At 60.7% G+C, this 57671-nt stretch carries 49 protein-coding genes and 2 tRNA genes (2 of these 51 running past the window's edge); 28 read left to right on the forward strand and 23 right to left on the reverse strand.

What is annotated here, in order from left to right; translation table 11 throughout:
- The 3 genes from ASG25_RS01670 to lon all read right to left on the reverse strand — a co-directional run.
- A protein-coding gene (locus tag ASG25_RS01670; RefSeq protein WP_062468437.1) for an esterase-like activity of phytase family protein crosses the window boundary here: on the reverse strand, positions 1-1924 show its 5' portion. 269 nt of this gene lie to the left of the window's left edge; only the first 1924 of its 2193 coding nucleotides appear in the window; the start codon lies at positions 1922-1924; its stop codon lies beyond the left edge, outside the window.
- A gap of 329 nt (positions 1925-2253) precedes the next feature.
- Positions 2254-2529: a DNA-binding protein HupB gene (gene hupB / locus ASG25_RS01675; RefSeq protein WP_062468444.1), complete on the reverse strand. Its 276-nt coding sequence runs from the start codon at positions 2527-2529 to the stop codon at positions 2254-2256.
- A 288-nt stretch (positions 2530-2817) separates the two neighbouring features.
- Positions 2818-5238, reverse strand: a complete 2421-nt coding sequence (gene lon / locus ASG25_RS01680) for an endopeptidase La (RefSeq protein ID WP_062471876.1) — start codon at positions 5236-5238, stop codon at positions 2818-2820.
- A 455-nt stretch (positions 5239-5693) separates the two neighbouring features.
- Here lon and ASG25_RS01685 point away from each other — a divergent pair, with 455 nt between their 5' ends.
- Both ASG25_RS01685 and ASG25_RS01690 read left to right on the forward strand, forming a co-directional pair.
- The gene (locus tag ASG25_RS01685) at positions 5694-6515 is read left to right on the forward strand and encodes an AraC family transcriptional regulator (RefSeq protein ID WP_082479808.1); all 822 of its coding nucleotides are present in this window, start codon (positions 5694-5696) and stop codon (positions 6513-6515) included.
- 191 nt (positions 6516-6706) lie between these two features.
- Entirely contained in the window at positions 6707-7222 is a 516-nt protein-coding gene (locus ASG25_RS01690; protein ID WP_062471882.1) for a YbhB/YbcL family Raf kinase inhibitor-like protein, read from the forward strand.
- Positions 7223-7307: 85 nt separating this feature from the next.
- Here ASG25_RS01690 and clpX read toward each other — a convergent pair whose 3' ends face one another.
- The 4 genes from clpX to ASG25_RS01710 all read right to left on the reverse strand — a co-directional run bounded on the left by clpX (position 7308) and on the right by ASG25_RS01710 (position 12229).
- Complete coding sequence (clpX, locus tag ASG25_RS01695) at positions 7308-8585, reverse strand: ATP-dependent Clp protease ATP-binding subunit ClpX (protein ID WP_062468445.1); 1278 nt, start codon at positions 8583-8585, stop codon at positions 7308-7310.
- A 294-nt stretch (positions 8586-8879) separates the two neighbouring features.
- Positions 8880-9512 carry an ATP-dependent Clp protease proteolytic subunit gene (locus ASG25_RS01700; RefSeq protein ID WP_062468447.1) on the reverse strand — a complete coding sequence of 211 codons (633 nt, stop codon included), beginning with the start codon at positions 9510-9512 and terminating at the stop codon, positions 8880-8882.
- 149 nt (positions 9513-9661) lie between these two features.
- Entirely contained in the window at positions 9662-11218 is a 1557-nt protein-coding gene (locus tag ASG25_RS01705; protein ID WP_062468449.1) for a phospholipase D family protein, read from the reverse strand.
- 57 nt (positions 11219-11275) lie between these two features.
- The gene (locus tag ASG25_RS01710; protein ID WP_156379922.1) at positions 11276-12229 is read right to left on the reverse strand and encodes an endonuclease/exonuclease/phosphatase family protein; all 954 of its coding nucleotides are present in this window, start codon (positions 12227-12229) and stop codon (positions 11276-11278) included.
- A gap of 428 nt (positions 12230-12657) precedes the next feature.
- Here ASG25_RS01710 and ASG25_RS01715 point away from each other — a divergent pair, with 428 nt between their 5' ends.
- Entirely contained in the window at positions 12658-13923 is a 1266-nt protein-coding gene (locus ASG25_RS01715; protein WP_062468451.1) for a cytochrome P450, read from the forward strand.
- A 30-nt stretch (positions 13924-13953) separates the two neighbouring features.
- Here the strand turns inward: ASG25_RS01715 and ASG25_RS01720 are convergent, their stop codons facing one another.
- From ASG25_RS01720 to ASG25_RS01730, 3 genes are all read right to left on the reverse strand, one after another.
- Positions 13954-14298 carry a cupin domain-containing protein gene (locus ASG25_RS01720; protein ID WP_062471888.1) on the reverse strand — a complete coding sequence of 115 codons (345 nt, stop codon included), beginning with the start codon at positions 14296-14298 and terminating at the stop codon, positions 13954-13956.
- A 5-nt stretch (positions 14299-14303) separates the two neighbouring features.
- Positions 14304-15584: an O-acetylhomoserine aminocarboxypropyltransferase gene (locus tag ASG25_RS01725; RefSeq protein ID WP_062468453.1), complete on the reverse strand. Its 1281-nt coding sequence runs from the start codon at positions 15582-15584 to the stop codon at positions 14304-14306.
- A 212-nt stretch (positions 15585-15796) separates the two neighbouring features.
- Complete coding sequence (locus tag ASG25_RS01730; RefSeq protein ID WP_062468455.1) at positions 15797-16225, reverse strand: CoA-binding protein; 429 nt, start codon at positions 16223-16225, stop codon at positions 15797-15799.
- Positions 16226-16523: 298 nt separating this feature from the next.
- On the opposite strand from ASG25_RS01730, the gene ASG25_RS01735 reads away from it, so the two are divergent.
- Positions 16524-17366, forward strand: a complete 843-nt coding sequence (locus ASG25_RS01735) for an EamA family transporter (RefSeq protein WP_062471891.1) — start codon at positions 16524-16526, stop codon at positions 17364-17366.
- On the opposite strand, the gene ASG25_RS01740 is transcribed toward ASG25_RS01735, so the two are convergent.
- On the reverse strand, positions 17363-18184 hold the full coding sequence (locus ASG25_RS01740; RefSeq protein WP_062468456.1) for an enoyl-CoA hydratase-related protein: 822 nt from the start codon (positions 18182-18184) through the stop codon (positions 17363-17365). The two genes, ASG25_RS01735 and ASG25_RS01740, sit on opposite strands and share 4 nt — an antisense overlap.
- A 359-nt stretch (positions 18185-18543) precedes the next feature.
- On the opposite strand from ASG25_RS01740, the gene rplM reads away from it, so the two are divergent.
- Positions 18544-19008, forward strand: a complete 465-nt coding sequence (gene rplM / locus ASG25_RS01745) for a 50S ribosomal protein L13 (RefSeq protein WP_062468458.1) — start codon at positions 18544-18546, stop codon at positions 19006-19008.
- Positions 19008-19484 (forward strand): 30S ribosomal protein S9, encoded by a 477-nt coding sequence (rpsI, locus tag ASG25_RS01750; protein ID WP_200934699.1) that lies wholly within the window; start codon positions 19008-19010, stop codon positions 19482-19484. The genes rplM and rpsI overlap by 1 nt, the downstream gene beginning before the upstream one ends.
- A 114-nt stretch (positions 19485-19598) precedes the next feature.
- On the opposite strand, the gene ASG25_RS01755 is transcribed toward rpsI, so the two are convergent.
- Positions 19599-21590, reverse strand: coding sequence for an acyltransferase family protein (locus tag ASG25_RS01755; protein WP_062468462.1), 1992 nt, complete (start codon positions 21588-21590; stop codon positions 19599-19601).
- Between the two features lie 191 nt (positions 21591-21781).
- On the opposite strand from ASG25_RS01755, the gene speB reads away from it, so the two are divergent.
- Both speB and argC read left to right on the forward strand, forming a co-directional pair.
- Positions 21782-22735: an agmatinase gene (speB, locus tag ASG25_RS01760; RefSeq protein ID WP_062468464.1), complete on the forward strand. Its 954-nt coding sequence runs from the start codon at positions 21782-21784 to the stop codon at positions 22733-22735.
- 103 nt (positions 22736-22838) lie between these two features.
- Positions 22839-23771, forward strand: coding sequence for an N-acetyl-gamma-glutamyl-phosphate reductase (gene argC / locus ASG25_RS01765; RefSeq protein WP_062468467.1), 933 nt, complete (start codon positions 22839-22841; stop codon positions 23769-23771).
- A gap of 93 nt (positions 23772-23864) precedes the next feature.
- Here argC and ASG25_RS01770 read toward each other — a convergent pair whose 3' ends face one another.
- Complete coding sequence (locus tag ASG25_RS01770; protein WP_244479336.1) at positions 23865-24959, reverse strand: COX15/CtaA family protein; 1095 nt, start codon at positions 24957-24959, stop codon at positions 23865-23867.
- Between the two features lie 256 nt (positions 24960-25215).
- Between ASG25_RS01770 and ASG25_RS01775 the strand changes: the two genes are divergently transcribed.
- From ASG25_RS01775 to ASG25_RS01785, 3 genes are all read left to right on the forward strand, one after another.
- A complete protein-coding gene (locus ASG25_RS01775) occupies positions 25216-25425 on the forward strand; it encodes a DUF2842 domain-containing protein (RefSeq protein ID WP_062471894.1) in 210 nt (69 codons plus the stop codon).
- A gap of 37 nt (positions 25426-25462) precedes the next feature.
- Positions 25463-26206, forward strand: a complete 744-nt coding sequence (locus ASG25_RS01780; protein ID WP_062468471.1) for a metallophosphoesterase family protein — start codon at positions 25463-25465, stop codon at positions 26204-26206.
- Positions 26207-26350: 144 nt separating this feature from the next.
- Positions 26351-27634, forward strand: coding sequence for a GNAT family N-acetyltransferase (locus ASG25_RS01785; protein WP_082479810.1), 1284 nt, complete (start codon positions 26351-26353; stop codon positions 27632-27634).
- Positions 27635-27652: 18 nt separating this feature from the next.
- Here the strand turns inward: ASG25_RS01785 and ASG25_RS01790 are convergent, their stop codons facing one another.
- Positions 27653-29896 carry a Wzz/FepE/Etk N-terminal domain-containing protein gene (locus tag ASG25_RS01790; RefSeq protein WP_062468474.1) on the reverse strand — a complete coding sequence of 748 codons (2244 nt, stop codon included), beginning with the start codon at positions 29894-29896 and terminating at the stop codon, positions 27653-27655.
- Positions 29897-30094: 198 nt separating this feature from the next.
- Between ASG25_RS01790 and ASG25_RS01795 the strand changes: the two genes are divergently transcribed.
- From ASG25_RS01795 to ASG25_RS01815, 5 genes are all read left to right on the forward strand, one after another.
- Positions 30095-30670, forward strand: coding sequence for a polysaccharide biosynthesis/export family protein (locus ASG25_RS01795; RefSeq protein ID WP_062468476.1), 576 nt, complete (start codon positions 30095-30097; stop codon positions 30668-30670).
- Between the two features lie 4 nt (positions 30671-30674).
- Positions 30675-31955 (forward strand): glycosyltransferase family 4 protein, encoded by a 1281-nt coding sequence (locus ASG25_RS01800; protein WP_244479293.1) that lies wholly within the window; start codon positions 30675-30677, stop codon positions 31953-31955.
- A 188-nt stretch (positions 31956-32143) separates the two neighbouring features.
- Positions 32144-33706, forward strand: a complete 1563-nt coding sequence (locus ASG25_RS01805) for an undecaprenyl-phosphate glucose phosphotransferase (protein WP_062468478.1) — start codon at positions 32144-32146, stop codon at positions 33704-33706.
- Complete coding sequence (locus ASG25_RS01810) at positions 33703-34980, forward strand: O-antigen ligase family protein (protein WP_062468480.1); 1278 nt, start codon at positions 33703-33705, stop codon at positions 34978-34980. Before ASG25_RS01805 ends, ASG25_RS01810 begins: the two co-directional genes overlap by 4 nt.
- Before the next feature lie 22 nt (positions 34981-35002).
- Complete coding sequence (locus ASG25_RS01815; protein WP_082479812.1) at positions 35003-36223, forward strand: glycosyltransferase; 1221 nt, start codon at positions 35003-35005, stop codon at positions 36221-36223.
- 207 nt (positions 36224-36430) lie between these two features.
- On the opposite strand, the gene ASG25_RS01820 is transcribed toward ASG25_RS01815, so the two are convergent.
- Positions 36431-36928, reverse strand: a complete 498-nt coding sequence (locus ASG25_RS01820) for a BA14K family protein (RefSeq protein WP_062468482.1) — start codon at positions 36926-36928, stop codon at positions 36431-36433.
- Between the two features lie 237 nt (positions 36929-37165).
- Between ASG25_RS01820 and ASG25_RS01825 the strand changes: the two genes are divergently transcribed.
- A tRNA-Pro gene (locus ASG25_RS01825) sits at positions 37166-37242 on the forward strand.
- A 537-nt stretch (positions 37243-37779) separates the two neighbouring features.
- Here the strand turns inward: ASG25_RS01825 and ASG25_RS01830 are convergent.
- Together ASG25_RS01830 and ASG25_RS01835 are read right to left on the reverse strand one after the other, a co-directional pair.
- Positions 37780-37855, reverse strand: a tRNA-Thr gene (locus tag ASG25_RS01830).
- Positions 37856-37861: 6 nt separating this feature from the next.
- Positions 37862-38308, reverse strand: a complete 447-nt coding sequence (locus ASG25_RS01835) for a hypothetical protein (RefSeq protein ID WP_062468484.1) — start codon at positions 38306-38308, stop codon at positions 37862-37864.
- A 172-nt stretch (positions 38309-38480) separates the two neighbouring features.
- Here ASG25_RS01835 and ASG25_RS01840 point away from each other — a divergent pair, with 172 nt between their 5' ends.
- Together ASG25_RS01840 and ASG25_RS01845 are read left to right on the forward strand one after the other, a co-directional pair.
- On the forward strand, positions 38481-38645 hold the full coding sequence (locus ASG25_RS01840) for a transcriptional regulator (RefSeq protein ID WP_347360117.1): 165 nt from the start codon (positions 38481-38483) through the stop codon (positions 38643-38645).
- 105 nt (positions 38646-38750) lie between these two features.
- On the forward strand, positions 38751-38981 hold the full coding sequence (locus ASG25_RS01845) for an AlpA family phage regulatory protein (RefSeq protein WP_062468488.1): 231 nt from the start codon (positions 38751-38753) through the stop codon (positions 38979-38981).
- 179 nt (positions 38982-39160) lie between these two features.
- Here the strand turns inward: ASG25_RS01845 and ASG25_RS01850 are convergent, their stop codons facing one another.
- Positions 39161-39475 carry a hypothetical protein gene (locus ASG25_RS01850; protein WP_062468490.1) on the reverse strand — a complete coding sequence of 105 codons (315 nt, stop codon included), beginning with the start codon at positions 39473-39475 and terminating at the stop codon, positions 39161-39163.
- 1082 nt (positions 39476-40557) lie between these two features.
- Between ASG25_RS01850 and ASG25_RS01865 the strand changes: the two genes are divergently transcribed.
- Entirely contained in the window at positions 40558-40956 is a 399-nt protein-coding gene (locus ASG25_RS01865; protein WP_062468496.1) for a DUF1236 domain-containing protein, read from the forward strand.
- 188 nt (positions 40957-41144) lie between these two features.
- Here ASG25_RS01865 and ASG25_RS23580 read toward each other — a convergent pair whose 3' ends face one another.
- Positions 41145-41636: a calcium-binding protein gene (locus tag ASG25_RS23580; RefSeq protein ID WP_062468498.1), complete on the reverse strand. Its 492-nt coding sequence runs from the start codon at positions 41634-41636 to the stop codon at positions 41145-41147.
- 442 nt (positions 41637-42078) lie between these two features.
- Here ASG25_RS23580 and ASG25_RS01875 point away from each other — a divergent pair, with 442 nt between their 5' ends.
- From ASG25_RS01875 to ASG25_RS22495, 5 genes are all read left to right on the forward strand, one after another.
- Entirely contained in the window at positions 42079-43191 is a 1113-nt protein-coding gene (locus ASG25_RS01875) for a site-specific integrase (RefSeq protein WP_062468500.1), read from the forward strand.
- Positions 43188-43667 (forward strand): hypothetical protein, encoded by a 480-nt coding sequence (locus ASG25_RS23040; protein WP_062468502.1) that lies wholly within the window; start codon positions 43188-43190, stop codon positions 43665-43667. Before ASG25_RS01875 ends, ASG25_RS23040 begins: the two co-directional genes overlap by 4 nt.
- A gap of 199 nt (positions 43668-43866) precedes the next feature.
- On the forward strand, positions 43867-45021 hold the full coding sequence (locus tag ASG25_RS01885) for a site-specific integrase (RefSeq protein WP_062468504.1): 1155 nt from the start codon (positions 43867-43869) through the stop codon (positions 45019-45021).
- The gene (locus ASG25_RS01890; protein WP_062468506.1) at positions 45018-45311 is read left to right on the forward strand and encodes a hypothetical protein; all 294 of its coding nucleotides are present in this window, start codon (positions 45018-45020) and stop codon (positions 45309-45311) included. Before ASG25_RS01885 ends, ASG25_RS01890 begins: the two co-directional genes overlap by 4 nt.
- A gap of 352 nt (positions 45312-45663) precedes the next feature.
- Complete coding sequence (locus tag ASG25_RS22495) at positions 45664-46608, forward strand: hypothetical protein (protein ID WP_156466858.1); 945 nt, start codon at positions 45664-45666, stop codon at positions 46606-46608.
- On the opposite strand, the gene ASG25_RS01900 is transcribed toward ASG25_RS22495, so the two are convergent.
- On the reverse strand, positions 46595-47836 hold the full coding sequence (locus tag ASG25_RS01900; RefSeq protein WP_062468510.1) for a hypothetical protein: 1242 nt from the start codon (positions 47834-47836) through the stop codon (positions 46595-46597). The genes ASG25_RS22495 and ASG25_RS01900 overlap by 14 nt on opposite strands.
- A 249-nt stretch (positions 47837-48085) precedes the next feature.
- Between ASG25_RS01900 and ASG25_RS01905 the strand changes: the two genes are divergently transcribed.
- Positions 48086-51676, forward strand: coding sequence for a glycosyltransferase (locus ASG25_RS01905; RefSeq protein ID WP_162242152.1), 3591 nt, complete (start codon positions 48086-48088; stop codon positions 51674-51676).
- Between the two features lie 1055 nt (positions 51677-52731).
- Here ASG25_RS01905 and ASG25_RS01910 read toward each other — a convergent pair.
- Positions 52732-53850 (reverse strand): CDP-glycerol glycerophosphotransferase family protein, encoded by a 1119-nt coding sequence (locus ASG25_RS01910; protein WP_162242154.1) that lies wholly within the window; start codon positions 53848-53850, stop codon positions 52732-52734.
- Positions 53851-54514: 664 nt separating this feature from the next.
- On the opposite strand from ASG25_RS01910, the gene ASG25_RS23190 reads away from it, so the two are divergent.
- Together ASG25_RS23190 and ASG25_RS22500 are read left to right on the forward strand one after the other, a co-directional pair.
- Positions 54515-54706, forward strand: a complete 192-nt coding sequence (locus tag ASG25_RS23190; protein ID WP_210168453.1) for a hypothetical protein — start codon at positions 54515-54517, stop codon at positions 54704-54706.
- A gap of 1472 nt (positions 54707-56178) precedes the next feature.
- A complete protein-coding gene (locus ASG25_RS22500; protein WP_156379924.1) occupies positions 56179-56319 on the forward strand; it encodes a hypothetical protein in 141 nt (46 codons plus the stop codon).
- A gap of 62 nt (positions 56320-56381) precedes the next feature.
- Here ASG25_RS22500 and ASG25_RS01915 read toward each other — a convergent pair whose 3' ends face one another.
- The gene (locus tag ASG25_RS01915; RefSeq protein WP_062468516.1) at positions 56382-56813 is read right to left on the reverse strand and encodes a BA14K family protein; all 432 of its coding nucleotides are present in this window, start codon (positions 56811-56813) and stop codon (positions 56382-56384) included.
- A 572-nt stretch (positions 56814-57385) separates the two neighbouring features.
- Positions 57386-57671 carry the final stretch of a hypothetical protein gene (locus ASG25_RS01920; protein WP_062468518.1) on the reverse strand. The gene runs 1955 nt beyond the window's last position, so the window shows 286 of its 2241 coding nt (coding positions 1956-2241); the start codon falls outside the window, past its right edge; the stop codon is at positions 57386-57388.

Below are 57671 nucleotides of genomic sequence, written 5' to 3' on the forward strand. Positions count from 1 at the left end.
GTCCGACGAGATTGTCGCGTTCGATGACATAGGCGTTGTCGCCGTAGATCGTGATTTCGGATAGGCCGACCCAGCCCTCGCCCGTCGTCTCGAGAGGATAGCGCACGGCGCCCCATTCCCCCGATTTTGGCGTGTAGGAGACGAGCTTGACGAAGCCCTTCTCGTCGTCCTTCCATTCGCGCTGCACCGCCATCCAAAGCGTCGTGTCATCGCCTTTTCCGGCGACGGCGATGCCTTCGAAGCCGTAGCGGGTCTCTGCGGCGCGCAGCTCTTCGGGAAGCGGGATTTCCTTCTTGATCTGGCCCTTGGCGTTGACCTGGTAGAGCGCATGCGGCACCAGCTTGTCGGCATTGCCTTCGGATGCCAGCCAGAAGCCGTCCTCCGTCGCGACGATGCCCTCGATGTCGAGTTTCTGCGCCGGTGCGCCGTCGCGGGTGATGGTCAACGCATCCGTGATCTCGGCCGGGCTCTTCGTCGCATCGATGGTGAAGATGTGCGGTTCGGCGCCATAGACGCTGTCGCTGACGGCATAGAGCTTGCCGGGCGCACCCGGCACGGCCGCCAGACCCGAGAGAGCGCCGAAGCCGATCGGCACGCCGTCCTTCTCTGCGGAGCGGAGTTGCGGATAGGCCGGCTTGCCCTCCTTGCGCTCGTAGATCATGACGTGCGAGCGCGCCGCCCCGTCTTCGACGAGGTCGGCCTCGTTGGCGGTGACCAGCAGGTTTCGGCCCGGAATGGCCACGCCGCCTTCCGGCGAGATGCCCGACGGCAGAAGCTGGAGCAGGTGCGGCTCGGCGCCGGTATCCTTGTAGACACCGACAAGCGACGCCCGCTCGGCGAGCACGAAGAACAGCCGATCATCGCCGAAGGTCGCCGCTTCCAGCCCCTCGGGCTCGATGCCCTTCGCCGCGGAACGCTTCTCGGGATAGTGACCCACGGCCGCCGCCGCATGCTCCAGGCTGGCGCCGGCCTCGAAGAGCACCGTGCCGCGGGTATCGAAGATGGTGAAACCGCGCGTACCGCCCTTCCAGTCTCCCTCGTTGGCGACAACCAGCCTGTCGTCGTCGAGCCACTTGACCGCATCCGGCTCCCGGGCCACGCCCTTCAGCGTGCCGGTGAAGGAAAGCTTGCCGTCCCGCATGGTGTCGATGCCGTCAAGGTCCACCGTGCCGGCCGAGAAATGCGAGACGACCTTACCGGAGCGCCCGTCGAGGATGACGATATGGTTGTTTTCCTGCAGCGTCAGTGCGATCTGGTCGCGACTGTTGAAGGCGACGAACTCCGGCTCCGGATCCTCGCCGCCGACGTCGGCCAGTCCGGTCAAGGCGACATGGCGGATGGTGGCGCAGTCGGGCACGCCGTCGTTGAGCTTCACGATGACGAGGTCGCCGGCCGGCATCTGCGGCAGCGCGCCGTCGTTCACCTCTTCGTCGCGCTCGTTCTCGATGGCGATGGCGGCGAGCGTCCGGTCCTTGTTCACCGCAACCGAGTCCGGCTGGCCACCCAGTTCGCAAGCCGCCGTCACGGCGCGGCTTGCAATGTCGACCGCCGCAAGCCTGCCTGACGGATTGGCGCGGTTCGGGCTCGTATTGACGGCAACGAGGGCCTTCGGGCCGGCAACCGTCACGGAGGTCGGCTCGCCGTCGAAGCGGACGACGCCGCCCGCCTTCGGTGACGCAGGGTTCGTGATGTCGATGAAGCCGATCGCCTTCTGGGGGCTGTCGGAATAGACCAGCGTCATTCCGTCGTCGGTGGCCGTGACAATTTCGGCGGAGGTCACCGTCTTGCGATCGACCTCGGCCGGCAGGTTGTCCGCCACGGCGAAGGACGCGATGCGGTTGAAGACGGGCTCCGCAGACGCGGGGCCGGCCACCGAGGCCGCAAGCAGGGCCGCGAGCGCGGCGGTGACGGATACGGTTTTCATGAGACATCCCCTCGACATGATCGCGGCGTCCAAGCCGCGGTGCCGGCAGACTGGTCGCGGCACCTGCCGGATTTCTGGCGTGCCCATATGACAGGGGAATGACAGGAACGAAAAAGGCCCGGGATGACCCGGGCCTGAAGACGAGGAGAGCGGCCTGAGCCCTCTCCTGTCGCTGGCGGATGGCAGGACGGGAAGAAGCCCCTGATCCCGCATCGCAGCGCCGCTTGAAGCGCGCGGTCTGCCGGGGTTCCCTTGGGAATGCCGGCGCCGAACGCTGATGTCACGACCCCTGAGGCGAAGCGTTGACGCCGCCCCGGGATCGCAAGGCCTTAGGAGTTGACCGCGTCCTTGAGGCCCTTGCCGGCCGCAAACTTCGGAACGTTGCGCGCGGGAATATCGACTTCCGCACCGGTGGAGGGGTTGCGGCCCTTGGAGGCTTCGCGACGGCTGACGGTGAAGTTGCCGAAGCCGACGAGGCGTACGTCGCCGCCGTTCTTCAGTTCACCCTGGATCACGTCGAACAGTGCTTCGACAGAGGCGGCAGCCTCCTTGTTCGTGATGCCGGCCTTTTCGGCAACAGCCGATACGAGCTCATTCTTGTTCATGTTTCCACCCTTTCAACTTGGTCCGAAACGACTTGTTTTCGGGCGACCGTACCATCGTCGCAGCGGTCGCCTTGGCAACCCAATCGCGCCGAATGCCCGGAAATGCAAGGCTTTGCGGTGCATTTTACGAAAAAAGACCGGCACAAAGGCCGGTCTTCCACTGATAAAGCGATGGATAACGGTGCAGGCGCCCTCCAGGGAGAGCCGAACCCTCGCGCCCCGGCCCCTTGCGAGACCGGTCGGAGAGCACCGGGGGAGCGGATCGTTTGCTCCCCCGGGCCTGTATCTTCAGTGGGCGAAACCCGCTGTGGTTTCGTCCGTATCGGCCGCAACCTTGACCGGCGCGACGTTCTTTGCCGGATCCCACTCGATGGCTTCGGGCATGCGGACCAGAGCGTGCTTGAGAACCTCGCCAATCAGCGACACGGGAATGATTTCCATGTTGTTCTTCACATTATCCGGAATTTCCGCCAGATCCTTGGCGTTTTCTTCCGGGATAAGCACCTTCTTGATCCCGCCGCGCAGGGCCGCAAGAAGCTTTTCCTTCAGGCCGCCGATCGGCAGAACCCGGCCGCGCAGGGTGATTTCCCCCGTCATGGCCACGTTCTTGTCGACCGGAATGCCCGTCATGATCGAGACGATGGCGGTGGCCATCGCAACGCCGGCCGAGGGACCATCCTTCGGGGTCGCCCCTTCGGGAACATGGACGTGGATGTCGCTCGTGTCGAAACGCGGCGGCTCGATGCCGAAGTCGATGGCGCGCGAGCGCACATAGGAGGCCGCCGCCGAAATCGATTCCTTCATCACGTCCTTCAGGTTGCCCGTCACCGTCATGCGGCCCTTGCCGGGCATCATCACGCCTTCGATCGTCAGCAGTTCGCCGCCGACCTCGGTCCAGGCCAGACCCGTGACCACGCCCACCTGGTCGGTGCGCTCGGCTTCGCCGTGGCGGAAGCGCGGAACGCCCAGATAGTCATGGATGTTCTCGGCCGTCACCTCGATGCTGGTGGCCTTGCCCTTGAGGATCTCGGTGACCGCCTTGCGGGCGAGCTTCATCAGCTCGCGCTCGAAGGAACGGACGCCCGCCTCGCGGGTGTAGGTCTGGATGACCGCCATCAACGCGCCGTCCGTCACCGAGAATTCGGCGGGCTTCAGGGCATGATCGGCGATCGCCTTGGGCAGGAGGTGCCGCTTTGCAATCTCCAGCTTTTCCTCTTCCGTGTAGCCGGCGATGCGGATCACTTCCATGCGGTCCATCAAGGGCGCCGGGATGTTCAGCGTGTTCGCCGTCGTGATGAACATCACGTTCGAAAGGTCGTACTCGACCTCCAGATAGTGGTCCATGAACGTGGCGTTCTGTTCCGGATCGAGAACCTCGAGCAGGGCCGACGACGGATCACCTCGGAAGTCCTGGCCCATCTTGTCGATTTCATCGAGCAGGAAGAGCGGGTTGGACTTCTTGGCCTTCTTCATCGACTGGATGACCTTGCCGGGCATCGAGCCGATATAGGTCCGGCGGTGGCCGCGGATCTCGGCCTCGTCACGAACGCCGCCCAGTGCCATGCGGATGTATTCGCGGCCGGTCGCCTTGGCGATCGACCGGGCGAGCGACGTCTTGCCGACGCCCGGAGGACCGACGAGGCACAGGATGGGGCCCTTGATCTTGGCGGAGCGCGCCTGCACGGCGAGATACTCGACGATGCGTTCCTTGACCTTGTCGAGGCCGAAGTGATCGAGCTCCAGCACCTTTTCGGCCGCGTTGAGATCGGTCTTGACCTTCGACTTCTTGTTCCACGGAATGCCCGTCAGCCAGTCCAGATAGTTGCGCACGACGGTGGCTTCCGCCGACATCGGGCTCATCTGGCGCAGCTTCTTCATCTCGGCGTCGGCTTTTTCCCGCGCCTCCTTGGAGAGCTTGGCCTTGTTGATCTTGTCTTCCAGTTCGGCCATCTCGTCGCGGCCTTCCTCGCCGTCGCCGAGCTCCTTCTGGATCGCCTTCATCTGTTCGTTCAGGTAGTATTCGCGCTGGGTCTTCTCCATCTGGCGCTTGACGCGCGAGCGGATCCGCTTCTCCACCTGCAGCACGGAAATCTCGCCTTCCATGAAGCCGAGCGCCTTTTCGAGGCGCGCCTTCACGCTCGTCGTTTCCAGCATTTCCTGCTTTTCGACGATCTTGATGGAGAGATGCGAGGCGACCGTGTCGGCCAGCTTCGAGTAGTCCTCGATCTGGCTGGCGGCACCGACGACCTCGGGCGAAATCTTCTTGTTGAGCTTTACGTAGCTCTCGAACTCGGAGACGACCGAGCGCGAAAGGGCTTCGATCTCGACCGGATCTTCCGCGGGTTCGGCCAGCGGGTGCGCCATCGCCTCGTAGAATTCCTCGCGACGGGTATAGCCATCGATCTCCGCGCGCGACCGGCCCTCGACCAGCACCTTCACGGTGCCGTCGGGAAGCTTCAGGAGCTGCAGGACATTGGCGATCGTGCCGATCTGATAGATCGCGGAGGGTTCCGGATCGTCATCGCCGGCATTGATCTGGGTCGCAAGCATGATCTGCTTGTCGGTACCCATGACCTCTTCCAGGGCGCGGATCGACTTTTCGCGACCCACGAAGAGGGGCACGATCATATGGGGGAACACCACGATGTCACGCAGGGGAAGGACTGGGAAGGTCCCGCTCTCGGCTGCCGAAGACGTTTTGTTCGTCATGTCATTTCCTTTCCGTCCCGTTTCCGGGAGCGTTACCCGAAGCACTTCAAGGATGCTTCCGGTCATCACTTTTTCCACTGTCACAGGTGGAGGCTGCGAGACCCGTTTTCAACCCTTCGACGGTCCGGCCGGCAGCATTCCCGGCAGCTATCGAAGCGTATCGCCCAATAGAGGCTACGTGACTGTCGCGGACCTTGCCATGCGACCGACGCGTCATGATTCGGCCCTCCGGCCCGCGACACGAAACCGTCATATCATCGCGCGGTCGGGATGCTTTAGCAATGGCGGAATGAGCGGGGTCCCGATAGCGCTCGGCCCTTGCGGACCGACGGGCGATCTGCAACGCTGACGGTCCGGATTCATCCGTCCGGTCCCTACCCCACCCAATCTCCTACCCGTGCGCCCGGGCGCTGCACCCCAGCCGTACGAAGACCCGCCCCGCGATTGGAACGCCTGTGAACCTTCATTCCCGTCCCCGGGTCGGCCCGGAGGTCCCGACGGCGGGCGATGTCACCCTGCTGTCGATCAGCCAGGCGACCACGGCCACCTTCTCCGACGTGTTCATCGGTCTCGCCTTCCTCTGCTTTATCCATGTCGGCTCCAAGCGCGTGTCCTGTCCGATCAATGGCGAGATCATCGGCCACGAAGGCGACCTGCTTGCCTTCCCGCCCGGCGCCGTCGTGACCTTGGAAAACCGCGCGCTCCGGAACGAGACCTATCGTGCGGACGGCGCTTATTTCACGCAGGATCTTGTTGACGCGGTCTTTCCGCGACAGCACCCCCGCTCCGCCTCGCCCGGCATCCAGATCATCCGGGCCGATCATCAGCCGGGCGCCCTGCTTCGTCTCATCCGGGACACGCTGTCGGCCACAGACCTGCCGGATGCGATCCGCCGACACCGCCTGCTGGAGCCGCTTCTCTGGCTGCAGCATCACGGCGTGCACTTCCCGGCGCAGGCTGATCGCCAGCCCATGATCCGGCTGCGTCGTCTTCTCGAGACGGATCTGAGCCATCCCTGGCGTGTGGCGGAGGTCGCCCGGCATTTTGCCATGAGCGAGGCGACCCTCCGTCGCTGGCTTGGCGGGTCGGAGCTGGGCTTCTCGAAGATCCTGCAGAACACCCGACTGGAGAAGGGACTGGCCCTGCTGCAGACGACGGAACTTCCGGTCTCGCACGTCGCGCAGGATTGCGGATTCAAGACACAGTCCCACTTTTCCGATGCCTTCCGAAGGCGCTTCGGCATCCCGCCGCGCGCCATCCGCGTCGCGGTCGATTGAGCGTTTTTCGATAAAAGATGAAGGCCGGGCGAAAGCGGCGACGGCCACAGACGGATACGCTGCAGAGGTCTTCCATCCTCTCCAGAAAGGGACAGAAAATGTCGTCCGTTCAGCCCATATCCCGGTTCAACCCTGTCAAGCGTGCCAGACAGGCCGGCCTCGTGTTTTGCAGCCTCCTCGTCGGCGGCCTGATGCTCGGAGGCCTCGCCACGCGCGCCGCGGCAGAAGACTTCAAGGTCACGAGCACGTCCATGCGCGAGGGCGGCAAGCTGGAGACCGCGCAGGTCTTCAAGGGGTTCGGCTGCGACGGCGGCGACGCCTCCCCGCAACTGTCCTGGTCCGGCGCACCGGTCGGGACCAAAAGCTTTGCCGTCACCGCCTACGATCCCGACGCGCCGACCGGGTCCGGCTGGTGGCACTGGGCCATCGTGAACATCCCGGCCGCCACCACCGCGCTTTCCGCCGGCATCAGCGGCACCGACGCCCTTCCCAAGGGCGCGGTCGAGCTCAAGAACGACTATGGAACGCGGGGCTTCGGCGGCGTCTGCCCGCCGCCCGGCGCCGTCCATCGCTATATCTTCACCGTGCACGCGCTTAGCGTCCCGGCACTCGATCTGCCGGAGGATGCGAGCAACGCGCTTGCCGGTTTCATGATCGGCGGCGCGACCCTCGGCACGGCGCGCCTCACCGCCGTCTATAACCGGTAGGCGCCCTCCCCGCGCAGACCGCGATCCGAAAACAAAAAGGGCCCGCATCGCTGCGGGCCCCTTTTTTCAACAGTCTCTGGCGCCATCAGGCGGAAACATTGGCCTTTTCGTCCGTGCGCTCCGAGTAGATGTAGAGCGGACGGGCCGAACCCTTGACGACCTCGTCGGAGATGACGACTTCGCGCACGCCTTCGAGCGTCGGAAGTTCGAACATCGTGTCGAGCAGGATCTTCTCCATGATCGAGCGAAGGCCGCGAGCGCCGGTCTTGCGGATGATGGCGCGCTTGGCGATCTCGCGCAGCGCGTCTTCGTGGAACGTCAGTTCCACGTCTTCCATCTCGAACAGGCGCTGGTACTGCTTGATCAGCGCGTTCTTCGGCTCCGACAGAATCTGGATCAGCGCATATTCATCGAGATCCTCGAGCGTCGCCAGAACGGGCAGACGGCCGATGAATTCCGGAATAAGACCGAACTTGACCAGATCTTCCGGCTCCAGTTCGCGCAGGACCTCGCCGACGCGGCGATCTTCCGGTGCCCGGACAGCCGCGCCGAAGCCGATCGACGTCTTTTCGCCACGGGCGGAGATGATCTTGTCGAGACCGGCAAACGCGCCGCCGCAAATGAACAGAATGTTCGTCGTGTCGACCTGCAGGAATTCCTGCTGCGGATGCTTGCGGCCACCCTGCGGGGGAACCGAAGCGACGGTGCCTTCCATGATCTTCAGCAGCGCCTGCTGCACGCCTTCGCCCGAAACGTCCCGCGTGATCGAAGGATTGTCGGACTTGCGCGAGATCTTGTCGACTTCGTCGATGTAGACGATGCCGCGCTGGGCGCGTTCGACATTGTAGTCGGCCGCCTGGAGCAGCTTCAGGATGATGTTCTCGACATCCTCGCCGACATAGCCGGCTTCGGTCAGCGTCGTCGCATCGGCCATGGTGAAGGGAACGTCGATGATGCGGGCGAGCGTCTGGGCGAGATACGTCTTGCCGCAGCCGGTCGGGCCCACGAGCATGATGTTCGACTTGGCCAGTTCGATGTCGCTGCCCTTGGCCGAATGGGCCAGGCGCTTGTAATGGTTGTGGACGGCAACCGACAGGATGCGCTTGGCCTGCTGCTGGCCAATCACGTATTCGTCGAGAACCTTGATGATTTCCTGTGGCGTGGGAACGCCATCGCGGGACTTGACCATCGAGGTCTTGTTTTCCTCGCGGATGATGTCCATGCACAGCTCGACGCATTCATCGCAGATGAAAACGGTCGGGCCGGCAATCAGCTTGCGGACTTCGTGCTGGCTCTTGCCGCAGAAGGAACAATACAGGGTATTCTTAGAGTCACCGCCGTTGCTGCCGCTGACTTTGCTCATTTCACTTTCCTTCCAGCACGCCGCGCATCCCGTGCGGGACGCAACGAACCACTCAAACCGCTCCGCAGACTGGCGCGCCGTTCAGCGTCAATGTGCTTTGCTTCCGGGAGTACGAACCGGCCGCGTTTTCACGCGGGCCGGCGGCAACTTGTCTCCCACCGAAAACCGGATGCTAGGACGCGAGAACTCAACATAGCATTAACGGTTGATAGTAACGGCTTTGGTCTCGGGATAAAGACCCTTGAAAGTTACAATTGTGTCACAAATGCATCATCCGCGACACAAAAGCCATGATCAACTTTCGACGGCCGATTCCATGGCTTCGCGCGAGGTGATGACCTTGTCGATCACGCCCCAGGCAAGCGCCTCGTCCGAGGTCATGAAGTGGTCACGATCGAGCGTCTGTTCAACCTCTTCGTAGGTCCGGCCGCAATGCTTGACGTAAACCTCATTGAGACGACGCTTCATCTTGATGATATCGCGGGCATGACGCTCGATGTCGGAGGCCTGCCCCTGGAACCCGCCGGAGGGCTGGTGCACCATGATGCGGGCATTCGGCGTCGAGAAGCGCATGTCCTTGTGGCCGGCGGCCAGAAGCAGCGACCCCATGGATGCGGCCTGCCCGATGCACAGCGTCGAGACGGCCGGCTTGATGAACTGCATCGTGTCGTAGATGGCCATGCCGGCGGTGACGACGCCACCCGGCGAGTTGATGTAGATGGCGATTTCCTTCTTCGGATTTTCCGCCTCGAGAAACAGGAGCTGGGCGCAGACCAGCGTTGCCATATGATCTTCCACAGGGCCGGTGAGGAAGATGATGCGCTCCTTCAGGAGGCGCGAAAAGATGTCGTAGGAGCGTTCGCCACGGTTGGTCTGCTCGACGACCATCGGCACGAGCGCCATAGCGGTATCAACGGGATTTGTCATGTCAGCCCTTCGTCTCATGAATGCGCGAACACTTCGCGTATCGGAATCATTCGAATATCTCTGCCCCTTTACATAGAGTGTCAGAGGTAGGCACTTCAAGTCGGCTGCCGTCTATAACGTTAACGAGAGGCGCTTGCCCGAGGGTGGCGTCAGAGCTGCGATTCGATGGGCAGAAAGCCGATGATCGCGGCTGTCGCCCGTCGCCAGAAACCGGCATCCGGCTCGCGCTCGAGCATGCGCGAACAGTGCTGCGCCTCGTCGTTCCAGCAGAGCCGGCCGTTCTCCAGCGAGAGCCGGAAGCTCGTGCCCGGGTGGGTCTCGAGCGCGAAGACCGCATCGACGTCGGCGACCAGGGCCGGACAGGTGAAGAGCACCCCCATCTCGGTGTTGAGCGAGGCCGACCGGGGGTCGAAATTCATCGACCCGACGAAGCCCCCCTTGCCATCGATGGTGAAGGCCTTGGTGTGGAGGCTCGCGCCGCGCGATCCGAACAGCGAGAGCCGCTGCGTCTCGGTCGCCTCCGACACGGCCTTCAGCTCGTAGAGCGTGACGCCGCCGGCCACCAGCTTGCGGCGGTAGTTCGCATAGGCGCCGTGTACGGCCGCGACGTCGGTTGCCGCCAGCGAATTGGTGAGGACCGCCACATCCACGTCCCGCGCGACCAGCCCGCAGAGCGTCTTCACGCCGTCGGTGCCGGGGATGAAATAGGGGGAGATGATCTTCACGCTGCGTCCGGCCGCGGTGATATGCGGCAGCAATTCCTGCATGAGCCAGTTCTGCCGACGCTCCAGATGCGCCTTTTCGGGCGGATCGGCCTTGATCGTGATGTCGCCGGTGAACCGGAGGTCCCCGCTGCCGTGGAAGAGCCCCGGGGCAGCTTCGGCGGCTTCGACATGCCCGAGGTAATGCCGCCCGCCTTTGCCGCGCGCGAGTTTGCCGAGCTTGCGGCGCAGGCGCGGCAGGTAGTGCCGGTGCGGCGTGCGCAGCGAACCGATCGGCAGCACCATCGAGCTGTTCCAGTAGTCGTCGAAGACGGCGCTCGCCTCGCGCGCGATCGGGCCAAGCATCCACATGTCGAGGTCCCGGAAGTTCGCCTGCTCGGCGGCATCGAAATAGGCATCGCCGATGTTGCGTCCGCCGGCGACGACGAGGCGGCCATCGGCGATCCAGGTCTTGTTGTGCATGCGTCGCGTGGCGCGCAGAGGGCGCAGCATCATCTCCAGCCCGCGGCGGAAGCGATCGTTGCGCGCACGGCTGGGATTGAACAGCCGGACCTGAATGTTGTCGTGCGCGTCGAGCGCCAGGCAGAAGCGGTCGTGCAGCCCGGCATTGATGTCGTCCAGGAGCAGGCGCACCTTCACGCCCCGATCGGCCGCCGCGAGAACCTCGGCAGCCAAAAGCCGTCCCGTCAGATCGCGCCGCCAGTAGTAATACTGCAGGTCGAGGCTGCGTCCCGCCTTGCGGGCGGACACGGCGCGGACGGAGAAGGCGTCGAGGTTGTCCGCGACCAGCGTCGCTGCGCTCTGTCCGTCCCGGCCCGCCAGCAGCGGTACGCTGTCCCGGTCGATCGCCGTCTGCCCCTCCACCGGCTCGATCGCCTTGGCCGGCTGACCGTAGAGATGCCGGCCGAAGCGGCCATAGACGTAGATGGTGCCGAGCGCTGCCAGCATCGCCAGGATCGCAAGGGAGATGGTCATCCAGTTCATGAAGCGGTCGAGAGCCTCCGGTGGGTCGGGGTGCGGCAGCGAAAGGAAAGCGCGCGCCTAGCCCAGCTGTGCCGTCGGCCCCTGCCGTCCCTCGCCATCCGTCTCGCCGGTGGGGACCGTCTCGCTGCGGGGCGCGGCCCCGGCGACCAGGTCTTTGCGGGTGGCGAGCGCGGCTTTCAGATCGATATGGGCCTTCAGCGGCAAATGGTCGGAGGCCACACGCGACAGGGTGGAATGGTGCACCTCCACATGCGTCACCAGCGTATGCGGACTGCCCATCACCCGGTCAAGGGCCAGCAGAGGATAACGCGACGGAAAGCTCGGCACGGCCGAGATCGAATGGTCGAAGACCGGCGACAGGAGCGACAGGGCGGAACGGCGGCCGATCCGCCATTCGTTGAGATCCCCGATCAGCAATGTCGGCCGTTCCTCGGCCTCTTCGATCGCCGCAAGAATCGCGCGGGCCTGCTGGCTGCGCGAATGCCGGAGCAGGCCGAAATGGGCGGCGATGATGCGCAGCGGTCCATGTTTCAGGTCGAGATCCACCACCAGCGCGCCGCGCGGCTCGACCCCCGGCAGTTTCAGCTGGTTGACCTTGGCGACGGCGCCCTCGCGCACCAGCAGGAGATTTCCGTGCCAGCCATGCCCCTTGGGCGAAAAGGCCGCGATCGGCACCGACAGGAGATGGCAATCCCGGTGAAGCCGCTCCAGATCGAGCAGGCCCGCCCGCTCGCCGAAGCGCTGGTCGGCCTCCTGCAGGGCAATGATATCGGCGTCGATCTCGCAGATCACATCCATGATGCGGCCGGGGTCGAAGCGCTTGTCGGTTCCCACGCATTTGTGGATGTTGTAGGAGGCAACCACCGTATCGCCCCGTGCGCCGGCGGACGCCTCCCGCCCCGGCAGAGGAACGCGGCGCGCCCGCAGCGCCGCCAACAGACCGCCCGCCGACTTGCCGGCTTTGAGGCCCGCGCTGAGGAACGGGACGGGCGTGGCTCGTTTTTGCGACATGGCGGCACTTACCTTGGCTTTTCGATACTCGGGTCGGTTTCGGTCGAAGGCTGTCTTCAGGATGTAGCGAGCAGAGCGCGGCTGACAAGGCAGCGCATCGCCGCAACAGCGCTTCCGGGCCAAACGGACAGGAGAGCGAAGATCCCGGCTGACGTCCTCAGACTTCCGTTCGGCCGTTCGCGCGGGGGTTGGCGGCGCGCCCGGCAGAAACCGCCCCCTTGAAAGCGAAAACCCGATCTTGACATCCGTCCCGTCCGGCAGCCTTCTGTGGCATCCGCCGCATGCCGGAGGCGTCCGTTCGCGACAGCCCTGCACCTGACCATCCCCCTGCCCGAGGTTTCCCTGCCCGCGGTCCCTCTGTCCGAGGTCTCCCTCTCCCCGCCTTGCGACCGTGTCGTTCTCCCATCGTTGCTCATACTGGACATGCCATGCCGACTGCCAAACACGCTTCCTCGTCCGCCGCAATCATCGATATCGCCACCCGCCGCGTCCGGCTCGACATCCGCGACCCCGCCTTCTACCGCGACCCGCTGCCGACCTATGCCGCCTTGCACGCCACCTGCCCCGCCTTCTACTGGGAGGAGCCGGGTCAGTGGTTCTTCACCGGCTACGATCAGGTGAACGCGCTGCTGCGCGACCGCCGCTTCGGGCGCCAGATCCTGCATGTGGCGACCCGGGAAGAGCTGGCCATGCCCGATCCGAAACCGCATCTCGCCGATTTCGACCGGTTGGAGCACCATTCCTTGCTGGAGCTGGAGCCGCCGGCGCACACCCGCCTGCGCACGCTCGTCAACCGCGCCTTCGTGTCGCGGCATGTCGAAACGCTGAGACCCGACATCGCCGCACTCTGTCACCGGCTGATCGACGGGTTTGCGGACGACGGACAGGTCGAGCTGCTGAAGACCTATGCCGAGATCGTCCCGGTCACGGTGATCGCGCGCATGCTGGGCGTCCCGGTCGACATGGCGCCGAGCCTGCTCGACTGGTCCCACCGCATGGTGAAGATGTACGTGTTCAACCCCTCCGTCGAAACGGAGCACGATGCCAACCGTGCCTCGGCGGAGTTCGACGCCTATCTGCGCGAGATCATCGCCTTCAAGCGCGACCATCCGGGTGACGACCTTCTGTCCCACATGATCGCGTCGGAAAAGGACGGCGAACGGCTGAGCGAGGACGAACTGGTCTCGACCGCCGTCCTCCTGCTCAACGCCGGACACGAGGCAACCGTGCACCAGCTCGGCAACGCCGTGGCGGCCATTCTGGAGTCCGGCGCGGAACCGGCTGGCCTCTTTGCCGACGACGGCACCACGGAGCGCACCGTCGAGGAGTGCATGCGCTACGCCGCGCCGCTCCACATTTTCCAGCGCTACGCCCTGTCCGACATCGCGCTCGAGGACGGCATCTCGCTGCGCAAGGGGGACCGCATCGGCCTGCTGCTGGCGGGCGCCAATGTCGATCCGCGCCGGTTTACCGATCCGCTCGCCTTCCGCCCCGCGCGCAACGAAGGCCCGCACCTTTCCTTCGGCGCGGGCATCCACTTCTGCATCGGCGCCCCGCTTGCCCGACTGGAGCTCAAGCTCTCGCTGCCCATCCTGTTTGAACGGCTGCCCGGTCTGCGCCTGGCAGCCGAGCCGGCGTTCAAGGACAGCTATCACTTCCACGGCCTGGAGCGGCTGGACCTCGCCTGGGGCTAAGCGCGGTCGAGCCGCTCCGGCGCGCTATGCTCACACCCGGATGACATAATCCTTGCGAGTCGTTTCAAGCACTTCCCACGTTCCCTTGAAGCCCGGCCTGAGGACGAGACTGTCGCCCGTCTTCAGGTCGAAGATGTCGCCCTCGTCGCTGGTGACGACGGAATGGCCCGACAGGACGTGGAAATATTCCCACTCCTCGTAGACGATCCGCCACTTGCCGGGTGTCGCCTCCCAGATGCCGGCATAGAGGCCGCCGGGGGCCTCCTCGACGTTCCAGGTGCGAAACTCCGGGGCGCCGGCAAGCAGGCGATCCTCAGCGGGGGCGCCAATATCCGGCTGGATACCGGTGATGTCGAAGGCGAGCGCAAAGGTCATCGCCATCAGACCTTCGCCAGCGACTGCTCGAGATCGGCGACGATATCGGCCGCATCCTCAATGCCGATCGACAGGCGGACGACCTCCGGCCCGGCTCCGGCCGCCACCAACTGCTCGTCGTCCAACTGGCTGTGGGTGGTGGAAGCCGGGTGGATGACGAGCGAGCGCGTGTCGCCGATATTGGCGAGATGCGAGAGCATCGCGACGCCTTCCACGAAGGCTTTGCCCGCGGCATAGCCGCCCTTGAGCCCGAAGGTGAAGACGGCCCCGGCCCCGCGCGGCGAATAGCGCTGCTGCAGCGCATGGTTCGCGTCGCTCTCGAGGCCCGCATAGTTCACCCAGGCCACCTTGTCGTGCTGGCTGAGATAGCGGGCCACGACGAACGCATTGTCGCAGTGGCGCTGCATCCGCAGCGGCAGCGTCTCGATGCCGGTGAGCAGCATGAAGGCATTGAAGGGCGAGATGGCCGGGCCGAGATCGCGCAGGCCCAACACCCGGCAGGCGATGGCAAAGGCGATGTTGCCGAAGGTCGTGTGCAGCACCATGCCGTTGTAATCGGCGCGGGGTTCGGAAAGGGCGGGATACTTGCCCGATGCCGACCAGTCGAACGTGCCGCCATCGACCAGGATGCCGCCCATGGAATTGCCGTGACCGCCCATGAATTTGGTGAGCGAATGCACGACGATATCGGCGCCGTGCTCGATCGGCCGCACGAGATAGGGCGTGGCCATCGTGTTGTCGACGATCAGCGGCAGGCCGTTGCGATGAGCGATCTCCGCGATGGCGGCAATGTCGACGAAGGTGCCGCCCGGATTGGCGAGACTCTCGATGAAGATCGCCTTGGTGCGTCCGTCGATCGCCGCCTCGAAGCTTTCGGGGCTGGCCGTGTCGGCCCAGCGCACCTGCCAGTCGAAGGCTTTGAACGCTTGCCCGAACTGGTTGATCGAGCCGCCGTAAAGCCTGCGCGCAGCAATGAAATTGTCGCCCGGCGACATCAGCGTATGGAACGCGATCAGCTGGGCGGCATGGCCGGAGGCCACCGCCAGCGCCGCCGTCCCGCCTTCCAGCGCTGCAACGCGCTCTTCCAGCACGGCCTGGGTCGGGTTCATGATGCGCGTGTAGATATTGCCGAAGGCCTGCAGGCCGAAGAGCGACGCGGCATGATCGGCATCGTCGAAGACGAAGCTCGTCGTCTGGTAGATCGGCGTCGCCCGTGCGCCCGTCGTCGGATCCGGCTGCGCCCCAGCGTGGACGGCCAGCGTATGAAACCCCGGTGCTTGCGTCATATCGTATCCTCCCTCTCGCGGACGCCTCTCCGGCGCCCGATCGTGCACGCTCCCGGCGCCCGCGCGATGATGGTCGCGTTTCAGCCTCGGGAACTTGTCCTGGGCACTATTCCAGAGCCGGAGGCCGATCGGAAGGGGGACGGAGCGGCTATACCGGGCGGATCCAGCGATCTTTCTCTCGGAAAAGACGCGGCTTTAGAATTTCATTCTCCTCAGCCGACGAGCCGCGGATACTCGATGGCCGGGCAGCGATCCATCACGACCTTGATGCCGCGTGCTTCGGCCTTGGCGGCGGCAGCGTCGTTGCGCACGGAGAGCTGGCCCCAGATCGCCTTCGGCAGCGGCTCGAGCGCGAGGATTTCGTCCACCAGGGCCGGCAGGGCATCGGCGGCGCGGAAGACGTCGATCATGTCGACCGGCTCGGGGATGTCCTTTAGACGCGCATAGACGAGACGGCCCAGAAGCTGGTGACCAGCCAGGCCCGGATTGACCGGATGGACGGCATAGCCCTTGCGCAGGAGGAAGCCCATGACACGGTGGCTCGGACGCTCCGGATTGGCAGACGCGCCGACAAGCGCGATCGTTCGCGTCGAGCGCAGAATATCGGTGAGATAGATATCCGGGTACTGATCGTGATTCATGCTGTCCTCCTGCCTCTCTTTCTGACGTGGGTCATCGGGCTTTCCAAAGGAAAAACGTCGGCCGACGGAAAAAACGTCGACCCGGGGGAAAAACGTCGGGCAACGGGAAAAACACGGGCGGGACCGTGTGTTCCCGGAAAACGTGGATTTCCGGGTCGAACCCCCCTCTCGGCGCTGTGCATAGCGGCCGAACCTGTCACAAAACCGTCACGCCGGAGGCGCGCGACGCTTGCGGTCGCCACCCCGGCTTGCGACAACGGACGGGCGCTTTCGCTTCGTCCCACCATCCGGTTTGCCCGTGCCGCTCGACGTTCTTCTCTTCGTTCTCTTCGGTGCCCTGCTGCATGCCGGGTGGAACGCGATGGTCAAGGCCGGAACGGACAAGTCGCTGGACGCCGCGATGATCGCGCTCGGCGCCGCCGTGATCGCCTGGCCGTTCCTGCCCTTCATGCCGCTGCCGGACGCGCGGGCGGTGCCGTTCCTGCTGGCCTCGGCCCTGTTGCAGTTCGGCTATTTCCATCTGGTCGCCGCCGCCTACACCGCCGGCGATATCGGCCTCGTCTATCCCTTGATGCGGGGCGGCGCCCCGCTGCTCGTCGCTGCGGCCAGCAGCATGATCGTCGGCGAGACGCTGACCCGGGGCGCAACGCTGGGTATCCTCGCCATCTCCGCCGGCATCTTCACGCTAGCCTTCGAAGGGCGGAGCAGCGGCAGGCGGGCCCTCACGCTCGCGCTCATCAATGCGGTCTTCATTGCCGCCTACACCTTCGTCGATGGTCTCGGCGCGCGGCTGTCCGGCAATGCCATCGCCTATACCCTATGGATGGCGCAGCTTCCGCCCGTGCTGCTGCTCGGCTGGGCGATGTTCAGGCGGGGAGCGCCGCCGGTGATCGGCCATATCCGGCGCAATGCCTGGCGCGGCCTTGTCGGCGGCGCCGGCTCGATCGGCTCCTACGGCATTGCGCTCTGGGCCATGACCCGGGCGCCGGTCGCAACCGTCGCGGCCCTCCGGGAGACCTCGATCCTCTTTGCGATCGTGATCTCGGTCACCGTGCTGAAGGAGCGGATCAGCCCGTTCCGCATCGCAGCCGGATGCCTCATTGCGCTCGGGGCGCTGATGCTGAAGCTCGTCGACGCCTAGCGCTTCGGCCAGACGGGCGTGCGGTTTGCAAGAAACGCCGCCATGCCCTCGACCGCATCCGGTGTCAGCGCGCTCGCGGCTTCCGCCTGTGCCGCCTGTGCGGCGGCGTCCTCCCGCGACATCGCGGCCTGCCGTGCGAAGGCAGACTTCACGCCTTGCTGCGCGCCCTGCGATTTCGAGGCGATGACGGCGGCATATTTGTCGACGACCTGCCGCAGATACTGTTTCGGGACGATGCGGTTCACGAGGCCGAAATCCTTGGCGGTGGAGGCGTCGATCGTTTCCCCCGTCAGCAGCATCTCCATCGCCTGCTTGCGGCCGGCGGACCGCGCCAGCGCCACGACCGCCCCCATCGGCGCGACGCCGATATTTACCCCGGGCGTGCAGAAGGTCGCCGTGTCCGTGCAGATGGCCAGATCGCAGGCCGCCACCAGCTCGCAGCCGGCCGCCGTCGCCAGCCCGTCGATTTCCGCGATGACGGGCTGCGGCAAGGTCGAGATGGCCGTCATGAGCCGGGCCGAGCGCGCAAAAGCGGCCTCGAGCGCCGCGCGGCCGGCATCGTCATCCGATCGCCGCCGGTCCAGGTCCTCGAGATCGAGACCGGCCGAAAACACCGCTCCGGTTGCCGCGAGGATGACGACGCGCAGCGCGGCATCGCCCGCCGCAGCCTCGAGCTCGCTCAGGAGCGCGTCGACGACATCCGTCGAAAGCGTGTTGAGCGGCGGATGGTTCAGCGTCAGGCGAAGGACATCGCCGTCGCGCACGCGCAGAACGAGGTCGCGCGGCTCGGGGCGGCGCAGGGAAACGATATCGGCCATGTCGGCTCCTTTTCGGGGGCAAAGATGCGACCTCCAGCTACGCCGCGCGCCCCGTGCTTTCAAGCCGCAGCGCCGCAAATGGCCGCGCCACAGCGGAAAACGTCACCAAAACGCGTCACATTTATTGTGGTATCATCTTACCACATAGATAACCCATTGTTTTCGTTAACGGCGGCTGGAGCCCTGCCCGACCGGTCCTCTTGACGGGCCGACCGGCCTCCCCTTATAAGCCGCACTGTTCACGGGCGTCCGCGTCCGTGTCCACTTTGCAGGGTCGTCCTCCGGGTCGCTTTCCGCAAACCAAGCAACAAAAAACGCCCGGCGGCAACGTATCGGGTTCCCAACGAAAGAGTTTCATCATGTCAACCTTCGTTCAGAAGCCTGCAGAGGTGGAGAAGAAGTGGATCCTCATCGACGCCGAAGGCCTCGTTGTGGGTCGCGTCGCGACCATCATCGCCAACATCCTGCGCGGCAAGAATAAGGCCACCTACACTCCGCATGTTGACGACGGCGACAACGTCATCGTCATCAATGCCGAGAAGGCCGTGCTTACCGGCAAGAAGTACACCGACAAGAAGTACTACTGGCACACCGGCTACCCCGGCGGCATCAAGGAGCGCACCGCGCGCCAGATCATCGAAGGCCGCTTTCCGGAGCGCGTTCTCGAGAAGGCTGTCGAGCGCATGGTTCCCCGCGGCCCCCTCGGCCGTCGCCAGATGAAGAACCTTCGCGTCTACGCAGGCACGAACCATCCGCATGAAGCCCAGCAGCCGACCGTTCTCGACGTCGCCAAGCTGAACACGAAGAACGTAAGGAGCGCCTGATCGTGGCCGACCTCTCCTCTCTGAAAGAACTTGGCACGGTCGCGGAAGCCAGCAACGCTGCTCCCGTTCATGTCAAGAAGATCGACGCCCAGGGCCGCTCCTATGCGACCGGCAAGCGCAAGAACGCCGTTGCCCGCGTCTGGGTCAAGCCGGGCTCCGGCAAGATCACCATCAACGGCAAGGCCTACCCCGAGTATTTCGCACGTCCGGTCCTGCAGATGATCCTGCGTCAGCCGATCTTCGCGGCGGCTCGTGACGGCCAGTTCGACATCGACGCCACGGTTGCCGGCGGCGGTCTCTCCGGTCAGGCCGGTGCCGTTCGTCACGGCATCTCCAAGGCCCTCACCTACTACGAGCCGGGCCTGCGCACCGTGCTCAAGAAGGGTGGCTTCCTGACCCGCGACAGCCGCGTCGTCGAGCGTAAGAAGTACGGCAAGGCGAAGGCCCGTCGTTCGTTCCAGTTCTCCAAGCGTTAATCGCTTCGGATCACGCACAGTGTCAAAGGCGGGGCTTCGGCTCCGCCTTTTTCCGTTTGGGGATGTGGGCCGGCCTGAGAGCCGCCGTGATGTCCGAGCCTCCCGCCATGGTGCCTACCGCGCGGGATGGCCGGCGGCGTCGGCGACGGGTCCCGTCGGCAGCACCGGCACGGTCGGAAGCTTGTCCAAGATCGCGGCCACCACAAGCCGGGCACCGGACGCGGTAAAATGCAGGGTGTCGGCCAGATAAGGCAATCCGGCCGATGTCAGAGCACATGTGCCGCCCTGCGAACGCGCGCAAAACACCGCCTCCGGAAACACCTTGATCGTCCGAGGACTGGCCACAGCGTCGAGCACGGCGCGGCTCCGCGCGCTGTTCTGGACAAAGTCGGCATAGGCCATCGTCACCTCCGGTCGCGCCACGCCGGCCAACATCTGCTGCGTGACGGTGCCGATGACGTTCACAGCCGGTTTAGGATGGGGATAGACGAGCACCACACGACGGCCCGACGCTTCGATCGTCGCGATCGTGTCCCGGAGGCGCTGCCGGATTTCGGGCGGAACCTCATCGCCGGCGGACTGGGTCACCCCGTCGATCTGGTATTCGGGATAGGACAGGAACACGATCCATGACGCCGCCATCACCACGGTGGTGATCTCGGGAGACGCGAGGATCTGCGCGAGCGCGCTTTCGTTAAACGGGCTGCAATGCGCGCTTTTGGCAACGGACGGAACCGACACCCCGGGAAGCGGCGCGCAGTAACCATGGGTGAGCTGCTGCAGGCTCGTCCCGCGCCTGTCCAGTTCGGCGGCCAAAACTTCCGACACGGATGCGGAGATGGAATCGCCCCAGATGGCATAGGTGACGGGATGGCCCGGGTTGTGAAGACAGTCCTTCAGCGGGAAGACGGGAAGATCGGCTTCGGCCGTATACAGGCACGCCTTGTTCCACGCGCTGGCGCGGACCATCGCGGTGACGGCTGACGGCAAGCGCCAGGGCAGGCCCTTGGTCACATTTCCTGCAACGCCGGTGGACACGATCAGCGCGGCTGCGGCGCCGCCGAGAAGGCGCGGCGTTTTCGAACCGATCCGCCAAGGGCCGATGTGTTGCCGAACCGGCTGCTCGACATACCGCCACGACAGAATGGATACGGCGACGGCCGCAAGGGACAGGGCGATCATGACCGGAAGCGTCGGCTCCCCCATGCTGCGAATGCGTGCGAAGGCGAAGATCGGCTGATGCCAGAGATAGAGACTGTAGCTGACGCGCCCGAGCCCGACGAAGGGCGGCCATGACAGGAGGCGCCCCATGATGGTCCGCTCGACCCCGAAGACAAGCAGAAGGCCGGTCCCGAGGACGGGACCGAGCGTCAGAAACGATGGCCAGTCCTGCTGCGACGTCGGAACGAGGATCGAGAGGGCAATGAGCGCGAAACCCGCAAGAGACGCCGCCTCGTTGACGCGACGCGACCGGGAACATCCTGTGAAGGAGAACAGGCCGCCCGCCAGAAGCTCCCAGGCGCGACTGGTCAGACAATAGAAATTGACCGTCGGGAAAGCCCGGACTCCGATCAGACAGACCATGAAGCTGAGGAAACAAAGCCCGGCCATCGCGGGGACGAGGCGGCCTCTCCCCTTGCGGGCGACCAGGAGGACGAATACCGGAAACAGCAGATAGAACTGCTCCTCGACGGCCAGGCTCCAGGTGTGAAGCAGGGGCACACGATGCGCATCCGGCGCGAAGTAGCCTGCCTTTGTTGCGAAGTGAATGTTTGCATAGGAGAACAGGCTCGCCAGCAGGGATTGCGCATAGTCCTTGAAGTCGAGCGGCAGCAGCCAGATCCAGGCAAAGGGAATCGTGGCCAGCAACATGACGAGCAGTGCCGGCAGAATGCGCCTCGCGCGCCGCTCGTAAAACGCCCGCATCGAGAACCGGCCGGCATCGATGTCCCGGACGATGATGCCGGTAATGAGATAGCCGCTGATGACGAAGAAGATATCCACCCCGAGGAAGCCTCCCGGCAGATACGGCAGGCCCGCATGGTCGAGAACCACGGCGGTGACAGCCATGGCGCGAAGGCCGTCGATCTCGCGTCTATGAAGCATGCCGTCTCATCCAAACCCCTGCGATAACACGGCATCTCCTAATTTAGTCATTCATCTTTGACAAGCCGATCGGCCCGCCTCGGTGCCCAAGCCCGGCGTTTCGGTGCGCAGCCTCTCCAACGGGAGGAAAGTGTCTTGCGGGCGCTGCGGAATTCCAGCAGGTTCCGGCGCAAACGTCCTGCGGAGTTCTCATGGCATCCAAGACCATCGATCACGCGATCACGGCCCCGTCCCTGAAGAGTGCCGCGTCGGATCCGACACATGCCGGCATCCTGTCCTTCATGCGGCGCAGATATACCAAGCGCCTGACCGGAGCGGACGTCGCCGTCTGGGGCGTGCCCTTCGATGCGGCGACATCGAACCGGCCGGGCGCCCGCTTCGGGCCGCAGGCCATTCGGCGGGCATCGGCCATCTTCGACAACGATCCGCAACACCCGTTCCAGCGCGACCTCTTCGCCGAGATGGCGGTGATCGATACGGGCGACTGCCTGCTCGATTACGGCCACCACGCAAAGACGCCCGCCACGATCGCCCGGGAGGCGGCGCGGATCATCAAATCGGTGCCCTACCTGCTGACGCTCGGCGGCGACCATTTCATCACCCTGCCGCTGCTGCGGGCGCACGCCGCGCGGCACGGGCCGCTCGCCCTCGTCCAGTTCGATGCGCATCAGGACACCTGGCCCGACGCGGAAGGCAGGATCGACCATGGCTCCTTCGTCGGTCGGGCCGTGCGCGAAGGGCTGATCGATGTCGCACGCTCCATCCAGGTCGGCATCCGCACCCATGCGCCGGACGATTTCGGCATCCGTATCCTCCCGGGCGATGCGGTCGAGGACATGACCGCCTCGGCCATCGCCGCCGAGATCGTCGCGCAGGCCGGCGGGGCGCCCGTCTATCTCACCGTCGATATCGACTGCCTCGACCCGGCCTTTGCGCCGGGCACGGGCACGCCCGTTTCAGGCGGATTCTCCAGCGCCAAACTTCTGTCCGTGCTTCGCCGGCTGGCCCCGCTCGACATTCGCGGTTCCGACGTGGTCGAGGTCGCACCGGCCTATGATCACGCCGACATCACCGCCATTGCTGCATCCACCGTCGCCATGTATATGCTCGGCCTGCGTGCGGAGCGGCTGGCCGCCGGCCGCTGAACATTGCCGGCAAGGGCCGCCACACTGTTATCAAACAGAATCAACGGCGTGAGAGACTGAGTCCGGCACACGCCCCAACCTCTTGAACCGACGGGACAAAGACATGACGGCTAAGATCTTCATCGATGGCGAGCACGGCACCACGGGATTGCAGATCCGCGCCCGCATGGCCGACCGCACGGATGTCGAGCTCCTGTCGATCCCGGAGGCCGAGCGGCGCAATGCCGCCATGCGCGAGGACCTGCTGAACAGCGCCGACATCGCCATTCTCTGCCTGCCCGACGATGCCTCGCGTCAGGCCGTGGCCATGCTGTCCGGCAACGACGCCGTGCGCATCATCGACACCTCGACCGCCTATCGCGTCGCGCCGGACTGGGCCTATGGCTTCGCGGAGATGGATGCCGCCCAGGCCGAGAAGATCCGCGGATCGCGCTTCGTCGCCAATCCCGGCTGCTATCCCACGGGCGCCATCGGCCTCGTGCGGCCGCTGCGCCAGGCCGGCATCCTGCCGGAGGCCTATCCGGTGAGCGTCAACGCCATCTCCGGCTATACCGGCGGCGGCAAGCAGATGATCGCCCAGATCGAGGATCCTCAAAATCCGGATCCGATCACCTCGCCGGGCTTCCTCTACGGCCTGCCGCTCAAGCACAAGCATGTTGCCGAGATGAAGATTCACGGCATGCTCGGACGCACGCCGCTGTTTTCCCCGTCGGTCGGCAAGTTCCCGCAGGGAATGATCGTGCAGGTGCCGCTGTTCCTCGAGGAGGTCGGCAACGGCGCGACGCTCGAAAGCATCCACGGCGCGCTTTTCGCGCATTATGCCGGCCAGGACGTGGTCGAGGTCGTGCCGCTGGAGGTCAGCGCCGCGCTGGCGCGTGTGGATGCTGTGGAACTGGCGGGTACGGACCGCATGAAGCTCTTCGTCTTCGGAACGCCCGGCGGCGAGCACGTCAACCTCGTGGCCCTGCTCGACAATCTCGGCAAGGGCGCCTCCGGCGCCGCCGTCCAGAACATGGACCTGATGCTGTCGGCCTGAGCATCGCTCTCCGGCGACGTCTTGACGAGATGACGCATCGCCCCGCCTCCCTTGCGGCGCCGGGGCGATGAGGATCGGCTGCCGCGGCGTCGGTCAGCCGTGCACGGTCTGCGCTTCCAGCGGATATTCCCCGAAGAAGCCGCGAAAATGGGCAATGGCAAAGCCGAGCACGACGAGCGCGCCGCCCTGATGCGCCACGCCCCAGCCGATCGGAACCTGCAGCAACAGCGTCATGATGCCGATCGAGGCCTGCAAGAGCACCAGGCCCGCGAGAACGACGGCCCGTCGGGCATGGCTCGAGCGTGGTGCAAGACGCAGGTTGGCGATCATGTGCCCGAGAACGAGCGCCAGCAGGACATAGGCGCCGCAGCGATGCACGAACTGGACGGTCTTCGGATTCTCGAACAGGTTTCGCCAGGCCGGGCTCTGGATGAAGAGATCGCTTGGGATCAGGGCACCGTCCATCAGCGGCCAGGTGTTGTAGCTGAGGCCGGCATCGAGCCCTGCGACCAGCGCGCCGAGATAGATCTGTACGAGCGCCATCAGCGCGATCGCGCCGGCGACCACATAGGAATAGCGCGTCGGCGGGGCGTCTCCCCGGTGCGGCGTCAGACCGCGCAGGATCCAGAGACAGGCCGAGAAAATCAGGCAGGCGATGATGAGATGGGTCGCCAGCCGGTACTGGCTGACATCCGTCCGGTTGACGAGGCCCGAGGAGACCATCCACCAGCCGACGAAACCCTGGAAGCCGCCGAGCGCCAGAATGCCCAGAAGCGGCAGCTTCAGCCGCCGCTCGATTCGCCCCGTCAGCCAGAAGAAGGCGAGTGGCAGCGCGAAGATCACGCCGATCGACCGGGCCAGCGCCCTGTGTGCCCATTCCCACCAGAAGATGGTCTTGAAGCCCTCCATCGTCATGTCGCTGTTCATCTGCTGATATTGCGGAATCTGCTTGTAGAGCGAGAACTCTTCCTCCCACTCAGCCTCCGACAAGGGCGGAACGACACCGTGGATCGGCTTCCATTCGGTGATGGAAAGCCCCGATTCGGTCAGGCGCGTGGCGCCACCCACGAGCACCAGCGCAAACAGCGCGAAGACGACGAAGCCGAGCCAGAGACGGATCTGCCGGCGATGACGCCGGGCGCTGTCGATCTCAAGCCTCGGTTTCTCCGGGGTCGTCGTCTGCGTCATCATGGGGTTGGCACTGGTCATCGCGCTGCTCCGTTCGCCCTGCTGGCGGTCGCCGGGGACAAGGATCAGGAAATGTCCGCGGGTCCAGCGTTGATTTGCATCACTCGGGCAGGCATGACAAGGAGGGCCTTTGCGGCATGCCGTCGCGGCCGGTGGGCGCGACACAGTGCAGCGCCATGTGCAGCGCCCTGTGCAGCGCCAAGTGCATCGCTGCACCCAGGCCTGAAAATCGCAGCGAATGGAGACGTTTGAGACAATGCCGGTACGCCTTCGCAAACTGATCGGGACGATCCTCCTCCTCGTGCTCGTCATTTCCTACGCCATCATCGCCACCGTCGTCGCCGAAGTCCGGCTCGGCGCGTCCCCGTGGTGGGTCCATCTCCTCTACTTCTTCTTCAGCGGTCTTCTCTGGGTGCTTCCGGCGATGCTCATCATCAAGTGGATGGAAAAACCCGGCAAGCGGTGACACGATCCGGTCTGGCCGCGGCAGAGGGATCACGCCGATGAAGATCGCCGTCATCGCAGACATCCACGGCAATGCCGCCGCACTCGAGGCCGTGTTGGCCGACATCGACGCGCAGGGCATCCGCCGGATCGTCCATCTCGGCGACGCCCTCAGCGGCCCGATCGATCCGGCGCGCACGGCCGAGCTTCTGATGGCACGCGACCTTCTCTCGATCCGCGGCAACCATGATCGCGCCCTGCTGACGGCCGCGCCCGACGCCATGATCGCAACCGACCGCTTCACCCATGCGGCCCTCTCGGACCATCACTTCGCATGGCTTGAAAGCCTCGAACCGACACGACGGGTGCCCGAGCACGGCCTTTTCCTCTGTCACGGCACGCCGGACTCCGACCTTACCTACTGGCTGGAGGACGTCTCGCCCGACAGCATCGTCCACCGGGCCGGTGCGGCGCGCATCGAAAGATTTGCTGCCGGCATCGCGCTGCCCCTCCTCCTGTGTGGCCACACGCATATCCCGCGCCTCGTCACGCTGTCGGATGGACGCATGATTCTCAACCCCGGCAGCGTCGGTTGCCCCGCCTATGCCGACGACCAACCGGTCGCGCACCGGGTGGAGACCGGAACGCCGCGTGCGTCCTATGCGGTCGTCGATCGGGCGGCGGACGGCACCTTCGATGTTGCCTTCCGGCTCCTGGCCTACGACCATCTCGCCGCGGCCGCGCGTGCAGCAGCGAACGGTCGCCCGGATTGGGCGCGGGCGCTGGCCACGGGATGGATGTAACGGCGCGGGACGCGTTAACCGCATGGTAACCGCATCTTGGAATATCGCGCCGCCGCACGGCGGATTTACGCAGCCTTAAGTCAACATCAGCGGCTTTACAGGCTAGATGCCGGCAACGTGTTTCAGACGGAGGGCTCATTCGCGATGAATGCCCAGATCACCGCCCTTTCTCTCGACGCGCCGCGCGCCGGACCACACGGATCGGCCAAGCGCGGCAGCGCTCCGGCCGACCTGATGCCGACCGTTGCCGGCCCGCCGGATCTCGTCTTGTCCGTGCACGTGTCGATGTCGGCCCTGGAAAAGGACTGGCGCCTGCTGGAGGCGTCGAATGCCGCCTCGATGCACCAGAGCTTCGACTGGTGCGCCAGCTGGCTGTCGACCCATGTCGAGCGTCCGCTCCTCGTGCGGGGTCGGCTCGGCGACCGGACGATCGTCATCCTGCCGCTCGAACTCGTCCGCAACGGTCTGTTCCGCACGGCACGCTTCATCGCGTCGCCGCACAACAATATCAATACGGGCCTCTTTGCCGACGATCTCGGCGGCCTGTCGCGCGAGCAGCTGGCCGCCGGCGTCCTGGCCGGCCTGACCGTCAAGCTTGCCCACGTCGCCGATATCGTCACGCTGGACAAGATGCCGCGCGAATGGCGCGGCGCGGTTCATCCGCTCGCGTCGCTGCCCTTGATCCGGCACCAGAACGCCTCCTACCAGCTGCCGCTCTTTCCCGATTTTTCCGCAACGCTCGCGCAGATCAACGCAAAACGGCGGCGCAAGAAGTTCCGCCTCTCCGAACGGCGGATGGAGACCTATGGCGGCTACGACTACATCGTCGGCGAGAGCCCGGAGGAGCAGCGCGCGATCCTCGACGTGTTCCTAATCCAGAAGGCGGTGCGTTTCGAGGCGCTGGGCCTGCCCAACGTCTTCCGGGATCCGGCCACGCAGGCTTTCCTGCGCGCCGCGGTCTCGTGTCCCGGCGCGGCCGAAAACCATCCGCTCGCCCTGCATGCGCTGCGCCTGCGCGGCGAGGCCGACAGCCGGATCGTCGCGGTCGCGGGCGTGTCGCGCAAGGGCGACCATATGATCTGCCAGTTCGGATCGATCGACGAAACGCTGGCAGCGGATGCGAGCCCGGGCGAGCTTCTGTTTCACAGGATCATCGAGCGTGCCTGCGGCGACGGTGTCGCCCTGTTCGATTTCGGGATCGGCGACCAGCTCTACAAGCGGTCCTGGTGCACGATCGAGACGCCGCTCTACGACATCGTCGTGCCGCTGACGCTGCGCGGTCGGATCGCGGCGGGCGTCCACCGGGTTCTCGTCCGGATCAAGCGCGCCATCAAATCGAACCGCCAGGTCTATGGCCTCGTGCAGCGGCTGCGCCAGAAGCATCAGGGCAAGGCCGCGCCGGAGCCGACGGCAACCGACGCGGATTGATGCGAGGAGCCGGTCGGCTCAGGCGGCGCGGCGGTCCGGTTCCGGCACGGTGTCACCGGCAGGAGGAAGGCCCGAAAGGCTTGCATCCATGATCTGGATGCGGTCGTAGCCGGCCTCGGCAAATTCCGTGATGATCTCGACCAGATCCTCGGCCGAAACCGCAGGCACCGAGAAGATGATCTCGACGTCGCCGGCCGGCGCCAGGCGCGAAACCGCAGCGGCATCCGCATCCGCACATTCGACGAGAACGAGATCGTAGGCGTCGGTCAGCGCCGCGACGATCGCCTGGAGGCGGTCGATCGCCTGCATGGCAATCGCCGGATCTGCCGTACCACGCGGAACGACATGCGCATCCGAGCCATGATCGGCATGAAGGGCATCGCCGAACGCGATATCCTCGACAAGGAGATCGGTGATGCCCGGCAGGTCGGCCGACGGTGCCATCAGGCCGGTCGGGCAGCCGGAAGCCGTGAGATCGATCAGCACCACGCGCCGCCCCTCCTCCGAGACCATCCGGGCGAGCGCAACCGTCTGCACGGAGCCGGCGTCGCCGGTCGGCGAGACGACGAAGGCGAGCGGCACGCGATCGACGATCAGCGCAGCCGCAACGTTCTCCACGAAGAAGCCGTCGAGCGGCACATCGGTCTCGTCGTCGTGTCCGGTCGTTTCCGTCACAGCGGAGGCGACGGCAATATTGGCGGCGGCCGCAGGGCGGGCCGTCTCGCGTACGCTCTCGTGCGGCTTGGCGTCTGGCCGGAAGGACCAGCCGCGCCGGGGTGTCGGCGTCGAGGGTGCAGGCGTTGGGGGTGTCGGCGGCAGCTGCGGAGACGCCGCGCGCGGGAGAGCACCGGGCGCGCCGACGGGCCTGAGGGCGCGGCCGCTGAAGAGCTCCTGCAACAGGATCACGATGCAGCTGAGCAGGAACGCGGCCATGGCGGCGACGATGGTGATCGGCAGGATCTTGGGGAAACTCGCCTCCGTCGGCTCGACGGCGCTCGAGATCACGCGCGCATCGGCCGGCGCGGCGCTCGCCCCGGTGCGCGAGCTCGCCTCGCGGTAGCGTGACAGATAGGTTTCCAAAAGCTGGCGTTGGGCGGCGGCTTCGCGCTCCAGGGCGCGCAGGCCGACCTCGTCCTCGCCGGCCTTGGCGGAGGACGCCTTCAGCGTGTTCATCTGCTGCGTCAGCTGGCGCTCGCGAAGCTCGCCGACCTTGGCCTCGTTTTCGAGGCTTGCCAGGATCTTCTGCGTCTCCTCGCGGATCTGCGCGCGGATGCCCGTCAGCTGCGAGCGCAGCGCCTTGATGCGCGGATGCCCGTCGAGCAGGGTCGTCGACAGGTCGGCGATCTGGTTCTGGATCTGCGATTCCGACTCCTTCAGCCGCTGGATCATGGCGGAGCCCACGACCTCGTTCAGCGTTTCGGCACCGCGTCCGCTGGACAGGGCGGACCGGACATTCTCCGCCCGCGCCTCCGCATTTGCCCGCTCGCCGCGAACGCGGGCGAGCTCGGTCGAGATGTCGGTCAGCTGGCGGGTGGCGAAGGTGCCGGTATCGCCGGAGGGCAGAAGGTCGGAGGTGGCGCGATACTCGGCGATCTTCGCCTCGGCCGCACGCACCTTTTCGCGAAGGTTGGCGATCTCGGGCTCCAGCCAGCGGCTGGCCTCGGTGTTGCTGTCGAGCTTCGCCCCGGCCTTGAGCGAGAGGTAGATCTTGGCGATCTCGTTGGGAATGGCGGCGGCGAGCGCGCGATCCTTGGAGGTAAACTGGATGCCGATGACCCGCGACTTCTCGACCTGGTAGACCTGCAGCTTCTCCTGGAATTCCTTCAGCACGCGTTCCTCGGGCGGCATGTCGAGCGGATTGCGCTTGAGGCCGAGCATGACGAGGATGTCGGAAACGGCGGAGGGATCGGCCGTCGGATCGAACTCCTTGAACTCGTGCAGCCGCATGTTGCGCGCCACCTGCTTGATGAGGTCGACTGAGCGCAGCAGCTGCACTTCGCTCGAAATCCCCGGCTCGTCAAAGGATGTGGCGCTGGAAGCGGACGGCTGGAGCGTCGTCGAGCTGAATTCCGGCTCGCGCGGCTCGATCAGCAGCCGCGCCTCGCTGTCGTAGCGCGGCGAAATCATGTGCGCCCCGGTAAAGGCGAGCGCCGCCACGGCCACCGTGGTCAGGAGCACCCGCGTCCGGCGACGCCAGATCGCCCCGAACAGACCGCCGAGGTCGATATCCACGTCCTGTTGACTGCCGCTGAAGCCTGACATCCACGCACCTGTACCCGAGTCCTGTTGGCGGGCACGGTAAACAAAGATGGTAACCCGAGCGTTAACGATACCGGTCACAACCTGGCCGGACGATACTTTAGAGCATTCGGAAACGTCAGGTTGAGAGCGGGTCTTTACCGGCTGTTAACCCTAACAGATCGATAACAGCGTCACGTTCACCTGAAACACGAGAATCGCATGACCGTCGCACGATGCAAGTCAGGTCTGGCCTTGGGTATCGCCCTGCTGTCGGTGACGATCGCCGGCTGCAGCAGTTACGAACCTGCGCCCCGGGCGTTCAGCGAAGCCACGATCCAGCCCTACCGGCTGGACAGCGGCGACCGGCTGCGCATCAGCGTGTTCGAACAGGCCGGCCTCACCGGCTCCTACACCGTCGACCAGGCCGGCTACGTGGCCTTCCCCCTCATCGGCTCGGTGCCCTCGCGCGGCCATACGCTGAGCGAGATGGAGACCATGATCGCCCAGAAGCTGCGCGCCGGCTATCTGCGCGATCCCGACGTGACGATCGAGGTCGATCGCTATCGCTCGGTGTTCATCATGGGCGAGGTCGGGCAGTCGGGACAGTATTCCTATGTGCCGGGCATGACGGTGCAGAACGCCATCGCCGTGGCCGGCGGTTTCTCGCAGCGGGCCAACCAGAAGACGGTGGACGTGACGCGCAAGATCAACGGACGCATCGTCACCGGGCGCGTCTCGATTTCCGATCCGATCATGGCGGGTGACACAGTCTATGTCCGCGAACGGCTGTTCTGAGACCATGTCCCATCCCGTGCAGCCCGATCATACGCAGACAGAGCCCATGCAGCCGGATCGCGGCGGGAGCGACCCGCTCCAGGCGGACACCCACCGGACCGTATCCGTGCCGCAGGCGCCCCTCCCCGCGCAGCCCCGGACAGGGGAGCGGCCGCTGCGGATCATCCACTGTTTCCGTTCGCCGGTCGGCGGCATCTTCCGGCATGTGCGCGATCTCGCCGCGGCGCATGCGGCCGAAGGGCACCAGGTCGGCATCCTCTGCGACAGCACGACCGGCGGGCCCCACGAGGAACGGCTGTTCGCGGAGATCCTTCCCCATCTCGCGCTCGGTCTCGTGCGCCTGCCGATCCGCCGGTCCATCGGCCCGTCGGACGCCAAGGCGCTGTGGACAAGCTACAAGGAGCTGCGCCAGCTCCAGCCCGACATCCTCCATGGCCACGGCGCCAAGGGCGGAGCGCTCGCCCGCACCATCGGCACGATCCTGCGCGTCAACGGATCGCCTGTGGCCCGCCTCTATTCCCCGCACGGCGGCAGTCTCCATTTCGACCGGCGGACATGGAAGGGCAAGGGCATCCTGTCCCTCGAGCGCTTCCAGGAACATGCGACGGACGCGCTGGTCTTCGTCTGCAATTACGAACGCGCCACCTACGAGGCAAAGGTCGGCCGCCCGCAGCCCCTGGCCGAAACGATCTACAACGGCGTCGAGGACGGCGAATTCCTGCCCGTCGAGCCGGCGCCGGATGCGGTGGACTTCCTCTATATCGGCATGCTGCGCGACATGAAGGGTCCGGACATCTTCATCGATGCGCTCGGCCGCACGGAGCGACTGGCCGGCCGGCCGCTGAGCGCCATGATGATCGGCGACGGGCCGCAGCAGGAAGACTATCTGCGCATGAAGCTTCAGCGCGGACTGGGGCAGCGGATCGGCATGCAGCCCGCCATGCCCGCACGCACCGCTTTTGCCAGCGCGCGTTTCGTCGTCGTGCCCTCGCGGGCCGAATCAATGCCCTATATCGTGCTCGAGGCGGTGGCTGCCCAGCGGCCGGTGATCGCCGCACGCGTCGGCGGCGTGCCAGAGATCCTCGGCCCTGACAGCGCGGCTCTGGCCGAGCCCAACGATGCACAGTCGCTTGCCAACATCATGCATCGCGCCCTGACCGAAGACGGCTGGGCCCGGCGCACCATGCCCGAGCCCGAGCGCTTCAAGGCCGCCTTCTCCTCGGCGACCATGGCCGCCGCGATGATGCGGCTCTACCGGCGGCTGGTTGCGGACGCGGAACGCTGAGACAGGCCCGCCGCCGCCCCGCTCCGCGCTGGCGGAGTTGCCCATGGACACGCGGACAGACCGTTGAATTTGCGGCTCGAATGCCCTTAACCCATTGTTGACCAGGTTCCCCTGCCGTCCCGGGTGTAAACGTTTCTTAGCGCCTCCCTGCTATGTCTTTGCGAGCCAATGGCAGGATGGGCAGCGTGATGAACCAGATCGAGAAGCCGGAAACGTTCGACCCCGAGGCCTTGCGCCGGCAGATCTCCGAAATCCGGACGATCGGGCGGGACGAGGTGCGCCCGGTCGAGGTGCAGAAGGAGCTCAATCCGCTGGCGCGCCGGATCGCGGCGCAGTTCCGCGCGGACACCTATTCGCCGGCCATGGTGCTCGGCTGCCTCCGCCTGTTCGAGTTCGCCGCCCTCTTCATCATCGGCTACATCATCACGGGCCTCTATGTCGCGCCGAGCTTCGAACGCTGGCTCCAGTACGCCGCGATGCTCGCAGCCAGCTCCGCGCTGACGGTCATCTTCCTGCAGTTTGCCGATGGCTACCAGATCCCCACGCTGCGTTCGGTCTCCCGCGCCATGCCCCGCCTCCTCGGCGCCTGGACACTCGCGTTCGCTGCGATCACCATCGTCATGTTCTTCGCCAAGACCGGTGAGAGCTTTTCGCGCCTGTCCTTCGGCATCTGGTTTCTCGCGGGCGCGGCCTTCCTCCTGATCGAACGCGCCTTCATCGCCTTTTCCATCCGGCGCTGGGCGCGCAACGGCATGATGGAGCGCCGCGTCGTCATCGTCGGCGGCGGTCAGCCCGCCAAGGATCTCATCCGCGTCCTCGAGCAGCAGACCGACAACGATATCCGCATCTGCGGCATCTTCGACGATCGCGACGAGCGTCGTTCGCCCAACATCATTGCCGGCTATCCCAAGCTCGGCACGTTTTCCGAACTCGTCGACTTCGCCCGACTGGCCCGCATCGACATGCTGATCATCGCGCTGCCGCTGTCGGCCGAGCGGCGCATTCTCGATCTTCTGCGCAAATTGTGGATCCTGCCGGTGGATATCCGGCTGGCGGCGCATGCCGCCAATCTGCGCTTCCGCCCGCGCAGCTATTCCCATGTCGGCCAGGTGCCGATGCTCGACATCTTCGACAAGCCGATCGCCGACTGGGATTCGGTCGCCAAACGCATCTTCGACGTCGTCTTCAGCGTCATCGCGCTCGTGCTGCTCTGGCCCGTCTTCATCGGCGCCGCGCTCGCCGTCAAGCTGACCTCGCCGGGCCCGATCATCTTCAAGCAGATGCGCCACGGCTTCAACAACGAGCAGATCGAGGTCTACAAATTCCGCTCGATGTACACGAACATGAGCGACCCCAGCGCCCGCAATGCGGTGACCAAGGGCGATCCGCGCGTGACCCCCGTCGGGCGTTTCCTGCGCAAATCCTCCATCGACGAACTTCCGCAGATCTTCAACGTGTTGCGGGGGCAGCTGTCGCTCGTCGGTCCGCGCCCCCATGCCGTGGCTGCGCAGACGGCGGATCGCAACTATAGCGATGTCGTCGAGGGTTATTTCGCCCGGCACCGCGTCAAGCCGGGCGTTACCGGCTGGGCGCAGATCAACGGCTGGCGCGGCGAGATCGACAATGACGAGAAGATCCGCTTCCGCACGGCGTTCGACCTCCACTACATCGAGAACTGGTCGCTCTGGTTCGACCTGAAGATCCTGTTCCTCACGCCCATCCGCCTTCTCAACACGGAAAACGCCTATTGAGCACGATCGTCGCGCCTGCCGGCCTGCCCGGCGTGTTCCGGCCGCAACGGGCTGCGTTCGGGCTTCTCGGCTCGGCGGCGGTGGCGTTCGGCGTGTTCCTCCAGGGCTTCGTCATGGTGGAACCCTCCCCGCACGAGCTCTTCGTCGCGACGCTCATCGCCATCTGGGCGTTCTGCGGCCTGCGCCTTTCGCGCTTCACCGCACCCTTGTTCACGCTCCTCGTGCTCTTCATGATCGGCGGCATCCTGTCGCTCACCATGATGGACGATCTCGACGTCGCGCCGATGTACATGGCGGTGTCCGGCTTTCTCGCGATCACCGCGATCTTCTACGCCGCGATCATCGAGGCACGTCACGAACGGCTGAAGCTGATGTTCCAGGCTTGGGTCTGGGCCGGCGTCTGCACCTCCACCCTCGGCATTCTCGGGTATTTCGGGCTGATCCCCGGCGCGGAGGCCTTTACCCGCTACGATCGGGCCATGGGCGCCTTCCAGGATCCGAACGTCTTCGGCCCCTTTCTCGTCGCCCCCTCGCTCTTCCTCATTCACGGCGTGCTCAAAGGACGCCTGATCGACCTGCCGCTGCGCGCGCTCGGCATCCTCATCATGGCCTTCGGCCTGTTTCTGTCCTTTTCGCGGGCGGCCTGGGCGCTCTACCTGTTCTCGGCCTGCATGCTGGTCTTCATCATGCTGCTCAAGGAGCGCACCGGCGCGTTTCGTCTGAAGATCTTCGTGATTGCGCTGTCCGGCATGATCTTCATGGTGACATCGCTGGTGGTGGCGCTGCAGATCCCGCAGGTGGCCGATCTCTTCTCCAGCCGGACGCAGCTCGTCCAGGATTATGACGGCGGACATCTCGGCCGCTTCGAACGCCACCGCTTCGGCTTTCTCCTGTCCATGGAACGTCCGCTCGGCATCGGCCCAATGATGTTTTCCAAGATCTTTCCGGAAGACGAGCACAATGTCTGGCTCAAGACCCTGACCTCCTACGGCTGGCTCGGCTTTGTCTCCTACGTGACGCTGATCGTCTGGACGCTGTCGATCGGCTTCCGCTTCATGCTGCTGGAGCGGCCCTGGCAGCCCTATCTGATGATCGGCTGGATCGTGCTCCTGGGGCATGCCGGTATCGGAAATGTGATCGATACGGACCATTGGCGCCATTTCTATCTCCTCCTCGGCATCATCTGGGGTTGCGGCGCGCTCGAATACCGCTACAGCAGACGGTCGCAGGCACCCGGCCTGCACACGACGACGTCAGAAGGCGCAGCGGCCTGACACGCCACCGCGATCGAAGATCATGACCAGCCCGACCTCAAGCGAACCGAATGCGACCGATGCGCCTTTGCGCGACGGCGAGCCCGCGCGACCGGAAACCGATGCCGATCGCGCCTCCCTGTCGATCCTGCAGGTGCTGGAGCCATCCGGCGGCGGATCCGGCCGACACTTCCTCGATCTCTGCCACGGCCTGTCGCGGCGCGGACATCGGGTCGAGGCCGTCGTTTCGCCGCTGCGTGCCGAGGAAAGCTTCGTGCGCGAGCTGAAGTCGCTCGGGCTGCCGGCCATTCACAAGGTGGCGATGACCCGCTCGCCCGGCCGCGCCGATATCGCCTCGTGGAAGAAGCTGAACCGCATCATCGCCCGCGGCGGTTTCGACATCGTTCACGGCCACAGCTCCAAGGCCGGCGGGCTGGCCCGCCTGCGCCTGCCCGGCCGGCACGTGCCGCGCATCTACACGCCCCACGCCTTCCGCACGATGGACCCGACGCTCGGCTCTACCGGCCGCAAACTGTTCGGGTCGGTCGAGAGCTTTCTCGGCCGGTTCCTCACCGATCACCTGATCTGCGTCTCGCAGGACGAGTACCAGCATGCCGTATCGCTCGGCATTCCCGAAAAGCGCATGTCGGTCATCGTCAATGGCGTCTCCCAGCCGGTCAAGGACATGGCGCTGACGGTGCGGGCCAGCTTCGGCATCACGCCGGAGACCTTCGTGTTCGGCTTCGTCGGCCGACTGTCGCACCAGAAAGCGCCCGAGCGCCTGATCGAGGCCTTTCGTCACGCGGCGACGACGCTGCCGGAGGCCCATCTCATCATGGTGGGATCGGGTGAGCAGGAAGCGCCGGTGCGGGCCGCGATCGCCGCAAGCGGCCTGCAGAATCGCATCCATCTGACATCCGCCTTCACCGGCCCGCAGGCCGTACCGGCCTTCGACTGCCTCGTGATGCCGAGCCGCTACGAAGCGATGTCCTACGTCATGCTGGAGGCGGCCGCCGCCGGCCGGCCGATCGTCACCACCGCGGTCGGCGGCGCGACGACGGCTGTGGAAGACGGCGTGACCGGCTTCATCGTGCCGAATGACGGCGACGCCACCCGGCTTGCGAGCGCCATGGTGACGCTTGCCGAGCCCTCGACCTTTCACGCCTTCCGGGCCGCTGCCGAGCATCACCGCGCCCGCTTCGCGCTCGACGTGATGATCGACGAGACCGAGGCCGTCTACAAGATGGTCCGCGCGCGGCGCTGACAACGCATCCCTGACCATCCGGGAACCCGACACGAAAAAGCGCCCGCGGGAGATCCCGGCGGACGCTTTTTTCGTGTGCGGCGAACCGCGATCCTCGGACCCTGAAGCGCGTCGCGTGAAAAAGGATGCACTTAACGCGCTTTAAGCCTTGTTGTGATGCATGTCGTTTCCCGAAACCGCTGCGCACGTTCCGGTGACATGCCTTCATCAGTACGGCGAGTTGCACTGACGGCGCGGGCCGCCATAGGGTTGGTACGTGTTGTCATAGGCGCGATAGGACCGGTAGCGGGCCTGGCACCAGGCGACATGCGAATTGCCGCCATAGACCCGGCGGTAGCCCGGCGCCACGTAGCGCGGCTGGCTCAGCGCGCCACCGATGATCGCGCCTGCGGCAAGGCCGCCCAGGGCGAGGCCGACGCCGCGATCGCCACGGTAGTACCGATCCCGGTAACGGCGGTCGTAGCGATAGGCCCGATGACCGCGCCAGTCGCCGCGATGGCCGCGCCAATCACTGCGATGGCCGCGCCAGTCCCCGCGATCCCAACCTCCGCGCCCATGGCGACGGATGATGTAGCGGTCGCGCACCTGCTGGACGTCCGTGCTGGTCTCTACCGGTCCGGCTTTCGACAGCGGCATGGCACTGACCGGACCGATGCCGGAAAAGGCCGTCACGAGCGAAACGAATGCGATGATAAGCTTTTTCATGGTGTTTCCTTTCGTCGGACAGAACCTAGGACGCCAACCGCCCGCGACAATATCCCCGCCTCACCTGCGGCATCACGTTCCCGCGACCGGCGCGCAACCGGCGCCCGATCGCCGCTCGGCCCCTGCCCCCGCCCTTGCCCCTGCCCCTGCCCCGCTGCGGCCTTCCACCATTTTCTTGATCCCGCGCCATTTTCCCCTTGCACCTGCAAGCCTGAGAATATAGGCCTTCCCTCGGAACGGAATGTAGCGCAGCCCGGTAGCGCACTTGACTGGGGGTCAAGGGGTCGTCGGTTCGAATCCGGCCATTCCGACCATTCAAATCAACCACTTAGCGGGTTGATCGGAGCTCCCCCAGAGCTCCCAATCGCCACCTGGTCGCCACCGGTAGCGGAAACACCATCAAACAATTATTTGAAAGCCGCCCGGTGTTGAGTGCGAGCGGCCAGCGGTGAGCCGGAACATTCGCCCTACTAATCATCTTCTCGGTGTAGCGCGCCTTTAAAGTGCGCGCTGCCGGGAGGGTGTCGTAGAATGCGGGTTCGCTCGGCGCCCTCCCGGTTTACTGTTCCTCGGCATGGGAGGAACACTTCCTAGTTTACGGAGTTAAATCAACACCGAGCGCACTTCCTCCCCCTGCCCCATGGCCTCGGATCGAACTTTCTAGAGCCAGTGGCGTCCTCCAGCGCCACTGGCTCTTTCCATTTCTGCCCGCCTGTCAGGCGAGCGGCCGGCAGCAGCTAACGCCGCGCCATGAGCAACGCACTGCGGATGGTGGCCGCCTAGGTGGTGCATGCATTGCCCTGTAAAAAAAGGCCGCGATCTACCGATGAGGAGACGGGAACGCGGCAAAGTGGTGGCCCTGGGATTATTCGAAAATCCGGCCTACTGCTTACAAGGCAGTCGCTCTATCCGCTGAGCTACAGGGCCAAAACGTCAGTGAAGGTGCCGCTCGGCAACCTTCAGCAAGTCGAGCGCCCGCGACAGCCCTGTCCGCATTGCCGTCTTATCGTCCTCGTCTGGCAGGGCAGCGGACGCCATGAAGCAAATCTCCAGCTGCTGCCGTAAGTCTTCAAGGTCGGAACCGATCTCAACGCTGACAGATGGTACGGTTACCGCGGATGCCGCTGCAGGCGTCTTGCCGAAGGCGGCATCCTTGTTCTGGGCAAACGCCTCGAAATAGACGTCGCGCGCCTCGAGTGCGGCTGTCTCTGCCGTTTCGAGGATGTAATGGGCTGCTGCAATTCGCTGCTGGGACAGAGTGCCAAGGCCGCTATTCTCGGCCAGAAGCTTGTGCACAAATTCCATTGCGATCGTTGTTCGCGTTGCCGCATGAAACAACGGATCCTCGACGTCCGCGAAAGTTACCTTCTTGTTTACCATGACCCAAGCTCCTCGTTGCGCCGATATTGTTACCGTGTAATAAGGATGCAGCACATGGTGATTACTTTCAACACCGTGTAACAACTATTTTTTACACGGTGTCACTATGAAGCCTGCACAGTTGAGAATGGCTAGGTCTGCGCTGAAGATCGGAGTAAGGGAGCTGGCTGGTATGGCAGACGTCACAACCGCGACGATCACTCGGTTTGAAAATGAGCGCGGCGGACTGAACACAGTGACGCTAACCAAGCTAAAATCAGCCCTCGAGACCGCAGGCATCATATTCATCGACGAGAATGGCGAAGGGCCTGGCGTCAGATTGCGCAAGCAAGTTTGACAAATTTGTAAAACAATACAACAACTTAGGAAAAAATTTCTTCGCCGCTGCGTTGCCCGGATCGCCAATGTCGACTATGCTCACCTTAGTAACCGGGAGAGCCATATGTTCAACAAGCACGACAACGACATCGCGGTCTTGGTTTCGTTGAACCAGGCCGCGGCTATGACGAGTATGTCGAGAGGGATGCTGAACCGGTACCGCGCGACCGGGCGTTTCCCGGCTGCCGTCGATCTTGGTGACCGACGGGTTGCCTTTGTGAAAAGCGAAGTTCTTGATTGGATCGAAAAGAAAATTGAGGCGCGTATCACGGCGCAGGTGCGTAAAGACCGGTGAGCCTAGACTACGACATACGCCTCTATGAACTGCTCCTAGATGGCAAACTTGAGGCGAGTTGGGCTCGATGGAACACTTGGTGGGTAGAAAACGCCGTAACAACACTCAACCGCCGCCAAACACGTGCTGCGCGGCCTGGGCGACCATTAAGTCAGGACTGCCAACTGAACATCGACTGATCAATGCCCTTTTTGGTGGCGTAGCTCTTTCAGGACGTGCAGGCGATTGCCGCGAAGATCGATCATTTTTTGCCGCTGAAGGAAAAACAAGCCGTTCAGAATTGCATCTTGATCGTAACCCTGTCGCGTTAGCGGCGGACCAATTTCAAACAGGCTGATGTCCGTGGAGGGCGGGATGTCGAGTTCCTGCAAAAGGGTGATGATCGCGCGGTCGGCTGTCATTTTGAACTCGATTCCTGTCTCGTCATTCGTGGGCTTCATCGCGCCAAGGTGCCAATCATCAGGCAATTGCCGCTGCGGTTTCCGCAATGGCACTTTAGTTTTTCCTGAAACTGATTAAGGCTCATATTAGCCCCTGCCCGCTGTCGAACGACAGTCATGTCCAGCCATCCGACGTGCGAGCATTGCGGGCACCTTCCGCCAAGAATCTCGTATTGCGGAAGGTCGCCAATCAGACGCCACAAATCGTAGTTCGCGTCTCTGCTACGGGCAGGCTTAAATGGCGCTGACATTTCCGCACGTAAGTCGCTGCCGCGATTGTGCTTCACGGTCAGCGCTCCCGAGCAGGGATCCGTTCGAAGGCAGGAGTCCAGCCCCTTCCCATTCCTTTTGAGAGCAAGCACGACGCAGTGTGCAGCTGTGACTGGAAGAACAGCGAGTCTGCCAGAACAGACTTTAGCGCAGCCCTGTGGTCGCCATTATAGGAGGCGATGATTTCCTCGGCCAAGGTGTCGGCTGACATTTGGAATGCCTCGGATTGCTGGACACGGTGATGCGACGCGCTAGTCATGGGGAGACTCTCGGTTGGGAATGTTTTCGGAAACAGCGGACTATGTTCCCATTTTGTTCTGGTAGCTGAGGAGAGTCAAGCGATCGTTTCTTAAGACCACAGAGAACCGCACTAGCGCATCGGGAGCTCACGTCCCTGCTTGTGAGATTCCAGTGCGACACGCTAATGCATGCCGCTTAAGCAGGCGCACCATTCGACTGGAACCTTCACTCTCGCTTCAAGTTTTCGCAGAGAACCAAGGAGATAATCATGGATGACAGAAGCCCGGTCGGGCATTACGAAAACGAGAGCACCGCTACTAAGGCGGCAAATGCTATCAAGGCCGAAGTGGCTGCCGTCAAATCAGGCGTATCCGACCATCCGCATACTGCTACCGGGCTACTGGCCCTGATAGGTATCGCTGGTTTCCTGGTAGGACATGCGATGGGCTATAGGTCAGCTGAGGCAGCGTACGAGCCGCCGCCGAGACGCCGATACTGGTAACGAAGAGCCCGGTTCTACCGGGCTTTTTTATGCGGCTTGCCTGCGGATCAGACTTAAGTCCGATGGGAGGAACTTAGAAGCGGGTTCGTCCCTTTCAGTGTCGATCTACACGAAAGGACCCGTTATGAAAAAAGCGCTTCTCATCCCCGTAGCATTTCTTGCCTTCGGCTTTGCCTCAGCGGCAAACGCAGATGGCGGCACCACCACCGGCCTCGTCGGCGGAGCTGCCACTGGTGCCGTTATTGGCGGCCCTGTTGGTGCGGTAGTCGGTGGCGCTGTTGGCGCGATTGCTGGTACGGCAATTGATCCGCCGTCTACGCGCACTGTCACGTACGTTCAGCAGGCTCCTGCTCCCACACAGACTGTCGTGGTCGATGGCGGGGTTGCTCTCGGTCAGCCGCTGCCCGAAACGGTTGTTGTCCAGCAGATCCCGGAAGATCCGAACTACGAGTATGCCGTCATTGGCAATCAGCGTGTCATCGTCGAACACAAGTCGCGCAAGGTCGTTCAGATCGTTCAGTGACCTCCGGCACTGAAAGCCAGGAAAGGGCTCCTCTATCGAGGGGCCTTTTTTGTATGCCGGCATTTCATAACGATTTTGCGGCAGCAACTAACTGTGTAGGTCGACCAGAGCCACTTGGCTAACCAAGACTTCGAGTAGGACGCCACAAAGGCCCCGCACGTAATTGCGAAGCCAGGCACTGAAAAGAATCAAATAATAAGGAAATCGTGGGCCGTGATCGAAGCATGATTTGTGAGCGTCACGACCAAATGTTGTGAATGAGAGCCATTCCCATCATCATCGTAGTATAGATTCCCAGTCTTCTTGTCATAAATGAAACGATCGTCTGCGTCATGCGCTTTTGTGCCTGAAAAAAACTCTTTGGCGTCCAGCTTGCCAAGCCCAAGTTCAAAGACGTTATGAGTAAACTCTAATTTGTCTGTTTTCGGAACGAAATCTGTAATCCTATCGCTGTCTTTCGCCGCAAACGAATTGAAGACAAACGTATCCTTCCCCGACCCGCCGTTCAGCTTATCATGGTCTTGTCCTCCTCCTATTCTATCGTTCCCAGTATCACCTTTTAAGATGTCGTCCCCTCGATGTCCGGAGATCTTATCATTGCCGCCCAAACCAGATATTATATCTGCTTTCGATGTACCCTCTAGCTTGTTCGCTTTGTTGTTACCCGTGATCTTCGCCATTGCTTCCTCCTTCAATTCTAAGATTTGCCGATAACGCCAACGTGGACGAAATAGCGCCGGAGGAACCATAATCGATTGTATTTTAGGGATATCAACTAGATGTTTGTCTGATAGGCTCACCACATTGGCTGATTCAGACCACAGTTCTAAGCAGTACGACTTAGAGCACTAGACAATAGGTGTACGAGTGATCCGCCCTCTAACCCTAGGGCAGCCGCGGGCCTCCCAGGGGTTCGCCGCGTGCCATACTCCCATTTGAATTGCGAATGTAAGAAATTGCTTGGGGTGAAACTCAGGCGGGTGCACTATTGACCCGCTACTTCTTGCCCTTTAGCTTCTATTCGCGGACCACCAATCCGCGCGAATGCCACCACAGAGGAGAACGAGACCGTCTTCGGCACAGTGCCGAGGGCAGACCTGTTTTTCTTTTAGGAAACCTGTGGTGCCGCTCAGACTGTACAAACGAAAAGATAGCCCGAACTTTTGGCTCAGTGGCACCATCCGCGGGCTTGCAGTTCGCGAGTCGACGAAGACTGCCGACAAATCAGCCGCTGAGACCATTCGCGTTTTGCGTGAGCGAGAACTGCTCGACGAAAGCATCTTTGGCAAACAGGCTGTCGTGACGTTCAAGACGGCGGTCGACGCCTACCTCGTCGCCGGTGGGTCTACACGCTTCATGGCGCCGGTGGTCGACGCCTTCGGCAACAAGCTGTTGCGAGACATCCACCAGAACGATCTGGATCTGCTATCGCTAAGGCTCTACCCCGACACGGCGGCGGTCACACGCAACCGGCAGCTCTTTACGCCCTTTATCGCAGTCTGGAACCACGCCGCGAAAAACGAGTGGGCAGAGCCGAGGCAATGGGCGCGACCGCGGAAGCAGAAGGGCACCAGGCAGCGATCAACGAGCACAAGGTCGGGCACCCGCCCAGTATCCTACGAGCGAGCCGCTGAGTTCGTATCAAACATGTCCCCTGCCCCCGCCATGGTCATGACGGCGCTGTTTTACACCGGCATGCGACCTGTCGAACTTTTTACGCTTGAGCCCAGCGATGTTGATGTGGCTCGCAGGTGGCTGACGCTCGAGCATACCAAGACGGGCGAGCCTCGCGGCGTACCGATGCACGAGTTCCTTGTTCCGCTTTTTGCTTCACTCCTGAAGCGCAAAAAGGGGCCGCCGCAGATCTTTCAGAACTACCGCGGGACATCCTACCAGCTTCTTGAGGAGCGCGGCGGCCAGCTAAAGGGGGCGATCAACGGCGCGCGTGAACGTCTGGGCAAGCGAGGCATCCGCATCGATGACGTAAGCCCGTACACGGGCCGCCACACGGTCTCCACGCAGCTGGTGCTCAACGAGATTCACCCTCACATAAAGGACCAGATCCTTGGCCATGCCGTCGACAGCATGAGCCGGCATTACACCAATGTGCCGCAGACGCCGCTCATCGAGGCGATCAACACCCTTCCCGTCCCGACTCTGTGGCGGGCTGCAGAATGGTGGGCGGATCCTCTCGGCTATGTGGGCAAGCACGTGAAGTGGGGAGCGGGGTCATGACGCAGAACACCGTGGCACCGCGTCTCCTCACCAAGAGCCAAGCGGCGGCCTACTGCGGGCTGTCGGTCTCGACATTTAGCGGGGTGTGCCCGGTGAGAGCGATCGCGCTCGGCGAAGGAGTTCGCATGCACCGTTACGATGTGCGCGATCTCGACACGTGGATTGATAGTTTCAAGAGAGGCGAGAGCACTGGAGAGTCGGTTCTGCGTGCCGCCCTCGATCGCCTGTCTTCGCCAACCGACCTCGACGACCGACACGTGAAGGTCCTGCGATTCATGCGTGACCATCCGGAATGCGAAACTGCCGCGGAGATCCCAGGCGCTGGTGAAGCGACCCTCGTCATGCTCTCCGGCAAATCGATGGTGCGCGAGATCACAAAGGACGCGAAGGGCAAGCGCAGGTTCACGCTGACAAAGGACGGCAAGGCGGAGATGCGAAAGATAGAGGCGTGGGAATTGGAAGGGAGGAGGCGATGATGTGTCCAGCAGATGAGCTTCAGCTACTGACCGCCAAACAGGTCGCGACCATGCTGGCCATGTCCACGAAGACGCTGCGCGATCTCGTTCGCAACGGAGAAATCGCCTTCATATCGACAGGCAACGGCACGGTCCGTCAGCGGATGGCATTCCATCCGCGAGACGTCGAAGACTTCGTGAACCGGCGGAGGATGCGCCAATGTCCATCTACAAGCCCAAAAACAGTCCGTACTACCACTTCGACTTCGTCGTCGGAGGGATACGATTTCATGGCTCAACGGGAAGCCAGAATCGCCGAGAGGCGGAGAACAGGGAGACGATAGAAAAAGCCAATGCACGAGAAGGCGCTAAGCGTGGTGTGGCGAGCGGCAGTGGCCCGCTCACGATTGGCGCCGCAGTAAGCCGCTACTGGCTAGAGGTTGGTCAACTGCACGCTAACTCTGGGACAACCGATACCGACCTTGCTCGACTTGTCGACTACTTTGGCAAGAGCAAACTGCTCGCCGACATCACCGACGGCGATGTCTCCGCCCTTATACAATGGCGGCGTGCCCAGCCGGCGTGGGGACGTGACGAGCGAGCCGATGGCGAACCAATGAAGATGGTTTCCGCTGCCACCGTCAATCGATCGACGACGCTGGTGCTCAAGAAGATCTTCACCAGGGCGAAGCGCACCTGGCGCTATAGCTTCCCGCTCGAGCCTATCTGGCGCGATCACTGGTTGGCCGAACCAAAAGAGCGCGTGCGCGAGCTCCGCAAAGACGAAGGCGCCGCGATCACGCTTGCCACCCGACCAGACTACGAGCCGATCTTTGCGTTCGTTCGCGCCACCGGCCTGCGCCTGGAGGAATGTATTCTGAAGTGGAGCGAGGTGAATTGGCAGACGGGATGGATCTCGAAGCCCGGCAAGGGTGGACGCATGGTCAAAACGGCCATCACGACGACGGTGCGCGACATCCTGCTTCCGCTGCGTGGTCATCATGCGGAGTTCGTCTTCACGTACGAGGCAAGCCGCGCCCGCAAAGCCGACTCCTCTTATAAAGGGGACGGCAAGCCTCGGCACAAAGGCTTTCGCTATCCAATCACCTACAACGGCCTAAAGACGCAGTGGAAGCGGATCCGCAAAGCGGCCGGCGTGAAGGATTTCCGCTTTCACGACTTCCGGCACGATCTCGCCACCAAGCTGCTCCGCGAGACCGGCAACCTGAAGACAGTCCAGAAAGCGCTTAGTCATGCCGACATCAAGACCACGACGCGTTACGCTCATGTGCTCGACGAGGAAGTAGCAAACGCGATGGAGGCTTTAAGACGGAAGATGGCGAGACCGGAAGACGATAGCGATCCTAAACAATGACCGACCCCCTCGCCTCACTCCCCATGTTCGCGACCGACAAGCAGATCGCTGTGGCGATCATAGGAAAGGAGCGAGCAGATCTGTATGTGAAAACGGTCATCCCGCAGCTCATGCGGAAGGGCTTTCCGCAGATCGACCCGCTACATGGCGGCCGGCCTGTGCCATTGGTGCGTAAGTTCTACGATGGCTATTTTGGGATCACGGTGGGGTTCGCCGCGACGGCGCCGGATGGTGAAGAGCGGCTGGGGGAATCGTTGAGGAGGCGGAAGCAGAAAGAACTCAAAGCTTGATATGTACAACGGAGCAAATCAAACCCGTCCTTTGTGATATCGACACTTCTCATCGAAACGCGAAGGATCATTGTCACGTTGCCGCATTATACCAATAAAAGGATAAAGCCGCAAAGCCTCTCGACTAACCTGCTACAATTTTGCCGTAGACCCGAACGATTATTGCGATTGTTGTGTGTCTTGGTTTCACGAGAAAACGAGAAAAAAGGTAAAAGGCGGCGCAATGGATATCTAACAGCTCATCCTTCTTAAGTCACCCTACAACGCGGTTCCGCAACTGTAAATTAGCTCGTAGGTCAACACCATATACGAAAGACCTTCGAGAGAATACTAGTATAAACTAGAAGGAAGCATGATGTATTTAAGGATTTCTCTTGTCATTGCGACTGTATCTTTTTCGCTCTTTAACAACACTGAGGCCTCGCTAGCCGCTGAGAGGAAAGTCCGTTTTGAAATCCCCTTATCTACTCCCTACAATTCCGAAATATTAGCATCGACTGGCGCAAAATATTTATACCCTCAGCAGGCGTGTGTCGATGAAACTAACGGGCATCTATTCGTTGTAAACGCAAGCCGCGGCGGCGGCGACAGAAGCCAATGGGTGGCGGTATATGATTGGATGAGCGGTAAATTTCTAACTATTTTTAAAGCTGGCGACGGCCTTGGAGAGACATGCGTTGTCAGCGACAATAATCACATGCGCCCCTCGGTATGGATCAAGTCTAGAGGAAATAATCTCCTAGAGTTCGACGTGTCGGCGCTTCCGACGCCGATGTCGGCACCCTCCTACGTAAGAAAACAGAGAGCAGCCGTCCTATACCAGTCAGCGATGAGAGACGATCGTTGGTTTCTAGAAACAAAGACAAGTGGACGAGATGTCCTCTCAATCCGCAATCGGCGATTTGACGAGATGGAAACGATAATTCTCGCGGACCCGGAAATCGATAAATCAGCTCCCGTTAAAAGGCAGGGTTTTGCCGTTTCTGGTCGAGGAATCGTGGGTAGCTATGGCTCAAACTACATACGCAACAGAGACCAAGCTCCAACAGAGTATGGCGTCAAGCTCTTCCGGTTCGACGGCAGCATAGCGTATGACGGCCTAGACAACCCAGAAACCGTAATGAAACAGCTAAATTCGCAAGGCGTCATGACCACGCGGTTAGAGAATGAAGGTGTAATCGTCACTCGCGATAACAAGATATATACTATCGCAGTCACCCAAGCAGCAAACAGCGCAGCTTCCAAGACAGGCGGATTGGCAATCGTTCAAGAATTAGCAGATCCTAAAGACCGCTAGAAGTCTGCGAGTCTCGGAAAGTCTCTCCGTGTAGGAGTTCAAGACGCACTATATAATCAAACTCTTTCACCAAGAGAATTTGTGCTAATGTTCTGTCGACCGTAATTACACCGTTCGCTACCAAACGCTTAGTGAAGCGGAAGTTGGAAATCAGATCGTGATGAATGAACATGTGGGGGTCCAGCTTAGATCGACGGGCCCTGTAGTTTCTATCATGTGAAGAAAGCCACATATCCATATTGAATGCTTTCACCGCACCGACGTCGAACCTCAACAGATCAAACAGCATTCTCTGTAGAGCATTGCCATGCGATTTGAAGAAAACCGAATTCGATTGTCGGTAAGCTGATCTTATCTTTGCTTCAAGCTTCAAGACCCCTAGTTGACTACTGACCACATCGGCCTTCTGTGGAACTGCAAACGCCAACCCAGAGAGACTGCTTTTAGTGCCAATCACAACTTTCCGGAAGGCAGGATCTGTGTAGTACGATATGTCTGAGCGCTTACCAAACGTGTTAGACTGGTACTGAGCTTTATCGTGATGATTGAAGCGTATAACTACATCAAACGAGTCGATCTCTTCACCATTATTTACTCCGGTATTGACTGGACCAACAATGGCAATTGATTTTCCCGAGACAAATTCTTCAAAACTCCTGTCTCCGTCGGCTAAAGTAACAGCTGATTTCTGGCGGTAACCGTCGCGATCCCCGGATGCAAGGGCAACACCACGAATTAGCGGACGGGTTTCTCTGGCTACAGCTGCTGCCAATTTTTTATGTATATTAGGCAATAAAGATATCAGGGTTAGGTCGCCGTGATCTGCTACCCAAGACGCAAGGACAGAGAACTCCAACGTAGAAAACGCGGTATATCGAGACGGATTGGCAAGCACCTCCAATGCTTCTCGCTTCATCGCGGCATCAATGACCTGGCGGCAAAAATACGCCATGACCAGATGCATCCGGAGGGTCAGTAAGTCATGCGCTAGGAACCAAGCGTCCAAATCGCTGACCGGTTCAATCGCTTGAACGAGGTATTCGACTTCAGCTCGAAGCTCATCAATAGAATTCAAGAACGTCTGGGTTTGAAGCTGCTCAAGATCGCCACTGAAGTCTCCAATCGCGTCTGCAACGCGAGCAAGGGCCAGGTTTAGGACGCCTTCCCGCAGGGCAGCGGCCTTGACTTGGGAGCTCTGAATGTCACTGTACCACTTTTTCTTGATCAACTCATTTTACCTGGATTATCCCTCTTACGGTCCTACCGCGTTCCTTACAGGGGTTCAAGCACGTCAATTTTAGGCCCTTAAGTTGGGGAGTACATCGCGTCCCGACAGCCGCAGCTGACGGCGATGTGGCTTTGCCTCATAATTGCTGCCAACGATCTCAATACAGGATATATGGACGCTCTTGGTGATGCCCATCGCGGCCGGCACCTCCTAATACAGAAGACGCTCTTTGTAATTCGGAAGATGACGATGACGCTTGTAGAGAAGTTGCAGCCCAAACTAACTGCTTTGGCCAAAACGAAGGCTGCGAAACGGACCATCGCCTATTTCATGAAACGAGGTTTAGAGCTGTCGTCGCTCCTGCAGTACTATTTTCCCCAAAATAGGCATGCACTGAAGATTTCAGGACGGATACTTATTTATCTAGAACAGTATTCCAAAGCTGTAATTCCTCTTGAAAAAGCATCAAACATTTCCCCAGACAGCATATCAATTTGGGAAGCACTTAGCCTCTGCTATAGGAAGGTAAATAGGCCGTGGCTCCAATTGGAAGCCGCACGTAACGCAGTGCGCGTTGGACCCGCCACTCCGCATCGACTCGTCCGCCATGCAAGAATTGCACGATCAATGCACCGGTATGAGGAATCGGCGGAGAGCTATGATCGAGCTTTGCGGCTAGATCCGAATCGTACCTTATGGCAGCTCGAACGAGCGGACCTCATGCGTGAATCTGGTCGATCAGACGCAGCGTCGGCTTCATACCTTGAGATAGAGACAGCATCAAACTTATCAGCAGTTCAGAGATTTGGGATCGGGCACCTGCTGCAGAAGGAGGGTCGCTGGGCGGACGCCGCGGTTGAGTACGAACGGCGCGCACGATCAGTCAATGATGCAGAATTGTTTTACCGCACCGCTCAGGCGTTCGACTACGCATATGAATGGCAGCAATCGGAAAATTGGTACAATAAGGCAGTTACCGAGAAGCCCAGTTCACACTGGTACAAGAGACTAGGCTTCGTGCTGGAGCGAGCCCGAAAGCTCGACGAAGCGGAGCGTGCGTATAAGCGTTCGCTTCAGCTAGGTGACACGGTAGGAGTTAATTTTCGCCTCGGCTACGTAAAGTCGTTGCAGAGTAAATGGCAAGAGTCTGCCTTCTTCCTACTTAAGTCGTTTGGGGTTAACTTGGCGTACCTTTCGTCGGTTGAGGACACCACCCACGTTATCCCTGTAATTGAAAACATGGATACGGCCTACCTACAACGGGCTGCGGACGGCGCGTTCGGTCGATGTGAATGGAGCCAAACCGCTTACATATTTAAGCTCTTAATCGATAGAAGCGACAGCTTGAATACCGGCTATCATGTGAAGCGGTCGACTGCGCTTTACCTGAATAGTGAATTTCAGGAGGCAGTCCGGTGCCTTCTAGAGGCGCGTGTGGATGCCAATCATTTTGGCATGGATCATGCAATATTTAAGCGAGCACATAACCGTAAGAATCTTGAAGACTATACCTACATGCGTTCTGCGCTGGCGCTGCAGGACCGTACGATTGTGTATGAAGCATTCGGCGGTCAATCGATGGCTTGTAGCCCACTTGCTCTTTTTAGATCGTTACTAAGTGATCCAAACTACGTCGGATGGCTACATGTCTGGGTTCTGGAAGACGCGATGGCGGTACCAGATGACTATAAAAATCTTCACAATGTAATCTTCATTAGAAAAAATTCATTCAATTATCTGCGCTTTCTGGCGTCCGCGAGTCATCTTATAAACAACAGCACTTTTCCTGCATGGTTTGTCCGGCGAGAGGATCAACGATACCTAAACACTTGGCACGGCACGCCTCTCAAAACTCTAGGGATCAAGATGAGAGGCCGCTTCCTAGAACACGCCAATGGCGCCAGGAATTTCTTGCAAGCCACTCACTTGATTGTACCGAATGAGCACACAGCGAAAACCACTATAGAGGATTTCGGAATCGAAGGACTTATTGAACATAAGCTCAAGATCACAGGCTATCCACGATCCGACCTCACGGTGTCCCCAAATTCCGAGAGCCTAACCAGAGCGCGTGAAATTCTAGGTCTGCAGAATGGAATTCCTGTCGTGTTTTACGCTCCAACATGGCGTGGGACGCATAAGGGCGTAAATGTGAATATTGCACGCCTACGGCGCGATCTCGATGCTATGAAAGCAAAGGGATTTCAAATTGTGTATCGCGGTCACTCGATGGAGCAGAGGGAACTCCATGGCTTGAACGTTGATGTGATAATCGCGCCACCAGAACTCGATACCAGTGAAATTTTGGCTTTGACCGATATTCTAGTGACCGATTATTCTTCAGTGTTCTTTGAGTTTATCCCACTGAAAAAACCCATTATTTTTTACGCATTCGACCTAGAGGAGTACTCCGCTGAGCGCGGATTCTATCTAAATATCAATGATATGCCTGGTAAAGTTGTTGAGTCTCTGGATCAGCTTCTAGACGCGCTCGAAGACTTTACAATTGATGAGACTCGCTATGCGGAAGCGGCCGCACGTTTTTGCCCATACGATGACGGAAACGCTACCTCCAGGGTAAGAGATTTCTTTTTCCATGAGCTACCGTCAGAGAGTGAATGTTCAAGGAAGAAGCGAACCCTGTTTTATGCGGGCCCGTTTATGGCAAATGGGATAACAGCATCATTTATCAATCTAGCTACGGCTCTCTCTGAGAAAGGCGTCACCGGATACCTCGGCGTTGATGTAGCAGCGATTGAGAAGGATGAAGGGCGACTTGCAGCTGTACGAGCTGTTCCAAATGAAATGCAACTAATTGGGAGAGTTGGCTTGATGCCAATGACTCCTGAACAAAGATGGTTGGTGAGCGCGGCGCTAGGGATGAAAAATATCCCTAACCAAAATATCCGCGAAATCGTCTCTAATGCTTACCTGCTGGAGTTTAGGCGGGTATTCTCGTTTGTCAGATTTGACAACGCAGTCCAGTTCGAAGGTTATAGTTACTTCTGGTCAATTCTTTTCAGCAGCTCTGCAAGTACGCAAAAGATCGCTTTCCTCCATAACGATATGTATCAGGAGTGGTACACGAAGAACCCGGCCTTGGAGTACCTGTTCAGGACATATCGTGAATTTGATCGACTGGTTTCCGTTAGCAAGGATCTCGATGAACACAATAGAGGCAACATGAGTGATAATTTTCTGCTGCCAGGGGATAAGTTTACATCTGCGATGAATGTAATTTCTCCGCAAGCGATCGAGAAAAATAGCCTTGAGCCTGTAGACGAAGACCTCCTGCCTTGGCTTGCCGGGAGCCGAACGTTTGTGGCTGTTGGCCGCCTGTCTTCCGAGAAGGATCACATTAAGCTACTAAACGCTTTCTGTGAGTTAATTCAAGATTACCCCGATGCGAAGCTTCTAATCATAGGAGACGGTCCGCTACGCCAAATGCTAGAAAACTTCATCAAGGTTTCCGGACTAGCTTCTTCGATACACCTCGCCGGACACCGGTCGAACGCGTTCCCCGCGATGAGGGCCGCTATGGCGCTCGTGCTGCCGTCGAATCATGAGGGTCAACCAATGGTTCTGCTTGAGGCGCTATCTCTTGGCATAAAGATAATTGCGACTGACATACCTGGCAACCGCGGCGTGCTGCGTGACCGTTTCGGCTTTCTTGTACATAATAGTATCGAAGGGCTTCGAGAAGGCATGAAGTTGTGTCTAGATGACGCGCTTCCTGAAGCTGCAGTCTTCGATGCAGACAGCTACCGACAGGAGGCAATCCAGGAATTTCTGAAAATCCTATCTCAGCCAATCGATTGCACTGTAACTTCTCAGCATTAAGCAGTGCTGGCGGGCGACTTATGCGACCCGACAAGGCAAAGGCATTCAAGGGTGAAGCCGTAGATCAGTGACGCAGCACGGAACCGGCCGCCGCGGTGGGGGCATCACTAATGAAGAGTAGGCCCAGCGCTCATATGGTTCTAGGTGTAGAGCCAGGGGACGCCTTGTTCCTAGGATCTGCTTTCTGCCGTCACGCTTGCGCACCGTCAGCTTCTCCTCCCAAGGGAATGCCAATCCTTCTTCTGGTTCATGAAGATTCCCTGCCGGTCGGGTATGACGTTTATGCGCCGGTGACCGAAGCGCCGCCGCTCGGCACCACTTTCCTCATTGCCCTACGAATGGCCGTATCGTCACGCAGCGCAAAGTGGTTTCACGTGCTCGACCGATAAAGCGATGGACCACGTATGCCCGACGCTGGCTCACCAATGCCGTGCACAAACCTAAGCCATCGCATTCCAATTTGCATCTGGCGTCACCATCCAGCCGCAGCGACATTATTCAGGATTGCCTTGTTCCGCATGGCCTCTCCGAGCAACTTCTACGTATTGCCGTTCTCTTCCTCGAGCGCTTTTCACCTTGCTGACATCGGACACGTCTATGCCGCCATAGTTCGCCTTGTGCTTTTCTAAAGTTGAATCCGAGGTGCCGTGCTTGCAACAGACATTAACCGTCTTCGCGCCAGCCTCCTGCTCCTTCAATATTATGGTGATCGGATCTCGCGTAAACCATGTACGCTTGAGTTGTCCGTCTTCTTGATGGCTTGAACGCTCTCATTGGCTTGCTAAGAGTTCGAAGAAACCCGTGCCCCCCACCGAAGTGTTGATCTAGATCACCCACATCCGCGACCTGATGTTACGCCTTAAGGCATTGCAGCCTTTCATCAAGTTCAGACTCCGGCTCTATCGGGCAGCTTAAAACTTATCGACATCTGCCAACGGCAGGCGGAGTTGCAAAAGGGTTGGCCACTCGTTGTTAATATGCTGTGCATGAAACATATCTAAAAGGGCACAAAATTTTATAACGAGCTCCCCTGGGATCATTGCGGAAATCGCCGTTCACATCCGCAAAAGCCGACGCCAAAGCGGTTTTCGTTTTAAAGCCGCCAGCTCACGCTCAGCTGAACGGAGCGACTTGTACATATCGCGTACATAAAGTTGTGCTCTTGAGGGTCGTTCGTAATGCCCTGTCAACAGATCGTCGACAGCCCGCTTAGCAGTCTCTAGCACATCAGGATCACTAACATCCGTCATTAATTCAGCTCGAATGGTGTCCAACTGATGCTGCATTTTAATGGCGAATCCTTTCGCGGCTTCAACGGCGGCTGCGAGGTCCTCTGGACTCTCACAGACGATGCCGAGCTCATGCCGGCGCCGATATTCGATCGACTCCAAGTCAAAGCTTTGCGTTCCCACAAGTCGCTCGGCGCCTTCTTGGTACAGGACGAGGGGTTTCCTGGCATATAAACCGTCAAAGATAGCACCGGAAAAATCGCTGATTACAACGTCACAGAGATTTAGCAAATCGCCTTGGTTAGAGTTGCCTCCGTACAGATGCTTAAATCCGAGCGAAGAAGCTCTATCCTTCCACGTGAAATCGCTATGTGTTTCCTGATTATGATGAATTTTTATCAGGATATTATAACGAGACAGCATACGCGATAGTGGATTTAGTAATTTTTCGAAAGAACCTAAGTCACGATATGTCGGCATGTATAATATCGTTTGCTTATCAGCATCTAATCCATGCAGTTCTTTCAAAATCTTTCTTACCTGCTTGTCTCCCCACAGGTTCACACCTGCAAACTTCAAGTTTCCGACGGATATGCTATTGGAGAAAATGGAGACGGCGCTCGTTGAGTATGGGCCGTACATTAGATTAAGATCAGCCAGAGAGCGCCATACCCCATAGTTATGTCGCTCCTTAGCGAGACCATACTGTACGGTTATTAGGCGGCTTCGCTCCAATTTTTCAATCAACGGGAATGGAGTTTGAACGAACAACGCGTCGTAAGTTCCATCAAGCTGCACAAGCTCAAAATAAGAGACTTTTTTAAATCTCTTTGCTTCTGCGCCGTGTTGCCTTGCCAGAAACGGATCCCAGTCCGTGATTTCGCCCAATAGCAAGACATCTGCTTGCTCATATGAAGTCCATAGCTTCTCTATCTGGAGAAACATAAATTCATTACGAACGACAAATGCAAGTCGGAATGGCGCTCGCATAGCTAAGAGGCTACTGCTCTTATCTCCTGTAGGAGCTGTGTCGTCGATATACCATCTGTTCTGGGCAGATATACCACCCTGCACAATGTGTTAAACTCGTCAAACCTACCCGCCCAATCGTCGCCCATCACCAGAACATCAGACCTGTGTTCAATGATATAACGACCCTTTTCTTCCAGGGAGTGTTCGAAAAAAACTTCGTCTACACCAGATATTGCCTGGACGATTTCCAAACGATCTTGTTGAGAATATACCGTCTTCTTCTGTTTTTTCGACCAATTCAATGCATCGGTAGATATTCCAACTGTTAAGTGAGAACCTAAGGCCCTCGCTCTTTGAAGAATTCGTATATGCCCTATATGCAATACATCAAACGTTCCAAAGGTAATAACCCGCGTCATTAAAATCGGCCTTTAAACTAGTCGCGACACCAAATTATGTAACATTTATGACAGTCAGGCAACTACTTTGCGCAAGATACACGCTCGGGCTGAAATTCGGTGAGATAAGGTGTGATTTTCCGAAACTGGCCTTCTCCCGGGTAGGCCTGTAGGGCAGCTGTCATATAACCGTCATCAAATATGTATACATTTCCGGCAGCGTTGGTTGGAGAAATTTAATGGAAAATGCGCATAGAGAAGCAATTAGTAGTGTGCTGCGCGGGTACTTTCCAATGGCGCAAACTTTAACGCTGGAAGAAATTGCGGACGAAATTTACAACTGCATCCGCACGACGCCTTTAGATGTTAGTCGCAATCGCAGATCTGTGGGCTTCGAAGATAGTCAATCAACATTCCAGATTCGCAAGTAATTAATTTTATAGCAGCGGTAGCGCATTTATTGCACGCTCGGTGTATTTAAATTTTGCACTATTCAATATGCCGGCACAGCAGTTTGGATAACTCTTATATAATCAACTGTATTAAGGTTACAATACCTGGTTATCAACTGGACCGAACATCCCGGAATCAATTTTGCAACACTTCCCACCTCATTGCAATTTTCGATTACATTGGAAATCACAGCGCCGGTTTCTTTCTTTTGCGGTTTAGAGAGAATGTCACATTATCGAAATTTGCGTCGATCGTAGCATCCTCGCTTTGGCTGAGCGCAAGCCGAATTGCTTCGTTTTCCATCTAGCTATTTAACTAATGCCGCAATTGCGTCGGTGTCGCTGCTTAACGCAGCACTTAAGGCGCGTTAGTTGCCCTTTGTGAAGGCCAGCCTTATAGAGCAAAGCGGTAGATTAATTATATATTACAAGCAGATGGAGATTCCCGGGTCTGTGAGCAATCGAAATTAATTTGTAGGGCATGTCGACAATTTTCTCATCATCGAACATTATTTTCCTTGGATTAGGGAGGGTAACTTGACTCGAGATGCGACGCTTGTCCTTGATGGCATTGAATATTCTAATATCGAATTTATTGCGGACATAAACGTTGATCAGCAATGTGTTGTTGGTGCTGGAAGGTTATGGGCCCCGAAAGAGGTTATCATAGCGGCTCAGAGTTCAAGGAGTGCGAGTTTGGACCGAACTGCTATCGTTTTTAAGGAGCCAGGTGATGGGAGAAGCATCGGTTTCAGGCCAGCCTAGTGAGGAAGGCAGAGCGGTAGAAATGGTTTAACGGAACGACGGTTTAGGTATGCGCCTCAGCTGAGGCCATGGATTGCTCGCCGAGATAATGGTCTTAACTGGGGCACGGTTTAGCATCTACTGTACCGCACCAAGGCATAAGGCGATACGCGCGTGCACCCGGTCAGCGTGCGACATGATTGTTTACATCGTACCATCGCCCAACATCGATACAGACGGGATAGTGCTCGTAGTGCGCAATGCTGTCGACGACGCACTAAGTTCGCCTATTTCGATTAGGCATGTCTAGCTCTAGCCAAGCGCTCTGTTAAGCCATGACAAAACGCGCCGACAGGCTTAGTGTCGAACCAACGGGCCAAATCTGGTACTTTACCTAACAAAGTACAAACCCGATGGGGAAGCGCTGGACCTGTATGTGCAGGAACTGATCGAGGCCTCTGCACTTAGGGGGCGCCCACCCACACCGGCGCAAATTGTTAAATGGTGTGTCCTTCAGCCCATATGGATGTGGTGCTTCTGGAAGCTCGGGCCGAGCTACTCTTTGGGGATATCGGGCATGGCTTCTACCTAAAACGAGAAACCTCGCCGCCGGGAACCGGAGACGGGGCAGAAGCAGTAGGACTTCAGTCTGGCGAACAAACGTTGTTGAGCGCGCGTTCAGCGTGCAACAACATCAGGAGCCTGACATGAAACGCACCGCTATAATCGCAGCCTTCGCGCTGGTCGCCGCCGTGTCGTTATTCTGGATCGGCTATCAGCCCGAAGAGCAGGCTCTTACGACCACCATCGTTCCGGCCTCCGCAACGACTGATCCCTCTCCGAACTGAAACGCAAAACCCGCCGCGGTGAGGCGACGGGCTGCGGTAGTCTAGTGCATCACGGTTGATGCTTAGCGGCAAACCCGACGCGGGCCGTAGTTCGGCTGATACGTGTTGTCCGAAGCACGGTACGAACGGTAACGGGCTGCACAGCTTTTGCTGCCGCTATTCCGGTTCTGCGAGGCAATTGCGCCGCCGATGATCGCACCTGCGGCCAGACCGCCAATGATGGCAGCGCCATTGTTGTTATGGCGGCGGCCATAGTAGTCTCGGTCGCTGTGACGGTTGCGGTAGTCCCAACGACGATGGTTGGTATAGCGATCACGGCGATCGTAACGATGGCCATTCCGCCGAATGATCCGTCGATGTTCCCGGTACTGTACCTGTTGCACCTCGGTCGTGCCGGCCGCGCTGGTCACTGTCGGTACTGGCATCGCCTGAGCTGGGACGAAACTGGTCAACGCTGTCATCAGCGAAACCAGGATAACTGCGATCTTTTTCATATGCCTTCTCCATTGTGATGGTTCGGAGATAGGATTCATCGTCTGGCTTGTAAGGCGCATAGGACCTTAGGCCCACATGGTACAGTTATCCGTTCCCTCACACCGCCATGCTCAGCTAGGCTGGGTTCATTCAAGCCGCCTTTTTCGGTAGTCTGGCTTCTTGCTGGCATTCCGTATCGTTCGGTGCGTCTCTGACTAAGTGAATTTTCAAAGCTGCGGGACGGCGACAGGGCTCCCTTCCCCGCGGTCCCAGCTGTCAGCCCGGCACTAACGGATAAACGTCTGCCCTCTGGCTTTTCAAATGGTTCAATGCCGAAGGCACTGACGCTCGCTTTCTTTCTCGACAAGCCTCACGTGATCGCGGCAATGCTACTTCGCCAGCACGTCCTCGGCCCGTAGTCGCGTCGATCGCTCTTGCCGATGCATCCATCTCGTCAGATAGGGCTAGAGCGATACTGCCGCTCCCACCCCGCAAAACATAATGCGCGGGGTGGTCCAGGTCGCGCCGCGCTTGCTTAGTAGCACGGCCACACGGCGTCGTGAATCCAACCAGATGATGATGGGGTGGTGGTCTACGCTGCCAACAATGCCGGCTCGATACCCTTGGAGATCGACGCCACCACGGATGCACCAGTGCCGTCGCCCCCGACAAGAGTGACCGTGGGCACCGACGAGACATCGGAGCCACCCCACCAATCGGCCTCAGCAAGCACGACCTGGCCACCAACGATGCGTGCAGTCGCTTGCGGAGGAACTGCGCCTGCATGCGAAATGACAGCGCCAGTCGTGTAGCCCGCACCGCCTGCTGTGACGCTGTAACCCGTGATCCTCTTGTTGGTGAGAATTGCGGTGGCAGTC

The sequence above is a fragment of the Rhizobium sp. Leaf384 genome (genome assembly GCF_001424065.1).
Classification (GTDB): Bacteria; Pseudomonadota; Alphaproteobacteria; order Rhizobiales; family Rhizobiaceae; genus Ferranicluibacter.

Coding starts and splice junctions, on each gene's coding strand:
- ASG25_RS01790 (WP_062468474.1), bottom strand. CDS start 29,896: ATGTCAGGCTTCAGCGGCAGTCAACAGGACGTGGATATCGACCTCGGC.
- ASG25_RS01710 (WP_156379922.1), bottom strand. CDS start 12,229: ATGTCGCAAAAACGAGCCACGCCCGTCCCGTTCCTCAGCGCGGGCCTC.
- rplM (WP_062468458.1), top strand. CDS start 18,544: ATGTCAACCTTCGTTCAGAAGCCTGCAGAGGTGGAGAAGAAGTGGATC.
- ASG25_RS01770 (WP_244479336.1), bottom strand. CDS start 24,959: ATGACGCAGACGACGACCCCGGAGAAACCGAGGCTTGAGATCGACAGC.
- ASG25_RS01690 (WP_062471882.1), top strand. CDS start 6,707: ATGCTCGGAGGCCTCGCCACGCGCGCCGCGGCAGAAGACTTCAAGGTC.
- ASG25_RS01730 (WP_062468455.1), bottom strand. CDS start 16,225: ATGAATCACGATCAGTACCCGGATATCTATCTCACCGATATTCTGCGC.
- ASG25_RS01885 (WP_062468504.1), top strand. CDS start 43,867: ATGTCCATCTACAAGCCCAAAAACAGTCCGTACTACCACTTCGACTTC.
- ASG25_RS01740 (WP_062468456.1), bottom strand. CDS start 18,184: ATGGCCGATATCGTTTCCCTGCGCCGCCCCGAGCCGCGCGACCTCGTT.
- clpX (WP_062468445.1), bottom strand. CDS start 8,585: ATGAGCAAAGTCAGCGGCAGCAACGGCGGTGACTCTAAGAATACCCTG.
- ASG25_RS01805 (WP_062468478.1), top strand. CDS start 32,144: ATGAACCAGATCGAGAAGCCGGAAACGTTCGACCCCGAGGCCTTGCGC.
- ASG25_RS01780 (WP_062468471.1), top strand. CDS start 25,463: ATGAAGATCGCCGTCATCGCAGACATCCACGGCAATGCCGCCGCACTC.
- ASG25_RS01775 (WP_062471894.1), top strand. CDS start 25,216: ATGCCGGTACGCCTTCGCAAACTGATCGGGACGATCCTCCTCCTCGTG.
- ASG25_RS01725 (WP_062468453.1), bottom strand. CDS start 15,584: ATGACGCAAGCACCGGGGTTTCATACGCTGGCCGTCCACGCTGGGGCG.
- ASG25_RS23190 (WP_210168453.1), top strand. CDS start 54,515: ATGGAAAATGCGCATAGAGAAGCAATTAGTAGTGTGCTGCGCGGGTAC.
- hupB (WP_062468444.1), bottom strand. CDS start 2,529: ATGAACAAGAATGAGCTCGTATCGGCTGTTGCCGAAAAGGCCGGCATC.
- argC (WP_062468467.1), top strand. CDS start 22,839: ATGACGGCTAAGATCTTCATCGATGGCGAGCACGGCACCACGGGATTG.
- ASG25_RS01785 (WP_082479810.1), top strand. CDS start 26,351: ATGAATGCCCAGATCACCGCCCTTTCTCTCGACGCGCCGCGCGCCGGA.
- ASG25_RS22495 (WP_156466858.1), top strand. CDS start 45,664: ATGATGTATTTAAGGATTTCTCTTGTCATTGCGACTGTATCTTTTTCG.
- speB (WP_062468464.1), top strand. CDS start 21,782: ATGGCATCCAAGACCATCGATCACGCGATCACGGCCCCGTCCCTGAAG.
- lon (WP_062471876.1), bottom strand. CDS start 5,238: ATGACGAACAAAACGTCTTCGGCAGCCGAGAGCGGGACCTTCCCAGTC.
- ASG25_RS01705 (WP_062468449.1), bottom strand. CDS start 11,218: ATGAACTGGATGACCATCTCCCTTGCGATCCTGGCGATGCTGGCAGCG.
- ASG25_RS22500 (WP_156379924.1), top strand. CDS start 56,179: ATGAAACGCACCGCTATAATCGCAGCCTTCGCGCTGGTCGCCGCCGTG.
- ASG25_RS01755 (WP_062468462.1), bottom strand. CDS start 21,590: ATGCTTCATAGACGCGAGATCGACGGCCTTCGCGCCATGGCTGTCACC.
- ASG25_RS01720 (WP_062471888.1), bottom strand. CDS start 14,298: ATGACCTTTGCGCTCGCCTTCGACATCACCGGTATCCAGCCGGATATT.
- ASG25_RS01865 (WP_062468496.1), top strand. CDS start 40,558: ATGAAAAAAGCGCTTCTCATCCCCGTAGCATTTCTTGCCTTCGGCTTT.
- ASG25_RS01800 (WP_244479293.1), top strand. CDS start 30,675: ATGTCCCATCCCGTGCAGCCCGATCATACGCAGACAGAGCCCATGCAG.
- ASG25_RS01845 (WP_062468488.1), top strand. CDS start 38,751: ATGTTCAACAAGCACGACAACGACATCGCGGTCTTGGTTTCGTTGAAC.
- ASG25_RS01910 (WP_162242154.1), bottom strand. CDS start 53,850: ATGTTTCTCCAGATAGAGAAGCTATGGACTTCATATGAGCAAGCAGAT.
- ASG25_RS01795 (WP_062468476.1), top strand. CDS start 30,095: ATGACCGTCGCACGATGCAAGTCAGGTCTGGCCTTGGGTATCGCCCTG.
- ASG25_RS01835 (WP_062468484.1), bottom strand. CDS start 38,308: ATGGTAAACAAGAAGGTAACTTTCGCGGACGTCGAGGATCCGTTGTTT.
- ASG25_RS23040 (WP_062468502.1), top strand. CDS start 43,188: ATGACGCAGAACACCGTGGCACCGCGTCTCCTCACCAAGAGCCAAGCG.
- ASG25_RS01840 (WP_347360117.1), top strand. CDS start 38,481: ATGGCAGACGTCACAACCGCGACGATCACTCGGTTTGAAAATGAGCGC.
- ASG25_RS01700 (WP_062468447.1), bottom strand. CDS start 9,512: ATGACAAATCCCGTTGATACCGCTATGGCGCTCGTGCCGATGGTCGTC.
- ASG25_RS23580 (WP_062468498.1), bottom strand. CDS start 41,636: ATGGCGAAGATCACGGGTAACAACAAAGCGAACAAGCTAGAGGGTACA.
- ASG25_RS01820 (WP_062468482.1), bottom strand. CDS start 36,928: ATGAAAAAGCTTATCATCGCATTCGTTTCGCTCGTGACGGCCTTTTCC.
- ASG25_RS01890 (WP_062468506.1), top strand. CDS start 45,018: ATGACCGACCCCCTCGCCTCACTCCCCATGTTCGCGACCGACAAGCAG.
- ASG25_RS01815 (WP_082479812.1), top strand. CDS start 35,003: ATGACCAGCCCGACCTCAAGCGAACCGAATGCGACCGATGCGCCTTTG.
- ASG25_RS01715 (WP_062468451.1), top strand. CDS start 12,658: ATGCCGACTGCCAAACACGCTTCCTCGTCCGCCGCAATCATCGATATC.
- ASG25_RS01915 (WP_062468516.1), bottom strand. CDS start 56,813: ATGAAAAAGATCGCAGTTATCCTGGTTTCGCTGATGACAGCGTTGACC.
- ASG25_RS01905 (WP_162242152.1), top strand. CDS start 48,086: ATGACGCTTGTAGAGAAGTTGCAGCCCAAACTAACTGCTTTGGCCAAA.